We start from the raw sequence: 57067 nt of genomic DNA on the forward strand, positions 1-57067 counted from the left end.
GGGCCGGATTGGCCAGACCCCGGTCGTGAGGGTGAGGGGCAGGGGCTCGGGGCGCGTGTCGATGGCGGGTATGGCCTGCTACAAGCCGGGCCGGCTCGGCTGACAAGTCGGTACGGCGGCGCGCTGAGGGGCGCCGGTGACGGGCTGCCGGAGGCCGCAGCAGACAGGGCAGATGGCTGTCAGGGCTGGGGGTCCGATGCGTGCCAGGTTGACGTCCTGTTCGGCCTCGCCGCCTTGACGCTCGGACAGGAGGAGCACCGACACGTCGTTGCCGGCCACGGCGCCGAGTCGGCCTCGGCTGATCCATGCGTGGTGGTTGTTGCGAAGTCTGCCGGCGATTCGCTGGCTGGCCGAGCACGGTTTCGACTCGACTGCGCCCGGCTGTGGAACATCTCAAGGTGCTCAACTAGCTGGCTGCTCATTGGGTGACGGCTCTTCGAACTCGGTACTTGCAATGAGAAAGAGAGCGCACAACAGTCTCGGCGCCGATGGGGTTGGCGTTGTGCACGTAGACAGTGCCGATCTGGAACGGGTTTCCTTGAAAGGCTGCCTCGTCCAGGAGGGTCACCATCGGCATGATGCTGTCATCCTCGCCGAGGTCGTGGTCGAGCCAGAGCTCGTCGATGAAGATGTCCTGGTGCTCTTGGAGGAGTTGAACTCCTTCACGGCTTGTGCGGGCGAGCCGTGTCGGTTGGGGCTGCGTCTTGAGGTCGTCGATGGCGAGGATGATCGGTGTGGGTTCAGGAGAGGGTTGCTGCGCTTGACCTTCATGCCCCGGGGGGGGCGACCAGGCCACCGGTACCCAGCAGCACGCGCACCCCGTCGGCCCCACCGGGATCGAGATCCTGTCGGTCGTCGTCGACGACCTCACCCCACGCCCGGAGAGGCCCGCCGGGACGGAGCGGGAACGGCTCACCCGCCTCGCCGTGCCGTACCTGGGATACCTCCGCCCCGGTCACGAGGTGGACCACGCGAGATCGCCCTCACGTTGACCCTGTGGGCGGGCCCGTAACTGGCCGCACTGCTCGACCATGATTACCAGCGGATCAACGCCTATACCGGTGCCGGGAGCTGATCGGCAACGACGCGCCACCGATGCGCGGCAGAGCCGGCGCGATAGCGGTCGAGGCTGAACGGCTGAGCTGAGGAGCGCTGCGGCCAGTGACCGGTCGGGGGTCCGGCACCCGGCAGGCCCGGCCCGCTCCCCTGCCGTGCGGTGCCCGCCCGGGCGGGGAAGCATCGGACGCCACGGCGGCCGCGCGGACGCAGGGACGGGTGAACGGCGCCGGACCGGCTGCCGGCCGGAGGGTTCCAGACAGACACCGCGTCGCGGGCGTCCAAGCGGCGGCGCGGCCGAGGGGAATGGCAGTTCCCGATGGATCTGACCGGCGACGGGCCGATGCGGGGAGGGGCCGGACGGCAGGTGGCGCAGGTGGTGGCGGCCGGACTGCTGAGGGCGGCCGGGACGACGCCGCCAAGGGGGGTGGGGCCCAACAGCACGGCGGCGCGCGGCGGCAGTTGCGGGTGAAACGTGATGGTCAGGACCGTTCCGGTGCGGTTGGCGGGCGGCCACCGCCTGGACAGCGCCCCGTACCAGGGGATGTCAGCCGGCGGCGATCGCCCCGCGCACGGCCTTCGCGATGGCCCGCTGGCCGTCCGGGAGCGGGTGCCCCCGGTTGTCGCCACCATTGCGGCCCACGTCGTACACCCACGGTTCCGTGGAGCACAGCTCGTGGCCGTCCAGGACCCCGTTCACCGACAGGTACGACACCTTGGCGGTGCCGGCCGCCGTGCGGCTCGCGGCGTCGAGCTTGGCCGCCAGGCGGTTGAGGCCGGTGCGTTCGGCCGGGGTGAGCCAGCCGCAGCGCGTGGTCTCCTCCTGCTTGTCGGGGAAGAGCCGGGGGTAGCCCACGACCAGCACCCGCGAGGTGCGCGGGACGGTCGACCGCACCAGGGCGTACGAGCTGCGCAGCAGCCCCGGCAGCGGCCCGGCGACGTACGACTCGGCGTGGGCGATGGTGCGGTCGGCGACGCAGTCGGAGACGAAGCAGTGTGTCAGGATCCGCGAGAAGCCGACGTCGTTGCCCCCGATGGTGAGGGTCACCAGCCCCGGCGCCGGTGAGAGGCCATTCAACTGCTTCGTCACCTGGGCGGGCTCACCTTTGAAGGACTCCGTGAACGCCGAGGCCTTCGCCCCCGAGCAGGCGAAGTGCCCGACCAGGTGCACGCCCGGGTCTTCCGCCCCCACCAGGCGTGGCCACGCTTGCGCGGTGCGGTGGCATGTCCCGGACCCGGCGTCGAAGGGCGGGTTGCCCTCGCCCGAGGAGTACGAGTCGCCGAGCGCCGCCATCCGCACCGGCGCGGGCAGCGCCCGGGCGGACTTCAGGAGTGTGGCCCGGGGCTCGTCCATGCCGACGCCGGTGTGCCCGAGGGAGAAGAGCGTCCGCCGCCACGTCGTGCAGGCCTGGTCGGCGCAGACCGATTTGATGAAGTACACCCGGTCCTCGGCGAATCCGTACACGTTGGTGTGCTGGCCGAGGGCGCCGTCGAGGTCGCCGCTGTCGAAGGAGTCGAGCAGCGCACCAGTGCTGTGGCTGAGCACGTCCACGTGCAGGCTCACGCGCGTGTAGCCGTCGTACACCATGTTGGAGGGGAGCAGGATTCGCCCGCGGCTGTCGGCGTGGACGCTCAGCGCGCCGTAGGACCGGTCCTCGCCGCGCTCCAGGACGGTGCGTGAGAAGAGCCTGTGGGCCTTGGTGTCGAAGGCCATGACGCGGTCCGGGTCGGGCACGTCCGTGCGGGAGCCGCTGAGGAGGACGGGCATGCCCCAGGACGCCGCGGACCACTCGTTGACGTTCGCCACGGTGCAGTAGGGGAAGGTGTAACGGCCGGTGCGGCCCGAGGTGTTGAAGACCTCGATGCGGTTGACGGCGTAGTACGCGGCGCAGTCCGGACGGGTCGTGGTGCCGGTGCGGTCGGTCAGGTACGCGAAGACGTGGCCGTCCGGGTTGACCGCGAGCCGCTGGGCCATCTCCTTGGCCGAGCCGACCACCTTGACGCGCGCGTATTCGTGGCCTCGGTAGTCCAGGAAGCGGACCCCTTCGCTGTCGTCGCCGTAGGTCGCCACCAGTCCGCGCCGGTGCGTGCCGACCAGTTCGTACGCGGTCGCCGAGCGATTGATGAAGAGGAGCGCGCCGGTTGTGGCCGAGATCCCGAACACGGCGTTCTGGGGGCCGCAGGGAGTGTACGCGCTCGCGGTCCCGTACACGTTGCCGTCGGCGCCGTTCATCAGCTTCCACACGCCCAGGGGCGCGTTGTTGCAGGTGGAGGTGATCGGACGGGACCACAGGAGGTCCGCGCCGCGGTAGGCCACGACGGTCGACGGGTCCCGGTTGTCCGGATGCGGGCGGGGCCGGATGCCGACCGTCAGGCCGGAGCCGGTGACCGTGCCGACGCACATGGCCAACGCGCCTGCGGGCGCGCCCGGCAGGGCCGTGCCGGTCGCGTCGAAGCGGCGCGTGGCGGGGGCGGTGCCGGCGGATCCGTCGCAGTCCTGCACGGTGACGCCGCCCTTGGGGTCGGTCTCCAGCCGCGCGGAGGCGGCGCCCGGAACCGGGCGCTGCCAGGAGCCGGGCGCTGCCTGCGACGGGGGCGCATCCGCCTGCGCCGCGGGTGCGGCCGGCGGGCCGGCGCCCAGCACCAGGAAGGCGGCGGCCAGGATCCCCGCGATGCGCCACCTGCCCCGGGCCCTCACCGGCCTGCGCCACCCGTCCGTCGTCCCCGCCGTGACTGTGTGTTCGAACAAGAGCCCCCGCCCCTCCCCTGGGCCCGGACACCGGGTGCGGTGGCCGGAGCGGGGCCACGGTACCGCCGCGCGCGTGATCGCGGTGGCCGAATGCTCCGGGCGGTGCCGGTGGCGTCACGGCCCGCCGCGCGGCCCGCCCGGCGCCTCGTCTCCTGCCGCCTTTCCGTCAGTGTCAGTGCCTTCATTGGAAGCATCCGGCTCTACTACCGCCCCGCCCTGACGGCTCCGGTCAGCAGCAGTCCGCTGAGCCTGCGCATCGTGCTCGGCGCCGGTGCACTGCTGGCCGCCGCCATCACTGGCGCCCTCGGCCTGCGCAGGACGCTGCAGCGCCGCCGCCGCAAGCCCGGCGAGAAGATCGCCATCGTGTCGGAAGCCTCCGCAGCAGAGGTCCAGCTGGCGGCGGCCGCCGAACCGGCAGGCGCTGCCCGCCTGGACGTGGCCCTGCGGACGCTGGCTCACCACGCGGCCCAGCAGCGGAAGGACCCCGTTCTGCCGCCCCCGCAGAACTCTCGTGACTGGTCATTTATGAGAATCACCGTGCGCGCAAGTTTTTCCTGCACTTGCTGTCGAAACGGGATCACCATCCGTTGACGGGTACGGCTGCGGCCATTCGTTCGCGCGTCGCCAGCAGGAGTCGGCAGTGACGACGGCAGCATGCGGGCCGCCGAGCGGTGGGTTGCGGCAGGAACCGTGTGGGGCGCAGACGGCCGTGGTGGCCCCCCACGCGGCGGCCGAGAGCGCGAAGGTGTCGTTGGCGGCGTCGAAGTTGCCGAGGATCAGCAGGATCGTGCCGACGAGGAAGGCGACGGCCCCGACGACGGAGAGGGTCACCGGCGACGCCTTGCCGACGAAGCAGGCGGCCCGCATCAAGGGGCTGAGTTCGCGGCGGCGCTGCCGCCGGGCACGCTGGCGCAGGGCACGGACCTCGCGTCGGCGGCAGCGGAGTTCGTGCTCGGCCTCAGCGAGGAAGTCGTCGATTGAGGTGGCCAGGATCGGCAACTGGGGAGCGGGCTGGCCCTGGTGGCTGCCGGGGTACATAGTGGTCACGGATGTCCCTTCGGGAGGTCCTGCTCGCCGCTTTGAGCTGAGAGCCTCGGAGGTGACGAGCTCTGATGCGCTGGTTGTTCACCTCTCGGTCCCGGAGAGCGGGCCCACCGGCAATAGATCTTGAAGACCTTTGCGGGCATACCCTGGTCACGAATCGCGGACGGCCAGTTCGGAGCGGCGGCGCTGTTCGGCGGCCAGGCGTTTGGCTTTGCGGCGGACCCGTTCGCCGAAGGCGTCCGGCTCGGCGGCGCCTGCCGCGGTCGCGGCCTCTGTCCACGTTGTCCCGTCGGCCGCGGCGTATGCGAACACCACCTGTCGCTCGGCCGGGTCGAGCCCTCGGAGGACGGCGTTGAGCCGTTCGTCCTCGTAGATCCCGCCTGCCACCCGGTGCAGCAGGTCGACATCGGCGGCGACCAGGTCGTACATCGACAGTCCGCCCCCGAGGGGGGCATCCAGGGACAGCACTCGGCCGTGCCGCGTACGCCGTCGCCACACCGGCACCAGCTGACGGTGGATAGCGCGCGCTTCCGCCCGCAGGGTACCGAGCGCGCTCACAGGCAGCCGCCCGTTTCGTTCCAGGGGATCAACCCAGCCACCGACAAGGGCGGTGGACACCGCCTCCCGCCAACGGTCGCTTACCGGCAATGCGAGCGACTTCAGCGTGAGCACATCCATCACGCGCGGCTCAACGGCCTGATGGCACGCGGCTGTACGGATGTGCAGGGCGAGTTCCAGATCGCGAAAGAGGACCTTTCGTTCTTCGTACTCGTGGAAGGTACGCATAGCCGCTGCTGCGGCGCTGAGTGACGGCTGCGGGATCCGCTCGACCCCGTCATCCAACGACTTCAGAAGTACAGCGTCGTTGCCGACGTCCATTATGTCCACAAGGTTCGACACCGTCATGTCCGCGCTTCCCGGCAGGGGGCGGCCGTTCCCCCTCAGCCTCACTACGTGGTGATCGCCCTCCGGGGCGGGTTGCACCTCCTCTGGGATAATTCGGGAGAGGGTTCCGAAAAGGCGTTCGATATCCATCTGTGCTCCTTGACTAGGTGTCGTTCACTACCCGGCCCCGAGGAACAGACCTATCGGCAAAAAATTCTGACAGAGTTTTGGATGTCAACCGTGCCCGTCCTCCTCGTCTAGGACGGCTGCGGCCGGGTCGCACAGGGGGCAAGGCGCGGCCCGGGCTGGCGCGCGGGCGGCGTCGCGGCGCGGCGGGAGAGCGGAGAGGCGTGGCATGGCCAGGGCGGGAGGCAGGGCATCGGCGCAGCCGAGGACCGAGAGTGGCGGGGCGGCGGCAATAAGTGGCACGGGCGCGCGGCGGCAGGAAGTCGGCGCAGCAGGCCCGCCAGGGCGTTGCGGGCCGGGCGGGCCCAGCGGAACGGCCCGCCGCCTGCATGGACAGTGAGCACCAGCTCCCGCAGCAGGCCGATGACGTCGTGGTCGGCAGGCGGGCGGCCCACTCCCGCCGCAGGACCTCGGTCAGCTCGGGGAGCGGCTCGCGGCCGGCGTGCGCGCGCCGGCACGCGGCGTGGTAGGCCAGGTAGCCGGCGTGCCCGAGGTCGACGGTGTCCTTCAGCAGTGCCTCGACGACCAGGAGCCAGTCCCCGTCGCGCGCGGGCACCGGGAGGTTGCCCGCCCAGCCGGCCACGAGCCGGCGCTTAAGGCTCGCCTCCTCGGCCGGCATCCCGGCGGGGGGCCGGGCGGTGACGTGCGGGAGCAGCCGCCGGATACCGGCGGGGGCGAGGGCGCCGGCGTCGGCCAGGCGCAGCAGCGCGCCCAGCACCAACGGGCCGGCCGTGGCGATCTGGACGGCATGGTCGGCCGGCCAGCCACGGCCGGGCAGTGGCGGGGGATGCGTGGCGAGGTGCTCGAGGAACGGGGCGGCCGGCCAGGCGCCGGCTTCCTCGTCGGCCGCGAGCAGGTGCGGGGCGTGCTCGTCAAGGAGCGGGTGCCAGGTGGCGGCCGGGCCGGAACGGAAGAAGAACGCGGTGGCGCGCGGGTCCGCCCAGCCGCTCCCGCGCCTGCGCCTCGCCCGGCTCCTTCAGGGCGGCCAGCTCAAGGACCCGTGCGGCGCGGCCGGGCAGCGGCACCAGCAACTCCCGGGCGGCGGCCAGGAGCTTGCGGTAGAGGGCCGCGGCACGGGCCGGGTCGGCGACGCCGCCGTGCAAAGTGCCCGACGTCATGCCGTACACCTCGCCCCACACGCCCAGGGCCTCCTCCTGGGCGGCGCCGAGCCGGACGCCCATCAGGCGTTCGGCGATTCCCGCGGCCCGGGGCCGGTGGTAGCCGCCAGGCCGGGCCAGCTGCCCGCGCAGGACCTCGGCCGCCTCACGCACGCGGAGTTGTTCCTCGGTGTCGGCGCCGTTCACGCCCGCGCCGTTGACGGAGGTGGCCGCGGGCGGGGCGGAGGACTTGCGCGGATACGGGAGCGGGCTGCGGGGGCCCGGCGGCCGGGATACGGCCCGCAACACCGCTCTCCCCCGGCCGGTGCTCACCAGTGAAGGTTGAGCCCTTACCAGCGAAGGCTGGTGGCCGAATGGGTGGCATGAAGACCCGGGCAGCAGGCGTCGTGGGCGATTTTCGCGGTGTCGTGGTCGCGGTGGTGGGGGGCCGGGCCAGGCGATCCCGCCCGCGCAGTGATGCAGCCCGGTGTCGGCGAAGAAGTGGGCCGGGTAGGCACCGGGGATCAGCGCGATCCACGCGGCGTGCGCCCCGGGCGATCCCTCGGCCACCACAGGGCGGCATGGCGGGCGGCATCCACCGGCTGCCGCGGGGCCAGAACCATCCGGGCCGGCGCCCCAGGGCCCGGGGCCGGGCGAGGCAGCGGTGCCGACCGTGTCTGGAAGGGGGGCGGTCCAGCGCGCCACCGTCCCTGCCGAGAATCCGTATCCGCATCAACATCCCCGGGTCCAGCCCCCTGCCGCCCGTGGTGGCGCCCAAGCCCGCGCACTCTCCTCCAAACGAGGACACCCAGAAGGACACCGAAACCGGCCCCAAGAGCACGCACAACAGTGGCTGACCTTCCCGAGGCCTGGTGACGCTGTTCCTCCAACCCCATGCTGGGCACCGCACCAGGAAGCCGCGCCGCTACGACAAGCACCCCGTCACGTGGAGCACGGGAAAATCTCTGGCCCCTGTCCACAGGCGGACCGCCCGACCCTGCTGGGAAGTCGTCGTGATCCGCGCGGCGGCCAACAATGCAGGAGACCTTATGCCGTCCTTGATCCCGTCCCGTGCACAACACAACGCTGGAACAGGTGGGTCGTGCCTTCGACTTCCTCCTGGCCCGCGCAGATGGGCGGTGGCTGTGTCACTCATCGCGGATGTCGTTTTGACATGAGTTCGGGAGTCACTCACGGAGCTGTCGCATGATCGATGTCGATGAGAAGTGATGTCACTCAGACGCCGTTGAGGGCCGCGCCGGCGAAGAAACAGGGAGGCATTGATGACCACCGTCACGGACCGTGGGAGCATCCCCGATGAAACCGAGGAGGAGCAGGTGCAGCTGCGCAACGTCTCACCGGACGACGTCGATGCCTACATTCGGATGCGGTGCGATCCCGTGATGATGGCTGACCTGGGTGGGCCTCTCCCGCCTGAAGGGATGGCCGACAAGGTCCGCCGGGATGCCCGGCAGGCAGCAGACGACCTTGCCTGGTTCAAGATGATCGTTCCCGACGCGATCAGCCCCGACGTAGTGGCCGGGACGGTGACTATCTGGTCCCACGACACCAGCGACGGGCCGATCTCCGAGATCGGCTGGATGGTTCTGCCTGAATTCCAAGGACAGGGCCTCGGCAAACGCGCCGTCCGCACCCTTCTGGAACAAGCCAGAGACCAGGACCGTTGGGGCCTGGTACATGCCTTTCCGGCAACAAACAACACAGCTTCCAACGCCATCTGCCGTTCCGTCGGGTTCCGCCTCCTCTCCCAGGGCGAGACAGCCTTCGCAGGACGAGTCCTCAGGACCAACCACTGGGTCATCGACCCGGAAAAGGACTTGCGCTGACGCCAGCGACCCCCAGGCCTGATGAGTGCTCGGCAAAATTCAGCCGACTGCGGTCTGCTCGGCCAGGACTTTGGTATGGCGAGGCGGCAGGACTCCGCGCCGGTCTCGGCGAGCGCGCCGTTGAAGATGAGACGGTCGACGACGGCCACGCAGAGACGGGGGTCGGTGAAGGTCTTCGTCCAGCCGCCGAAGGATTCGTTCGAGGCGATGGCGACGCTGTTCTTCTCCTCGCGTTCGGTCAGAACCTGAAAGAGGAGCTCGCCGCCGCGGCAGTCGAGTTCCATGCAGCCGACCTCGTCGATGCAAAGCCGGTCAACGCGGCCGTAGCGGGCAATGATCGTGCGACGTGCCGGTGCCGGAGTCACCGATCAGGCAGAGCAGCTGGCTCTTCTTGACCCACTCACAAGTCGCGAGTGGACTGATGCCAGCGGGGGCGACGTTGGGATTGGCGTCGAAGTCAAAGGCCCGCCCCACAGGCTCTCTTCCCGCGGGAAGATCGTCGGCGCGGATGCGGCGTTCAGGCCGGCAGCAGCCGCGATCGTCACACTCGGCCATCAGCAACTCGGCCAGGAAGCCCCGGCAGGACATCTGCCCGCGGGCGGCGCCGTCGGCCTGGACCTTCAACTACCAGCAGATGGAGGGTAGTCGCAGCATGCCGCATACCTGATCGAAGAAGACGGTGGCGGGCTTCTTCGGTCAACCCGCGCTTGCGCGGACTCATGATACTTCTTTCTCACCGGCCTGGCATCAGGACATCAGCGACGCCGCAGAGCGCCGCCACCTCGACGGTCTGGCGCTCGCCGAAACCGTGGTGGCGCTCGAAGGCCCTGACCATCTCGCAGAGCTGGCCGAGCAGCTCAGCCGTCAAGCCTCCTCTGTTCAAGCTGCTGGCGCCAGGTGGCGGTGGTCCCTATCTATCGATTCGGGCCCATCGACAGTGACAGAGTCGACCCGGAGCAGGAGATCACTCCGCACGAACTGCACGGGCGTCTGAAGGAAGCGGTTCAGGAGTTCACCCGGGCTGCGCGGCTCCATCTCAACGCCCATGAGAGAGCCGAACCGAACCGGCGCTACCGCCGTCCCCGGTGCCGTCGTTCCTGAACCCTGATCCTCCACCGGGCCAGAACGGCGGCCTGGCCCGGACGGTGGGGCTGCAACAAGGGGTGTCGGGAAGAACCGTGTCACCAGCCGCAAGTAGTGACTGAGCTGCGGATCAAGGTGGGCAGGTGCGAGTCTCATGTGTTCGACTTCGGGGCCTCCGTCCGGGGTGCATCGTCACCCGCTGCCCGGAGTTCCGCCACAATTTCGCGGCTGCTTCCCCTAAGGGGTGTGACGACTGCGCTCCGACAGCGGCGCGCCGCATACGGCGCCTGCGCCGGATCGGTTCCTGGGTGGTCGCCCTGAGCGGCGCCCTGGCCATGGCGGCTGGTCTGTCCTGGCTAGTGTGGCGAGGGCCGTACCTGCTCGATAAAGAGGTATATCAACACGGCCACGCTGGGTGAAGCCAGCGGTTCGGCCGCGCTGGTCACTGGCCTTCGTACTGCCCTCGTGGCGTGTGCGGCCGCGATCGGGTCCGGAGTGGGCCCTGGTGTACACGATCCGCAACTACCGGCCGACCCGGCGCGGGCAGGACACCGAGCGGTTCACCAAAGCCCTTGAGCGCCTCGGGTCCAATGAGGGATATGTGCCGATCGGTGGGGTGTTGGCACTGAAACAAATGGTTCAGCATGCCCCCGAACAGCCACCCACGCCGCCCAGTTGCTCAGCCCCTTTGTGCGCGACCGCGCTCCAGTCCGCCTGCACCGACCAAAAGTCAGGACGCGGCGGCGGCGCCGGGACAGCAAACCGACCGCAATGGACACCTCGCTACCTGCATATCCAAAAGCAGACGTTCAGGTGGCCTTGTCCACTCTGACTCATTCCAGTTCGCGCGCCTGCGGAGAGTCCGCGGCGGGCTGCTTGTACCGGGCGGGTGTGCGAGTGAGACGGATCACCGTGGCGTCGGCGGAGGCGGTCGGACTGCTTGCGTCCGGCGGCGCGGCTCTTCGGGGTCAGGCCTTTGTGTTCCCGGTCTCCGTGGGGATCGCGGCGGCGCAAGACGTCATGCCTTCGTCTGCGCCACTCGTGACGATGACGCCGGGTTTCGTCTCGTCGGACATGGTGCTGTAGGTGTTGTTCGTTACCGTGTTCCGGGCGCCGCAGGCGAAGCTCCCGTCCGAGGCGTGCACCCAGTACGAGACCATGGCGTTCGTTCCTGACCGGCGGAACTGGTTGTGGTCGATGAGGTTGTCGCTGCTGCTGCGCCGCAGGCGCACAGGGTCACCGGTGATGCCCTGGAAGGTGCTGTTCTTCACGGTGTTGTGGTGACTTCGTTCAGCCATGTAGACGCCGTGCATGCAGCCGGGGCATTCGTTGGCGACGTTCTTCAGGTAGAGGAAGGAGACGTTGTCCACGATGTTGTACGACGAGCCTGCGTTCATGTGGATCCCGGCGTATCCGTCTCCGGAGCCGGCGTAGGCGTTGCCGATGAAACTGAACTGAGTTCCGGTGAAGGTGTTCCGGTCGTTCTTCAACAGCACGCCGCCTGTCCGGTAGTACTGGATGATCAGCCGCTTCATGTGGATGCGCGGACCGTCGGCTGCGACCTTGAGGAAGTAGTCGAGGTGTCTTGCCCCGTTGGTCCCCTTGATCACCGGCGCGGTGCTGCCGCCCACCCGCGTGAAGGTGATCGATTTCTGCTTGTACGCCTTGCCCAGCGAGAAGCTCGCCCCGGGCCGGTAGGTGCCCCCGAAGATCCGCACCGTGGTCAGGTCCGTGTTGTTCCTGACGCGCTTCAACGCCTCCCCGATGGTTCGTACCGGCTGGCTCTTCGTGCCGGAGGCCGAATCGCTTCCTGTGGTGCTCACGTAGACGCTGGTGGGCGCCGCGCTGGCGGGGGTGGCGGTGACGAGGCTTGCCGTGCTGACCGCGGCCATGAGGCCGGCGACCGCGAACTTCCGCATGCTGTCTACTCCTTCGCGTGGATCAGTATCGGGCTTCGGGACGTGACCGCCCGGAACAGGCGGACCGATCCTGCGGGCGGCGGCCCCGCCCGGCAAGGAGAACGGCAGAATCCTCATCCGTCCACAGGCTGAAGGGCGGAATGCGGACACGGCAGATGTGCGCCTCTGCCCCGTTCTGAGTGTTCGGTGGTCTGGATGCTCTCGATGCGGCCTGCTCACCCGATGCGGCACGGCACATGAGCACCACGGGAAGAGTGGCCGGAAGATTCCGTGCTGTTTGAGACGGACCGGGGTGCGAAGGACGCCGTCGGCCGCGCGCAGCGCGTGACGTGCGTCCCTGGCGTGGCCCTCACCCGCTACGGCCGGACGGAGATCTCTCCGATGCCCGAGCCCAGCGAGGAACAGTGGGCAGTCGACTGGCCCGACTGGCCGGGCCGCAGGGTCACGTGCTCACCGTCCACGTCCGGAGACCAGCCGCAGACCAGGTGCACCCAGAATGTCTGGGTACTGGTTCCGTTGTTCTGGCAGAGGGCCCAGCCTGTGTACTCGTCGATCGCGTGCTTGCCGGTGTCGCACGACAGGCCCGGTGGCGTGGCCGCGCGCGCCTGGGGCTGAGCGGCGGCGACGGTGGCCGGGGCCAGGGCGACGAGGGCGGCGGCCGATACCGTGGCCAGCACACCTGTGGCGTTCAGCTTCACGTTGCTCTCCTGCGTTTCGCAGCCGGTCAGGCGACCGGCCAGACGTACCAGGGGGTCGTACCAACGGTGTGCGCGCCGAAAACAGCGGGGACCTATGACGGGGTGTGATGCCTCCTGGTCAGCAGAGAAGCGGATCACTCGTTCGTGTGGCTGTGGGCCTATGCCTGTTCCGGTTCGACCGGAGCAGCGGGTACGCCTCTGAGCGGCATCTCCACCGTGGCGGCCCCGCAACCGGACGAGCGAGGATGACGAGGGTGACCCAGTCTCTCACTGTCCGTGTGGCGGCTACCGGGGGTGCGCCGGTGGCGGCCGGTGGTCCGGCGCCGGTCAGCGGCGGCCGCCACGTCGTGTACCACGGATGAGCCGCGGCGCCACCAGGTGCCCTGAGCCCCCCGCCGAGACCGGCACAGGGTGGGTGGAGGAACCGATGTGCCACAGCCTGGGCACGGGCGTGCGGTGCCGTGGGGCGCCGGGCAACGGCCGCGACAGCAGGCTCTGGCCGGGTTTAAGGAGCCCTGAATTCCGTCACTGATAGGGGATTTGGGGGCAACTTCTTACCGACAGGCAGGATGCGGACCGTCGACACCCATCTGCGGCTGGCGCGTCACCGGCTCGGTGATCGGTCCGGTGAGGGGTCGGTGGTGGTTTCGCCTTGCGGGTGGGTGTCCGCCGCGGCCTGGAGCATGGCGCCGAGGATGTTCTTCAGCGCGGGGCCGGCAGTCGGGTCGTCCTCGGCGGTCTTGATGGGCTCGACTTCGAGCATGCGGCCGAGCACGTTGATCCCCAGAACCAGGGACAGGGTGAGGACGGCGCGTTCGCGGGCTGCCGGGTCGTCGGTGCCGAAGTAGTCGGCGAGCGGCGGGATCACCGTCTGCTCGATGTAGTCGCGCAGGACCGGCCGTGCGGAGTGGCTGGCGGCCGAGCGCAGCAGGATGAGCAGGGGGTCGTAGGTGTCGTCCGCCCCGTGCATCTTGGTCTTGTGGCCGCCGTCGAGGAGCAGTGAGGCGATGGTCGGCCCGAACTCTGCCGGGTCGATGGAGTCGAGGCCGGGCGGGCTGGGATCGCGCGTTCCGACCGCCTCCCGGAACAGGCCCTCCTTGGTGCCGAAGTAGCGGTTGACCATGGCGGCGGTGACTCCGGCCCGGCCCGCGATGTCGCGCAGGCCGATGTCGTCGTAGGCGCGGTCGACCCACGCCTCACGGGCGGCTTGCAGGATCGCGGCGCGGGTGCTTTCGCGTCGGGCCCGGCGGCTCTCCGGTGCGGTGCTGGTCGTCTCCGTGGCATCCATCCCGCCAGTATACGTACGTTGACCCAGTCGGTATACAGGTGTTGACACTCGCGCACTCTCGACGGTAAACAGGTGATTACCAAGACGGCGTCGCGCAGCGAGGAGACGACAATGCCGCAGACAGTTCTCGTGACCGGCACATCGAGCGGGCTGGGCCGGCGCACGGCCGAGGTGCTCGCCGAGCGCGGTCACACCGTGGTCGCCACCATGCGCGCACCCCAGGGCAAGGACCGGGCCGCAGCGGAGACGCTGATCAAGACGGGGGACGGCTCGCCGGGCCGGATCCTGGTGGTGGAGATGGATGTCCGCGACGACGAGTCCGTCGATGCGGGCGTCGCCGCCGCCATCGAGCGGGCGGGCGGCCTGGACGCCGTGGTCAACAACGCCGCGTACGCGATCACCGGGATCGGAGAGAGCGTCACCAGCAGCCAGCTGCTCGATGTCCTCGATACCAACCTTGTCGGCCCGCAGCGCGTCACCCGCGCAGTCCTGCCACACCTGCGTCCGCGCCGCTCAGGCCTGCTGGTCTTCCTCTCCAGCGGCGCCGGACGGCTCACGGTGCCCGGCATGGGCGCCTACTCGGCCAGCAAGTCCGGCCTCGAAGCCCTCGCCCAGGCCTACCGTTACGAGCTGCGCCCGCTCGGCATCGACGTGTCGATCGTCCAGCCCGGCGCGTTCCCCAGCAACCTCGCCGCCTCCCAGGTCGCCGGCGCGGACGAGAACCGCCTGGCCGACTACGCCGAGGTGCTCCAGCTCGCCGGCGCGTTCATGCAGCAGATCGGCGCCATCTTCGCCGGCCCGCAGCCCCCCGACCCGCGCGAGGTGGCCGACGCCGTCGCCGACCTCGTCGACACCCCCAGTGGGCAGCGCCCCGAGCGCGTCAGCGTCGACCGGTTCATGCTCGGCCGAGCCGTCACAGCGATCAACGCGGGCACCAAGGCGCCCACCGACGCCCTGCTGCGCGAGCTCGACCTCGGCGCGGTCGTGAGCTGACCGCCCTGCACACCACCACCGAACTGTGACGGTCCGCCAGACCTGACTCGACCTGCCCCACGAGCAGCGCAACGCCTTCCTCTCGGGCAGATGCACGGACCTGGAAACCTTCCCCCCGGCCGGCATTCGCCGCCGGCGACGGGGGAAACCCAGCTCCTGCTCGAGCAGACCCCATGGACGTTCTGCGCGATGTGGCAGACACCCGACGCCCACGCCGTGCGAGCCTTCGGCTCAGCCGACGAACCCCACCTGCTCACCTACTCTGAGCAGATACGGATCACCGGCACCGTGACCGACCCCGCGTCACTCGCCCGCGCCAAGGCCAACCTGCCCGGCCCCGGCCACGCCGGCTGACCACCGCAACCGAGCAGATCACGGCCATACCCACACCGCCTTCGATCGGCACGCCCAAGGCGGCAGGGCTTCGACCCCTGATCTGACCGGCTACCACAGACGTTCGCCGCGTCCTGTGCGTTCCAAGCAGAAAGACAGCAATGACTCTCTTACACCAACATCCTCCCCCCGCGGCCACGGCCAGCGCCGCAGCGGCGAGATCCTTCCCCCGCACGCAGCTTCGCCCCGGCTGACGACAGGCTTGACCATGGCCGAGCTGCTCACCACCGGCCTGATCGCACTCCTCTCAGCGACCCGTACCGCCCAGGCGGCGGACACCGACCGCGCTGTCGGTCCGTGGAACATGTTCGGCGGCAGCCAGAGTGGAGGCAGCTCCCCGGAAAGTCGGTGACACACCAGCATCCCCCAGCTCCTCGGACAGCACCGCGTCGAAGCACTGGCGCTGCAGGAGGCCGGCAGCCCCCCTTACATCCGAGTGACTCAACCCCAACTAGGGTCCGTCTTCAAAGATCATCTCGTGATGGATCATGGTGTGTGTGATACGCCACCATGAACTCACCGACCGTGAGTGGAAGTTACTCGCTCCACTGATACCGCGAGCCGTGACGGGCCGACCTCGCGTCGAGGACCGGAAGATCATCAACGGCATGGTCTACAAGATCCGCACCGGGATCTCCTGGCGCGACCTGCCGGCCCGTTACGGCCCGTGGAAGACGGTGTACACCCGCTTCCGCCGCTACGCCCTGGACGGTGTGTTCACCCGGGCCCTGCAGCAGATCCAAGCCCAGGCCGACGCAGTCGGCGACATCGACTGGCTGGTCCAGATCGACCCACCATCGTCCGCGCTCACCAGCACGCCGCCGCCACGGGCCGAAAAGGGGGCAGCAGCGGGCGGACGAACCGGACGATCACGCCCTCGGTCGATCCCGAGGAAAACTGACCACCAAAATCCACCTCGCCTACGACGGCAAAAGACGCCCGCTCGCCATCCTCCTGACACCGGGCCAACGGCACGACAGCATCCGCGCACGCCCTCTGCTGGAACGGATCCGCGTCCCCCGCATCGGCCTGGGCCGACCGCGCTGCAAGCCCGACCAGGTCGTTGCAGACAAGGCCTACAGCTCCCGCGGCTTCCGCGCCTACCTGCGTAAACGTGGCATCGCGCACGTCATCCCCGAGAAGACCGACCAGCGACGGCACCGACACAACCGCGGCCGCCGCGGCGGCAGACCGCCAGGATTCGACCGGGAGACCTACCGCCGACGCAACATGATTGAGCGCTGCTTCAACCGGCTCAAAGGCTTCCGCGGCATCGCCACTAGATACGAGAAGACCGCCACCTCCTACGAAGCGGCGGTCACACTCGCGTCATTCCTGCTCTGGGCGAGATCCGTTTGAAGACGGACCCTAGACCTTAGACTCCTCCGCCGACTCGGGAGGCACCGCGAAGTACTTCCGGCGCGACAGGACGAGCCCGATGCTCAGCAGGCACATCAGGGGCAGGACGATGTAGGCGATGTGCCAGTCGTAACGGTTGCCGACCGCGCCTACCAGCAGGGATCCGGCGAGCGAGGTTGCGAGGGAGTAGCGCGTCAGCGCGGTGAAGTACGGGCCCGAGTCACCCGTGGGCGCCAGTTCGAAGACGGTGGTGCGCAGCAGGATGCGCACCACCGACACCGTCAGCCCCAGGACGAAGTAGGCGAGCACGTCGGTCAGCACCTGCGTGCTGGCGGAGAACACCCAGAGCGTCCCGCTGGCCACCGCGAGGAGCACCGCGATCAGCCCCGCACGGCTCGGGGAGACCACCTTCGCGAGCAGCCAGGCCCCGCAGAGACCGGAGACCAGCGCCCCCAGGTTGTACATGGAGTCGATGATCCCCAGCGTCGTGGAGCCGTCGTACGTGGAGAAGGCCTTCAGGGGGAGGAGGATGTTGAGCAGCTGGGGCAGGGCGAGCACCAGGGAGAGGGCGACGAAGAGCGGCACGGGTACGCGCACCCGCGACCGGTCCGTGTCCGTCGCCGGGGTGTCGGCTGCGGGCGCGGCGCCTGCGGGGCTCCCGGTGGACGCGAGGGCGGCGATTCCGGTCTGGAGTGCGCCCGCGATCAGGAGAAGGGCTGCCACACCGACTTGGTCGGCGATGATCCCGCCCAGGAAGAGCGAGGAGAACAAGGAGATCTGCAGGACCACCGTGAGGACGCTTTCGCCGGACGACAGATCCTCACGGGCCAGTGTGGCCTCCTGGATGGTGTCGACGGCGGGCATCATGAAGAACCACATGGCCTCGATGACCACGACGAACCCGATGGCGTAGAGCAGCGACGCGCCGTGCGGGATCAGTGCGAAGCCGACGCAGGCCGCTGTGCGGCAGATCGCCGAGATCCGCAGCACGCGCGCGCTCCCGAGACGGGTCATGTACGTCGCCAGGAGCCGGGAGAGCAGCAGGCTGGGAAGGTAGGTGGCGATGAACACGAGCGCCGAGTTCATCGTGGTGAGCCCCGCGGCCCTGATCGCGTTGAACAGGTAGATCGCGACGAGACCTTCGCCGAAGTAGAGCAGCAGATACATGACGCCGAGACGGCGGAATCTGGTGTTGTTCTTCAGTGCCACGTGACTACTCCCGGCTCGCGGTGGACGAGATGCACCGCGGGGCGGGGCCCCTGGTGAACATGTCCTCGATCAGGTGGGTGGAGAGGACGAAGAGCAGGGCGCGTTCCTTCATGGTGCGTTCCTGGTCGTCCAGAGAGTAAATCCCTTCGACGTCCTGCTTGATACGGTCGACGGCGACTCCGTCGAAGAGTCCGGCGGACGCACAGTGTTCCTTCGAGGTGTAGTGCTCGAAGTACTCGACGCGGTCCTTTCCGAAGAACCCCTCCGCGATGGGAGAGGAGAAGCCGTGTTTGGGCCGCTCGCTGATGCTGGGCGGAAGGAGCGGCCGCGCGCAGGCACGCAGCAGTGACTTCTCGACTCCGCCTCTCAGGTGAAACTCCGCGGGCAGGGACACGGCGTACTGCACGAGGTCTCGGTCGAGGAACGGCAGTCGCCCTTCCAGCGACGCCGCCATCTCCAGCTTGCCTCCCAGGAATTCGAAGAGATAGACGGGCATGGTCAGCTGCAGCCCGGCGGCCTGTTCCCGGTGGATCGCGGAGAGCCCGGCCGGGTGGCCCAGTTCGTCCAGATGGCGTGCGAGGAAGTCGGTCCGCTGCGCCCGGTCCCGGAGTTCGGGGGAAAGCATCTCGCAGGCGATGCCCAGGATGCTCTGGATCGCGTCAGCCTGCATGGGGTAGTAGCCGTGCTGGCGTACCAGGCCGGCGATGTCCCGGTGCTCGTTCACCACATGGTCGATGCCGTGCCGCGCCGTTTGCCGCAGCGCGACGCCGGAGGTGTCCTGGCGGCCGAGGTGGTTGATCTGGTACGAGGACAGGTGGTTCGGGTAGCCGAGGAACACCTCGTCGGCGCCCTCCCCCACCATGACGCACTTGACGTGGGCGGCGGCCTCCCGGGCGAGCAGGAGTTTCGCCGTTCCGTCGAGCTGCTGGACCAGGTGCTCGCAGTGGAAGAGAGCCTCGGGCAGCGCCGCGCACTGTTCGGCGACGCTCACAGGCAGGCGGTGGTGGTCGGTCCCGAACCACTCGGCCACGCGGCGGGAGTACGCCCCCTCGTCGTAGTGCGCGCCCTCGAACTCGATGGAGAACGTGCTGACCGTGCCGTGTTCGCTCATGAGCGCGGTGACGAGGGAAGAGTCCAGCCCGCCGGAGAGAAATGCCCCGACGGGCACGTCGGCGTCCAGCCGGCGCCGGACCGCCGCCCGGAGCAGGTCCGAGGTTCGCTCCACGGCCTCCTCGAAGGTGTCGTGCGACGGCTCGGCCGACAGGACGAGATCGGCGAAGTCCCAGTACCTGGTCTGTCTGGTCCGGCCGTCGAGACCGATCGTCAGGAGGGTGCCGGGCCGGACGATGCGGATGTCCTGGAACGTGCTGCGCTCCAGCAGGTCGAGCCGCATCAGATTGCACAGCATCGTGTCGTGGTCGAGCGCCCGCGGTACTCCGGGGTGCTCGAAGATCGCTTTGATCTCGGACCCGAAGACCAGTTTGGCGCCGTCCTGGTAGTAATACAGCGGGCGCACGCCCATGCGGTCGCGGATCAGATGGACCTGCCGGGTGCGCGGGTCGTGGATCGCGCACGCGAACTCGGCGTCGATCCGGTGGACGAAGTCGAGGCCGTACTCGAGGTAGAGATGCAGCAGGACCTCGACGTCCGAGCCGCTCCGGATCACGTGCCCGGCCCGTTCGAGATGGGCGCGCTGATCCCGGAAGTCGTAGAGCTCCCCATTACAGACGATGGTGACGCCGGTCGGTCCGTGCGTGAAGGGCTGGTCGCCGTCCGCCAGGCCATTGACGGCGAGCCGCGACACACCGAACATCACGGTTCCGTCCCTATGGAATCCGCTGCTGTCCGGTCCGCGGTGCCGAATGCTGCGCACCATGGACCGAAGAACGTCGTCCGCACCGTCGTGTGGGCGGGCGGAGTCGGAGAAATAGACGGCGCCTGCTATGCCGCACATGGAAAGGTCCTTAGTTGTAGAGGCTGTCCACCCAGGAGAGGCAGCCGCCGATGCTCCGGCCCATGGGTTCGGTGCCGACGGTGTGCAGGTCGGCCTCGCCGATGGGCCGGGCGATCCTGGCGAGCCCGCCGGAAAGGGCGTCCTTCTCCTCGAAGTTGACGTAGAAGGAGTCGGGGGAGTCCACGATCGTGCGCCGTTCCGCGTCGGTCAGGTCCAGGGCGGTGGCCCGCGTCAGACGCTGCCGCGCCTCGGCCAGATAGTCGTACTGGAGCAGACCGCCGAAGTTACGCAGACCGGTCTGGAACGCCAGGAGGAGGAACACGCAGGAAGAGGCCGGGATCAGTGTGCCCGCCGCCATAGCCTCCCGGAGCGGCCCGGGTGCGATCGGCACCCGCACGGTCCCGTCGGCGGTGACGAGGTCGCCGCCGTCCAGGCCGACCGGTGCGAGCCGGCCGGAGTCGTCCGCGGCCCAGAACAGGAAGGTTCCCTTGCCCGAATCCGAGTCCCAGAAGGTGCGCACTCCGTCGAGGGCCTTCAGGAGCGTCATCCGCAGCCGGGCGTCGAAGAGGTGCCGGAGCACCCAGCTGTCCGGGGCATCGTCCAGGCAGGCGAGAAGCAGATCCCGGGTGAGCAGCTCCACGGGGAGCATGACGTAGCTCAGCGACCATGAGGGGAACATCCGCTCGAAGGTCCGGAGGTTGAGGACCGAGATCTGCTGCCAGTACGCGCCGGCCGCCTCGATCTCCGGTTCCGTGCCGGCCCACCACGCGCCGACCTCGTCGTACGTCTCCGCGTCGAGGTGGCCGTCCTTGTACGCCGCGCGCAGGCCGTCACGGAAGAGAGACGTGTCCATGCGGGGGCAGGCCACGGGCGAGAGTCTGCGGAACTTCCGCGGCAGGAACGGGACTTTGTGCCAGCCCACCATGGCACCGCGCGGGAACAGTTCGTTGTCCAGCGGCACCGTCCCGCCGGCGAAGCTCAGCACCGTGTCGGCACCCGAGGCAAGCGCATACAGCACCTCGCCGGCGACGACGGTGGTGGTCTCCGGGTGGGTGATGGACGCGTGGTGCTCTGCCAGGGAGACCACGGTCCGCGGCGCGGCCACAGCCGCGGCGGCCCGGTCGCGAAGTCGCTCGCCCAGGTCGCCGCAGCCGGGCCCGAACACCTGCTGAACCATGCTTCCCGCTGCCCGGGCGAGCAGGCGGCGGGAGACCGGGTCGCCCGGCGCCACGACGGGATCGTTCGCGACGTCCGCGTAGTAGTCGGCGACCGACCGCGTGGAGCGGCCGAGCGCGGCCAGTCGCGGATGCGCCTTCTCGGCATCGGGAAGCATCAGGTTCAGCCCCTTCGGAGAACGTAGTACTGGAACACGTACGAGCCGTCTTCCGTGGCGCCACTGGCCTGTTCGACCACGAAGCCCTGTTCCTGGAAGAAGCTCGACTGCAGCAGTACAGGAGTGTGACCCAGAACGACGATCCTGCCGTCGTCCTTCACCTTTCCGGCCAAGGCGCGGAAAAGCTCGAACGCATACCCGGTCGTCACCACTTCCGAGTTGAGGAAGCGGAGGAACATCCAGTCGACGGAGCGGTCGGCCACCCCCGGGCGTATCGCGTCGTCGCAGACGACCCGGTCCACGCGCGTGGCCGCGAGTCGCACCATGTCGGCGCTCAGATCCTGGCCCACCGTGGTGCAGCTGGGGAACTCCTGCTTCAGCTCCGCGAGGAACTGCCCGGTCGAACAGGCCGGGTCGTAGAAGACCGCGCCCTCGGGAGCGTGCCGACGCAGCAGACCGAGGGTGTACCGGCGCAGAACCTCCTCGCCCACTCCCAGGTTCTCGGAGCGCTCGGGCGCGACGCTCCACCCGGTGGGCGGCGAGGACCGCTCCTTGCCGCCGGCAAGATAGGCGAACGGGTGGACGATCTCGGTGCTCGGGTCCGCCGCGATCCGCTCGAAGAGGAACAGCTTCTCCCCGGCGCCGAGCGGTGTGTAGAAGACGCTGTAACCCGATTCGTGCACCTGGTGGGAGACATGCACGCCGAGAATCGACGAGGCGCAGATCCGCGAGCAGTTGAGCTCGGCCAGCGCACCGTCCCGCTTGAGCGGACTGATGAGCTTCCGTCCGAACACCGTGAGGTCGCCGAGCCGGGCCAGGTAGAGGTTCTGCGGCAGCCGGTCGAACGGCTCCGTCCACACGCGCGGCGTCCGGCCGGTCAGGTCGTCCGCGCCGACGGCCTCCGGCCGCGTCCCCTCCGGAATGCGCACCTCCAGGTAACGGTCGAGCTCGCTGCGTACCAGTGGCTCGTCCGCGAGGTTCATCTCCTCGACTATGTGCCGGTCCATGCCGGCGATCAGCTGGTCCGTCATCGCAGCTCGACCCCGGCGCGCTCGATCGCGTCCACCAGCGCCCCGGACTTGAGGTGGTCGATCATCCGGTAGAGGTCGTCGCTGAGGTAGCGGTCCTCGTCCAGGAACGCGAACTGCTCGCCCAGTGCCTTGAGCGTCGCGCTGCCGGCGACTCCCAGCTTGCCGGCCGCGTCCGCCAGGCGGGCGGCCTGCACCGCGGCCATGGCCTCGACCGCGAGGACGATCCAGTTGTTGTCGAGGATCTGGCGGGCCTTGCGGGTCCCGATGAGGCCCATGCTCACGACGTCCTGGTTGTCGCCGTTGGACGGGATGCTCTGGATGCTCGCGGGGGTGCACAGGCTGCGGTTCTCCGCGACGGTGGCGGTGGCCGGGTACTGCAGGCCTGCCATGCCGCACTTGAGGCCCGGGTCGCCGTGGATGAGGAACTCCGGCATGCCGTTGTTGAGGTAGCGGTTCAGCAGGCGGTTCGTCCGGCGCTCGGAGACCACGCCGAGCTGGACCAGCGCGATCGCCAGGTAGTCCATGGCGAAGGCCACCGGCTGTCCGTGGAAGTTGCCACCGTGGAAGATTTCGCGGCCCTCGAAGAAGAGGGGATTGTCGTTGGACGAGTTCAGCTCGGTGCCGAGCGTCCGCTGGGTGTTGTACAGGGTGTCGCGGACGGCACCGACGATCTGCGGGATGCACCGCAGCGTGTACGCCTTCTGCAGGTAGACGTCGGTGACCACCACCTCGTCCTGCTCGGCGCCCTGGCGCTGCGCGTCCATCTCCTCTCGCAGGGAACGGTGGGTCTGCACCAGCGCGCTTCCCTCGAGCAGGGCGCGCAGATTGCCGGCGGAGTCGATCTGGCCGCGGTGTGGCCGGGCGATGTCGTGCCCCTCCGGCTGGAAGGCACTGCTCGACGCCTGGAGGACCTCCAGCACGAGCGCGGTGATGATCTCGGCTGTCCGAATCTGCTGATGGGCGTCATACGCGACCAGCGAGCCGAGGCCGGTCATCGCCGATGTGCCGTTGATCAGCGCCAGACCCTCCTTGAACTTCAGCTCCAGCGGCGCAAGCCCGGCCTCGGCCAGGACCTGCGCGGTCGGGGTCGGGGTGCCGTCCTTCCAGACGTAGCCCTCGCCGATCACCGCGCTGGCGATGTGCGACAGCGGACCCAGGTCGCCGCTGGCTCCCAGCGACCCGATCTCGGGGATGCACGGCGTCACCCCGGAGTTGAGGTAGGCGAGGAGCTGGTCGGCCAGTTCCGGGCGGACGGCCGAGTAGCCGCGGACGAGCGCGTTGAGACGGGCGACGAGAATCGCGCGGGCCTCCTGCTCCGGGAAGTACCGTCCTGCGCCGGCGGAGTGACTGCGCACCAGGTTGGTCTGAAGCTGCGTCTCCTGGGACTTGTCGACCAGGGCGTAGACCATCTCGCCGTACCCGGTGGTGACGCCGTAGATCGGGATGTTGGACGCCGCGATCTCCTCGAACTGCTCGCGGGAGCGGGTGATGTTTCTCCGCGCGTCTTCCGAGATCGTGCACGGCACGTTCCTGCGTGCGATGTCGTACACATCGGTGATGGTCAGGTCGTGGCCGTTCAGCGTGATCGTCATGATGATGCCTAACGCGAAGCGAAGGTTGGAAGGGTGGTCGAACGGCGTCACGGCATGGTCGTGACGCCAATGGGCTGCCACGTCCCACGGGCAGCAGGCAGCGCAGATCGCCGGGCCCGCCCTTGTCAGGGCCGCCCGGTCCGCACGGGGACGTGCGGGGGTCGCTCAGATCCGAAGCGCGGGGTTCACGGCGTGGAGGGGATCGCCTGGCCGCGAACGGTGACTGCCTGGGGCAGGTCGTCCAGGACTCGGGCGCAGTCCTCGGCGTCCGTCCCGAACGCGATCCCCAGCGCGGCCCGGCCGATGACGAACGCCCTCGGGGGCAGCAGAAGTTTCTCGCCGGGCTCCGCGACGGGCACCGCCCGCCAGATGCCGCGGGGCAGGCGATGGGGAGCGATCTCGATCGACTCGACCACGAGATCGCTGTCCGGGTAGAGGAACCGGATCGCCGCCGCGAGACTGCGCCGGGGAGTGAGATCGGGCCGCCGCCCCACGGCGAGATCGGCTGCCGCACGGGCCAGGTCCACACCCGTGGCCAGAAGGCCCAAGTACGGGATGAGGTCGCCGCCGAGCCGCGCGTTCACCTCGATGACGCGAGGGCCTGTCTTCGTCAGCCGGAGTTCGACATGGCTGACTCCGTGCGTGAATCCGAGAGCGGAATGCGCCGATTCCAGAACCGTCAGGAGTTCGGCGTCGTGCAGCAGCGGATCGTCCGCCGCGACGAAATGGCCGACCTCTTCGAAGGAGGGCGGATAGCCCAGCTGCTTGTGCGAGACGACGACGGGCGTCACCTGCCCGTCGTACACCACGACATCGACAGCGATTTCGGGCCCGTCGAGATACTCCTCGACCAGAATCCCGGACTCCGTCGAGCCGTCTCCCGGGATCCCAGCGGCTTCGGCCGTGAAGGAGAACCACCGTGCGAGCTCGTCGGGGCCGTCCACCCGGGCGACGCCCTCGCTGGCGGCGAGGTCCCGCGGCTTGAGGATCGCCGGATAGCCGACCTCCTCTACCGCCGAGCGAGCCTCGTCGAGGCTGCGCACGAAGAGGGAACGGGCCTGCGGCGTGCCGGCGGCCGCCATGCGCTCCCGCGACGTCTTCTTGTCGCGACAGGCCAGGACGGCGTCGGCGGGGCTCGTTGGCAGCCCCAGTTCCTCCGCGATCCGAGCGGCCGGCCAGATGCGCATCTCGTCATAGCACACGACACCCGCCAGGGAGACGGACCGTTGCAGCGCCGCGGCGGCGGTCAGTGCCTTGTCGAGGTCCAGGGCGTCGATCTCGGTGTGGCCGATCACGTACGGCCGCGCCCAGGTGAGGGGGCGGTGGTCCATCAGCCAGATCCGGTAGTGCCGACTGATGGATTCGACGATCCATTCGCGGAAATCCGCACTCATTCCGCAGCCGACCAGGAGGACGGTCGGACGTACGTCGTCGACGGTACCTGGAGGAGAGTCCACTGAATGCGCGTCAACCGGTGCGAGTCGACCATGCATGCTGTGAAATCCCCCAAAGATCAACCTGATCCGCTGCCGTCAGGCCATGTTGATCATGACCTGCGGGGCCCAAGTCTGGAGAAGGCGACCTGCCGTGTCAACGGGGTGCGGAGCATGAGGTACGCCTCATTATCGGAGAGGAGTGTTCGTGTATCGGACATACCGGCGTGGCGCCGGGGGCGATACAGGTGGGCTCTCGTCCTCAGCTGTCGCCGGTTCCCGAGGAACCCAGCCCGCTGGTGACCGTGTGTGGTCACCAGGGGCGTACCGGATGCGGGAACAGCGTCGCTAACTTCGCGGCCAAGGCAGCCTCGATGCCCTCGGTCTCCCCATACCGCAACAACGATCCACAGAGCCGGAAGCGACGGCTTGTTTCCCGGCAGGCCCTCTCACTTCACGGCCTTGGGACTAGGTGTATTGATCACGAGCGTTGTTGACAGCCGCCAGGCTTGATATGGCGAAGACCTCCGGTGTGGTGGAGCTGTCTAGGACTGCACAGCACGGAGGTCTTCGTGTCCCACCGTAATGCCCGGCTGACCGTTCACGGCAGGCGGCTGCTGGTCGAGCGTGTCCGCTCGGGTCGCCCGGTTGCTCATGTCGCCGCCGAGATGGGCATCTCCCGCGCTACCGCCCACAAGTGGATCCGCCGCTGGCGATCCGAGGGCGAGCGGGGCCTCGCCGACCGCTCCAGCAGGCCGCGCACGACGCCACACCTCACCGCGGCCACCGTGGAGGCCCGCGTCTGCCAACTGCGGCAGGCCCGCAAACTCGGCCCGGCCCGCATCGGCCCCGTTCTGGGCCTGCCTGCCTCCACCGTGCATCGCATCCTGGTCCGATACGGCCTGAACCGGCTGGCCTTCCTGGACCGGCCCACCGGTCAGGTGATCCGCCGCTACGAGCGTGACCGGCCCGGCGAACTGGTCCACGTGGACGTCAAAAAGCTCGGCCGGATCCCTGACGGCGGCGGCCACAAGGTCCTGGGCCGCCAGGCCGGCCGTACCCGACGCGACGCAGCAGCGTGGGCTTCGACTACGTCCACTCTGCCGTCGACGACCACAGCCGCCGGGCCTACAGCGAGATCCACCCGGACGAGAAGGCTGCCACGTGCGCCGGCTTCCTGCGACGGGCCGCGGCCTTCTTCGCCGCATCGGAGATCGACCGCATCGAGCGGGTCATGACCGACAACGCCTGGCCCTACCGCAAGAGCTTCGCCTGGCAGCAGGCTCTGGCCGACCTCGGCGCGACCGGCAAATTGACCCGGGCCTACCGGCCGCAGACCAACGGCAAGGTCGAACGCTTCAACCGCACACTGCTCGACGAGTGGGCCTACCTACGCCCCTACACCAGCAACACCGAACGCACCGAGGCCCTGGCACACTTCCTGCACACCTACAACCGCCATCGCTGCCACACCGCACTCGCAGGCCAGCCACCCATCAGCCGTGTGAACAACGCTGCGGGTCAATACAGCTAGAGGCTTACGGGTCAGCTCGCCACGGGTGTACCGAGGTTGGCGATCGCGGTGTCGACCTTGTCGGTCGTGAAGCCGGCCTTCTCGGTGTTGAACACCGCCATGCTCGGGCCGAATCCGACCGGGAGTTCCTCGAACGGCACCGTGGCGCCGGCGTCGGCCAGATCGACGTCCTTGATGTTCAGCACCGTCACCGAATGGGCCATCTGCGGGTGGTCGTCACTGGGGGGGGCGAACAGGGTGCTCCGCGCGAACGCCGAGACGTACTCGTCCGCGTCGCCGATGGCGATGCCGCGCGGGCCGGGACCGGTCGGGATCGAACGGGTGACCTTGTAGGTGCCCAGGTCGATGACCGCGATGGTGTTGTTGCGTTCCAGGGTGGCCAGGGCTTACTTGTTGTCCGGCGTGAACGCGATCGCGCGGCAGCCGTCGATCTCCGTCTCGGCCCTGGCGATCACGGTGTCGGTGGCCAGGTCGATGACCGGGACGACGGCGCCGGTGTTGCAGGCCACCAGGGCGCGGGTCCCGGTGCGGTCGAAGTTCAGGCTGTAGGGGTGCAGATTCTCACCGATCTGGATACGAGCGACCTCGCGGACCAGCTCCGGGTTGCCCTCGGCGAGACCCGTGAGGTCGAGCTTGGCGATGTAGCTGGAGCCCCATATGCAGATGTACGCCGCGGTTCCGTCGGCGGTGATCATCATGTGCCGCGGGTCGCGGCCGACCGCAGCCTGACGCAGTTCCTGCCGGCTCTCCAGGTCCACTGCAGAGACCGTGTTCGATCCCGAGTTGGAGGCCAGGAGATAGTGCTCGCCGGGCACGATCCCCAGGCCACGGACGAGGACCGTGATGCGGGTGGTCGAACAACGGAGCTTGCGAAGGAGTCGCCAGGACTTGAGGGTGGCGACGGCTTGCTCGACGAGCGCCCGGATCTTGGCGTGGGATCGATTGACGGCCTGCTGCCCTGCAGAGAGCGTCTCCCACCGGCCGCGGTAGGGAACACGGACCGCACCTCCGGCGCCCTGGTAGCCCTTGTCGGCCCAGCAGTTGACGTCGGCCTCGGCAAGCGTGTCGATGATGCCGTGCTCGCGGGCCGCACGGACGTCGTGGACGGCCCCGGGCAGGGCCGGCGAGGCCCACAGCAGGCGGCCGGAAGGATCTGCGATCACCTGCACGTTCATCCCGTGTTTCTTGTGCTTGCCCGAGTAGAAAAGCCGGTCGGCGGCGATTCGGTCGATCGGCAGCAGCGTCCCGTCCAGCAGGACGAACGCCTTCATCGACGCCGCCCGGACCGCCTCGGCGAGCGTCGGAGCAAGGGCGGCCAGAACCTCAACTGCCTCGGTGACGTAGCGGTACGCAGTGGTGGTGCCCACGCCGAACCCGGCCGCGAGCTGCACATACGGATGACCTTGCGGAGATGGGCGAGGGCGAGCAGAGCCTGCCGACCTGCACTCAGGCGCCGCCACCGGGTGCCGAGACCACGGCGGTGTTCCCGCAGACGGGCTGAGAGGAAGCGGAGGGCAGAACTGGACACGTCCAGCCCGGAGGGGTAAACAAGCACGTGAAGCCTCTAGTAGAGACGGAATTCTTGATCGAAAACCCATCTACCAGGGGCTTCACCCCCTGTGTCAGGTCAACCGGCAAGCTGCCGAAGCAGAATGAAAACGCTGCTTGGCTACCGGTCTGGCGCATGCGAACCCCGACATCGTGGATCTAGCTGGTTGTCGTGACGGGTGCACTGCTGCGCCCGTGGCGTCGACCGCTGAGCTCGGCGTCGAGTGTCTCCTGAGCCACGCGCATGGCCTCGGCGTATACGGGGTCCTGCAGCCGCTTCCACATCTCGCCCTCAGAGACGTCCTCAACGCAGCTGACCACCCACCAGATGTTGCCGAAGGGGTCCTTGATACGCCCTCCGCGCTGTCCGAAGGCGTCGGCGGCCAGGGAAGTGACGACATGGCCGCCGGCTGCGACGGCCTGTGAGAACGCCTCGTCCGCATCGGCGACAAACACGCGCAGCAGGCTCGGCATGGCGGGCCAGTCCGTGTGTCGGTCGAAGGCCAACACGGCGGTGTCGCCGACTCGGATCTCAGCGTGACCGATCAAGCCATCCTCGGTCGACACCCGCCCGAGTTCCTCGCCCCCGAATGCCTGGGTGACGAAGTCGAGGAAGGCCCCCGTGTCGTCGGTGACGACCCAGGGCGCAACGGTGGTGTAGCCCTCCGGCACGGGGCTGGTCTGCTCGGGCATCGCCGTCCTTTCGCTGATGTTGGTTGCCAGCAGCGACGATAGGCGTGAGCTAGGTCAGCTTCTGTCCTAAACAGCGGTGAGCTTGGGGCGCAACCGGCACTACCTCACGACTGCTCGCGCTCCTCCAGACCCCGCCTTTGACCCCTGACCCCGTCAGCCGGAGGTTGGAAAACGCTCAGTGTTGGCGCTCGTGTTAAAGATGAAGCCCCGACCGTCCTTGGTGAACTCCACTCCGCCGATTAACGGTGCGGTAGGTCAAGCATTCCTTGCGGATCACGCTGATCTGGTCCGAGTCGGTGTCGGTGAGGTAGATCTCTACAGTCACAATCACCCTTTCCGGCGGCACACGCCATGCTGTGATCCCAACACGACCGCACACATGCCATCAACATTGCATTGCACTAATGGCTGGAATATGCCCGCCCCTCAAGGAATCCAGGCACACCTACGACTGCACCCGCATCAGCGCCCTTTGCACCGAGTATCCAAAAAGTGTGACACACGGGTATGCATCCGGCTGCGGCTTGCACCCCCACGGCGACACCAGCGCGGGCGCCATTTCCGAGGTCGTCGTACGGCTGCCGGACGGGACCACGCACAAGCTCCAGGAGCAGCAGTCGCCCATAGGGACGCAGGCCGTCGCGACCAGGTCGGCGGCGTCGTACGAGCGGCCGAGGCGCTGTTGCCGCTGTGAGCGCCTGAGAGGCCCTTGATCGCCACTCGGGAGCCGGAAGGTCGCCAGAGCACCCCCCAGACAGTTGCACAGCGTCGGGAAGGCTCACGCGGCAGGCGCGACGTCGAGGTCGTCAGCCTGCGGCATCGAGACCGCAGCCCAGCTGCATCCGGCAGCAGGCAGAGACCGGTGCCTACGTCACCAGACGTCCAGCCGGTGATGTCCAGGAGCAGTCCGTCCAGCGGGCCGCCGACCAGTCGACAGCGCACCAGTCGGCCAGTCCGGCTGCCTCACCAGCCGGGGAGCTGTATGAGGCGGCCGCGCTGGACGGTGCCTGACACTTCCGCACCGCCGGACCGGCGGTGGCCGGCGGTCCGGCGGTACAACCGTCGTCCTCGGTGAGCGGACCGGACGCTGACGCATGCCCCGCCCCGGTGGTTCACGGGCCGGTGTCGCCCGTCCGGACGACACCGGGGTGCAGTACCCGCACACTTCCGTACGGTCGTTTGCAGGGCTGGAACACCCTCCGACCTGCCCGAGAGGAGGCGCGCCATGCGTCGCATCAGCTCGACACTCACCATATTCGCGGCCGCCGGAATGCTTGCACTCACCGTTCCCGGATCGGCGTTCGCCACGAACGGATTCCTCCGCATCGACGGAGTCGTTCACAACCACCCGCTCGGCTGCTACGAGGTTGCCCAGCTGTCCACCGTACTCAACTTCACGGACGTTCCCGTCCGCGTCCACAACGTCCCGGGGTGCCAAGGCAACGTCGTCCAGATCATTCCCCCCGGGCTGGCAACGCAGGTGCCTGGGACGCACAGCATTCTCGTCCAAGACCCGTTCGGCCCCCTGAGATGACTCGCACAGCCGTACGCGGACGCCGATGCAGCGAGAACGGTAGAGCACGCCGTGCACGACGCTGGACATCAGGGCGTCCGGCCCCCCGGCCCACGACGACCACGTCCAGGAGGCCGACGGCGGGCGAAGACGGGCGCTGACGTCGAGGTCGACGGGGCACCGGGCGGAGACATAGACGATGCGGTCGATCAGGTCGGGCCGCAGGTTGGCTGCGACGGTGGCTGTCATGCCGCCTCGGCTGTGGGAGACGAGGATGACGGGCCCGTTCCGCTTGGCTCTCTCCAGTATTCCGATGAGGTGCGCGGCGTTGTCGGCGAGCGTGACGCCCTTGATGGCCCCGGGCGTGGTGGCGAGCCCTTCGAGGTCCTGCGGCGCCTGATAGGCCCGCGGGTACGTCGCGGCGAACCCGTGCCCCGGAAGATCGACGGCGACGGAGCGGTGTCCGAGGAGGCCGAGTTCGGCCTGCAGTGGTGCGAATGAGGTCGCGAGGGCAGCGTGCGAACGGCTGACCACTATCCGATCCATCACACTACTCAGTGAAAGATCATCTGCACTGCCGAGTGGCGGCGGGCGGTCAGTGAGCCGACGCACGACAGTCGTCACCCTACGCGGGCTTGTTGTCACCTGCGAGGCCTCGCGGGAGCCGCCGCATGAGGCGTGATGCCTGTGCGGCGGCTCCGGCAGCGATCAGGCGTCGCGCTTGATGGTCTTCTGAATCCAGTCAGCGTAGGCGGGAACGTTGCTGTAGAGCCCCGGCCCGTCCGAGCACGCGACGCCCGGGGCGCCGGGTCCTGAGGTGACTCCGACCAGTTCCCACCGCCCGTGCCTGCCCTTCTGCAGCTGCGGCCCACCGGAGTCACCGAAGCACGCCATGGCCTGGGGTACGCGGCTGATGGTGCACAGCCGGGTGCGGTCGGCGTAACCCGGGGCACACTCGGCTGTGGCGCCCCTGCGGGTTTCCAGCTCCTGCAGCCGGTCCGCGAACGTCAGCTCTGTATCCGAGGTGGTGCCGAAGCCCAGGATCCTGGTCGGAGTACCCGGCAGGCCTGCCCGCTTCGCGAGAGGGACGGGCATCTCGGCTACGGGGCGGTCGAGGTGGACCAGCGCGATGTCGTCCTTGTTGGCGCCCCCCTTGTAGCTGTTCACGTAGCCGGGGTGGACGACGATCCGGTCGATGGCCCGGACGGTGCCCCCGGACTTCCGGTGGTCGCTGCCGACACGGACGATGCCGTCAAGCACCAGGTACTCACCCTGCACGCAGTGGGCTGCAGTCAGGACCCACTGCGGATCAATCAGCGAGGCCCCACAGGACCCGTCGAGCACCCCCTCCGTCGGGGCCGACTCCGGGATCGTCGCCATGAACGGGTAACGCTCGGTGGCATCGTCCCCGTTGACGATCGCCCCGGCGCTGCCCGTCATCACGGTGCCGCACACCGCGGCCGCGAGAGCTCCGACGGCAGTGACACGCGCCACGCGGCCACGTACCGACTTCACGCTGAACATAGAGGGCTCCTTCGCTCGGAAATGCGGAGGTGTCCAGCCTGTTCGTTCAAGATCTACCGGGCCATCGGGTCAGCAGGCCGAAGCGCAGGCCGGGCAGCGGTCCCTGGCACGTAGGGATAACCCCCCGGCCCGCGTCGTCGGCACTGTTGGTGCGAAGGAGAGCCCAGGGCGGCCAACCACCACGCCATCACAGCGGCCTCGTCGCCCGGCACCTGCAGTACTGATTCCTGGCGTCCAGGAGGCCGAGCGCACTGAGTATCCGGTGTTCCTGGAGACCTCCGGCGAGGCGAACGCGCGGTTCTACGAGCGCCTCGGCTTCAAGGTCACGGCCGATGTCCAGCTCCCCCACAACGGCCCCGCACATGGTGCATGCGCAGGGACCCGCGCTGAGAGCCTGAGAATCTGACCACCGGGGACTGTGCTCAGACCGCCTCGTCGTCCTCGTCCGACTCCGGCGCATCAGATCGCACAGCGGGCGCAGGGGCGGCCGATGATTCCGCGGCGGATGCTACGGCAAGCCCTCTTCGCGGGCGTGGGGCACCATGGCGATCATCATGCCGATGCGACCAGGCCCGTTCCGCCCGGCATCTGATCCTTGGCTGGCGCTCTGCCCGAAATCCGGTAGCAGAGGAAGCTACCGCCGTGCCAGGCCCCAGCGACCGGAGGCGGCGTAGCGGCTCCGCAGCCCGGCCGCCGGATGCTGCCGGTTCAGCAGCCGGTGCGAAGCCTCCGGTGTCACGCGCCCGGCAACGGCCCACAGAATGACTTCAGTCGTCGGTGGGTGCCGTTCCCCGGTAGGCCGAAGGGCCAGCCGCTCGTTGCGGGGGTGACGGGCTCTTTGAATTCCGGCATCAGTGCGTGGCCGGCGGCTCCTCGGCCTCCTCGCCGTCCGGCCCCCGGTGTTCCTCCACCAACCGCTCGATCTCCCGCGGGACCTCGTACAGCGCCTTGAGGACCAGACCCCACGCCCGGTCCCGCAGCTCCTCCGGTACCTCGTCTTCGATCTTCTCCGCGAGCCTGCCGATCTCGTCCCGGGCATCATCCTCTGTGCCCGTGGTCGGTGCGGTCACCACCTCCCACAGAAAGCGGCCCACCCCGGCCGCCACCCGGCCTACGCCGCCAAGCACCGAACTCACATCCATCCGCGCTCCCCCCTGGTGGTTGGTGTCCTGCCTCGACGAGGCCCGCCCCAGTATGCGGGGCGGGCCATCGAGTCGATTCAGGTGGTGGTGGGTCCAGGCCCGCAACAGGGCGTCGCTCTTCCCGGCGATGCAGGCCGGGTCCAAGAGCAGGCCCTTGAGCGCGATAGCGTCCTCGTGGGCGATCCGTCGGATTCGGTATCCCGCCAGTCCCCCTTGACCGCACGGACGCTGACGAATCGATGGCGTATCTCGACCAGTCCGGCTCACCTCCGCTGCCGGACTCGGCAAGGACAAGGCGACGGAGTTCTGCCCACACCCGGCCTCGGCCCACTCGGTGAAGCGCCGCAAGGCGGTCACGCCCGACGGCCCAAAGCCCGGCGGCAGTTGGTTCCACGTGCAGCCGGACGTGACTAGGAGCACGATCCCAGCAAGGACCTCCCGGCCCCCATGCCCGCGTCGGCCACCGCCTTGTGGACGTATCGCTGCCGGCGGCACGTCCAAGCGCCTGGCACGCGGCCCGGTTGCTGCGCCGGCCGTGACGGCACTCCTGATCCGTGCGTCGTTACCGTGCCGGCGGAATGCGGTAGACGGAGACATGAGAACGTGACTCGGCGGTGAACTCGGCGCCGGCCCAGTCCGCGTGCCGGGTCTCCAGTTCGAAACCGGCCAGCTGAGCCATCAGATCGAGTTCGGCCGGCCAGATGTAGCGGTGACGGCTGCGGAACAGCTGTGCCTTCTGAGTCTCGTCGAATCGGAAGTGGTGCGATACGACGTGCTGACGCAGGACGTCGTAGGTATCCAAACCGATGTAGCCGGGGTCGGACTGCCAGACGGTGGCCGTCTGGCCCGGTGGGAGCTTGCGCAGCTCGGGTACCCAGAGCTCGATCACGAACCGGCCTCCAGGCGTGAGATGGCGGGCCGCGTTGCGAAAGCACTCGACCTGCGCGGCCTGGCCGAGCAGATTGGAGATCGTGTTGTAGACGAGGTAGACCAGGGTGTACTTCCCGGGGGCGACGGTGGTCGCCATGTCGCCGATGATCACCGGGATCGTCGCTTCGTCCGCCTTGGTGCGCAGTTGCTCCACCATCGGCAGCGACCACTCGATGCCAGTAACGGGGACTCCTCGCCCGGCCAGGGGGATGGCCACCCGGCCGGTTCCGACAGCGAACTCAAGCGCGGCTCCATCGCCTGCCAGTTGGGCGAGGCGGTCCACGGTCGGCCCCAGGATCTCAGGCGCGAACATGCCTGATCCAGGCGTGTCATAGCGTTGGGCGACATCAGCGTCCCAGATGTTCTCCTGCTGCATCTCGCCAACGCTCGACGCCGGCCTGTCCGATGTCCAGCGAATATTCGCCCCGGTTTCGCAGGGAATGAGGAGCAGGCACCTGATCAGTCACGTCGCCACGACCGACTCCACGGCCCAGGACGTGTGGCTGGTCGCCCCGATCCTCGCCTCTACCGGCTGGCAGACCAGGGACGGCGGCTTCTCCCAAGCCGACTTCACCGTCGACTGGGTGAACCGGCAGGTGACCTGTCCCGACGGCGCGATCAGCAGTCGTTCGATTCAAGGCCGCTCCCAGGAAGGGATGTACATGGTGAAGTCGGTCCTCGCCAGCCCGGTCAGCAGGGCGACGATTCCGTCGACGGGCCTGAGTACGCATACTCAGGCCCCGCCGTCGATCAGTGGTTCCCCTCGTCGGCGGTGTCCGCACCGGACTGGGTCCCGGCATCCGCGGCGGCACCCTTCGAGAAGTTGTTCGCCCTGGACGATCCGGCGGTCGCCGTCACCCAGCGGGAGGCGCTGGCCGACGCGGTCCGCCGGGTCGCGGTCGTGGCGGAGCCGAACAGCCCCATCCGGCTCGACTTCTCCGCCCGGGGGACCGTCCTGCTGCAGGCAGGGTACGAGGACGATGTCGCTTCCCAGCAGATCGCGGCGACGTTGACCGGCGCCCAGGACCTTGCCGTCGCCTTCCATCCCGCGTCCCTGCTGGAAGCCCTCACCTCGTTCGACTCCCCACAGATCCGGCTGGAGCTTCTGGGCCCGGGTCAGCGGGTCCTGGTCAGCGGCATGGCGGACGACACACCGCGCGAGGACCATCGTCACCTGCTCATGTCGGTACGGCAGCTGAGCTGAACGCCCCGGAGGGACGCGGGAAACGGGCGACCGTACTGACGTGAGGGCGACGGCCGGTCAGCCACTGGCCGGCGCGGTTTCCCCGGCGAGCTGGCCGGTGGCAGCTTTCCGGGACGAGTGATCGCGGAGAGCCTCACCAGAGTGCCATGATGATCCGGGCCGCGGAGCATCGGTGCCCTGAAACAGCCGGTCCTGGACGAACGTGCGGGCCGCCCGGGCCCCGAGCAGCTGGTCGTCCCCGAGATCGGGACCCATGCGCTCACTCACGCCGGCGGTGACGTGGACGTGTGTCGGCGGACCCTAAGGGACAGGGCAAGACGGTGTCCCTGACACTGCCCGTCCCCGGGCCGTGAGCAGCGGCGGCGCGCGGGTGGTCACCGTTGTACGGTCGGACCGGCGGAGCCGGGGGGCGAGTGCGTGTCTCCGCGCGGCGGGAGGCCGTAAGAGTAAGACCGAGAGGACGGGGGCGGGCGGGATGACGAGGTTGCGGCGCCCGGGCTCGTCCGTCCCGGCGTCGCCCCGGTCCCTGCGGCGGCAGCGGGTGGCCGAACTGCGGGCGCAGGGCCGGTACGGTCCCGAGCTGCGCGAGGTGCTTCCCTCCTTCGTCGGCCTCGGCCTGGTGCTGCTGGCTCTCGTCCTGCTGGCCGGCCGCCTCAGCCGCGCGTTCGGCGCCACCGGTCCGCTGATGTGCGCCCTCCTGTCCGTGGTGGCCGCCACGGTGGGCCTGCGCCTGCGCCGGAGGTTCCTCCGCCGGCGCGGCGGCCGTTACACCGCCCAGGAGCTCGCACGGCTGGACGACCGCGGGCTGGTCGAGGCCACCACGCGCATGCTGGAGCGCGATGGCTGGCGTGTGGCCGATCTGAGCCTGCGCAAGGGCCGCATGCGCCTGTACGCCCGGGATGACCAGGGTCGTGCGCTCGACGTCAGGTTCCGTCCCGTCGCGACGGCCGACGAGGACGCCCCCTGGCCGGAGACCGTGCGGGAGGCGGTCCGGCCGGGGACCGAGCGGCCCGGCCGGCTCATCGTCCACCGCGGCGACTTCAGCCACGCCGAGATGCGCTGGGCTTCCCGGCAGACCGACGTCCACCTCGTCGACGGCCGCCGACTGCGCCGCTGGGCGGCCGGCACGCCGCTGGACAGCCTGAGGCGCCGGCGCTGACCCTACGAACGCAATGGTGGACCGGTTGATCATGAGCACTCAGGAGGTCGCAGTCGTCACCGGTGCCTCGCAGGGCCTCGGGGCGAGCACCGTCGACGCCTACCGCGAGCACGGCTCCGCCGTCGTCGCCACAGGCCGGCCGTCGGCATCACCGTGTGCTGCGGGCCGACCACCTTACGGGCGGCGCAGGTGCCGTACGCGCCGCCGGTCCACTGCCGTCGGGGAGGCGCTCGGCGACCGGCGCCGGTGCCCGCACCGGCAGACCGCACCCAGATAGTCGATCGGTCGTATAGTGGCGTCATGGGACGGACAAGTGACGCCAGGGAGAAGATCCTCGACGCTGCGCAGTCACTCATCGAGCTGCGCGGCTACTCGGCGCTCGGCGTGGCCGAGATCTGCAAGACGGCCGGGGTGCCCAAGGGCAGTTTCTACTACTTCTTCGAGTCCAAGGAAGCCCTCGCGCTCACCGTGATCGACGAGCACTGGGCCGCCGAGCGGCGCGATTGGACCCGCATCCTGAAGAGCGACACGGAGCCGCTCCAGCGGTTGCGGCAGCTGTTCGAGGCGACCGAGGCCGAGCACCGGGCCGGCCGGGAGAACCGCGGATCGATAGCGGGCTGCATGCTCGGCAACCTCTCCCTGGAGATGTGCAACCAGAGCGAGGCCGTACGCGACCGGCTCAAGGAGATCTTCGAGGACCAGGTCGACTTGATCGAAGCGGTTGTCGCCGAGGCCCAGAGCCGTGGGGAGGCCGCCGTCAGCGACACCCGCGAATCGGCCCGGGCCGTGGTCGCGCAGCTGGAGGGTCAGGTGCTGTTCGCCAAGCTCTACAACACCACCGCACCGCTCGGCGCGCTCTGGGCCAACTGCCAGGCGCTGCTGAACGCCCGGCCGGCCTCCGTCCCGGCCACACCCTGACGGCACGGCGGGGCCCGAGGGTCCTGGTACGACGGCGGCCCCTGGTCCCGTGTGGCCAGGGGCCGCCGTCGTACGTCCGGGAAACCTCGCGCCGGGCCGCCGGGAGACGGCGCACCGGCCGCTCCGCGATCGCCGCGGCGTCATCCCGGTGAGACGATGCGCTCCAGCAAACCCGGGCATAGGGTGTGAATCATCCGTTCGCCCGTGTCTCGGTCGACAGTCCGGCGAGGAGACATCGCATGGTCAGGATGGCTCCCTCCGCGCGCGCAGGCGCACCTCACCTCTCGCACGCTCCGCCTCCTGACGCCCGAGCGCGCCGAAACGCGCGCACCTCGCTCGGAGCGAGAGCGAGCTGCTCCCGCCGACGAGGCACGGTCCCCACGCGGGCCGGGCAGTCGAGGCCATCGCGCGTCCGGGAAGGGGCGAGAGACACACCCAAGCCACAGGAGCAGTGATGAACGATGTCTCCCGCGCTTACGACGTCATCGTCATCGGGGCCGGCCCGGCCGGTGAGAACGCGGCCGACCGCACCCGGGCCGCCGGGCTCAGCACAGTCATCATCGAACACGAATTGCTCGGAGGTGAGTGCTCGTTCTGGGCCTGCGAGCCCAGCAAGGCGCTGCTGCGGCCGGTGATCGCCCGGGCCGACGCCCGCCGTGTCCCCGGATTCCGCCACGCGGCGGACGGGCCCCTGGACGTTCCCGCGGCGCTCGCGCACCGTGACACGATGGCCGAGCACTGGAAGGACGACGACCAGGTCGACTGGTTGGACTCGGTCTGCGTGGACCTGATCCGCGGTCACGGCCGGCTCACCGGCGAGAAGCAGGTGGCGGTGGAGACGCCCGAGGGCGACACGGTCCCCCTCACCGCCCGGCACGCCGTCGTCATCGCCACCGGCACCGGCGCGGCCCTCCCCGACCTGCCCGGACTCGACTCGGTACGTCCGTGGACCAGCCGCGAGGCGACGAGTTCCTCCGAGGTGCCCGGCCGGCTCGTGGTGGTGGGCGGAGGTGTCGTGGCCGTGGAGATGGCCACTGCCTGGCAGGCCCTCGGCTCCCAGGTGACCATGCTGGTCCGCAGCGAGGCCGGACTGCTTCCCCGGATGGAACCGTTCGCCGGTGAACTGGTCGCGGAGGGGCTGCGCGAAGCAGGAGTCGACGTTCGTCTCGGGGCCTCGGTGATCTCCGTGACGCGTCAGGAGCACGCGGCCGGCGAGGTCAGGGTCGAGCTCAAGGACGGGACCGAGATGACCGCGGACGAGGTCCTGTTCGCCATCGGCCGGACCCCGCAGACGGCGAAGCTGGGGCTGGAGACCGTCGGACTGACGCCCGGCGACTGGCTGAGGGTGGACGACACCTGCCGGGTGACCGCCGTCCCCGGCGGCTGGCTCTACGCCGTGGGTGATGTCAACCACCGGGCGTTGATGACTCACCAGGGCAAATACCAGGCCCGGATCGCGGGCACTGTCATCGGCGCACGTGCGCGGGGCGAGACCCTCGACGACACCAGGTGGGGCGCCCACACGACGACCGCGGACCTCGTGGCCGTTCCACAAGTCGTCTTCACGGACCCCGAGGTCGCGTCCGTGGGCCTCACCACACGCGAGGCCGCGCGCGCCGGACAGCGGATCGAGGTCGTGGACTACGACATCGGACTGGTCGCGGGTGCGCGTCAGTACGCCGCTGGCTACCGGGGCAGAGCCCGCATGCTGCTCGACGAGGAGACGGGCGTCGTACTGGGAGTCACCTTCGTCGGCCCCGGCGTCGGAGAACTCCTGTACTCGGCGACCGTCGCGGTGACGGCCGAGGTGACCGTCGACAGGCTCTGGCACGCCGTGCCGGCCTTCCCGACGATCAGCGAGGTCTGGCTCAGGCTGCTCGAAACCCACCGCCACCGGGGCAACGCGGAACCCTGCTGAACGCCTTCCCCGCCGTCCGCGCCGTCCCACCTGCCCGGCGTCGCGCGGGCGGTGGCCGCGCGGCACATGACCGGCCGGGGCCGCTCCCCTCCTCCGTGAAGCGGCCCCGGCCGGCAGCGGTCCCCGTCGCCCTCCGCTCCCGGACGACAGGGACGGGAGATCACCGGCAGAAGCCGGCAAGGCCGGCTCAGCCGACGCGCAGCGGAGCGAGGGCCTTGGCCCACGCCACGACCTGGTCCAGCGTGGTGACGAGCGTGTCGCGCTGGATGTCGGCCGGCTTGAAGACGGAGAAGTTCTCGAAGTCCGTGAACAGGGAGAGCGCCACCTGCGCGCGGACGTCGGCCATCTGCAGTTCGCCGGCGATGCCGCGCAGGTGCTCCACGGCGCGGGCGCCACCGAGCGAGCCGTAGCTGACGAAGCCGACGGACTTGTTGTTCCACTCGGCATAGAGGAAGTCGATCGCGTTCTTCAGCGCGCCCGGCAGGGAGCGGTTGTACTCCGGCGTGACGATGATGAAGCCGTCGAGGGAGGCGATCTTCTCGGCCCAGGCCTGGGTGTGCGGCTGGGTGTAGTTGCCCAGGGAGGCCGGGTACGCCTCGTCCAGAACGGGGAGCTTGTAGTCCAGCAGATCGACGAGTTCGAACTGGGCGTCGGTGCGCTCGGAGGCGACTTCGTGCACCCAGCGAGCGACGGCTTCACCGTTACGGCCCGGCCGGGTGCTGCCGATGATGATACCGATCTTGGTCATGAGGACGCCCTTTCATGGGTCGGCCGCGCCTGAGGTCAGCTCGGGCCCAGCCACATTTACTTGCCGAGTCAAGTAGTACAGGATGATAATTGATGCGTCAACTATGTTGAGGGTCGGCGCCAAGTCACTACTCAGCAGGTGACGGGGTCAGCCGGTGCTGTCCGGCCCCTCCTCCACCCCGGACCGCAGGACGTCGGGGCCGAACAGCGCTGCCGAGGGGCGGGGCGAAGAGCGCTGCCGCGAGGGGCGGGGCGGGCGCCGTGTGCCGGGGATCGCTCAGCTCGGCCACCTCACGCGCCGGCCCGGCCGTGTCATCGCTGACCAGGGTGCGCCAGCCACCCTCACGCAGCGTCTTCCGGCACTGGCCCAGGGCGTGCAGGTGGCTGCGTACGCACTCCACCTGATCGAGCGACGCACCGGGAGCGACCATCAGGTCGGACTGGATGGCCAGGAAATGTTCCGCGACGATGGAGAGCCCCGACTCCGCAGGAGAGGGCGCACGTCCGCCGCACGTCCGGCCGCGGAGTTGTCCACGTCGTGACAGGAGAGCGCGCGGCGGGCACACGTGTGTCCCGGCACACCTCCGCGGTGGCCGGGCAGCGTGAGACCGGGGCCGGCAGGGTCCGGAAAACGGCCGCGGGACGAGCCCTCACCGGCTCACCCCGCGGCCGTACCGCGTGGAGGGCGGTTTTCACCGCCCAGTGGTGGTCAGGATTCCGCGCGCTTCGGCAGCCGCCAGTTCGGGCGCGGGAAGTGGCAGGTGTAGCCGTCCGGGTAGCGCTGGAGGTAGTCCTGGTGCTCCGGCTCGGCCTCCCAGAACGGACCGGCCGGTACGACCTCGGTCACCACCGGCCCGGGCCACAGCCCCGACGCCTCCACGTCGGCGATGGTGTCGAGCGCGACGCGCCGCTGCTCCTCGTCGAGGTAGAAGATGGCGGAACGGTAACTGGCCCCGATGTCGTTGCCCTGCCGGTTCTTCGTGGTCGGATCGTGGATCTGGAAGAAGTACTCCAGGATCGTGCGGTAGTCGGTGACGGCCGGATCGAAGGTGATCTCGATCGACTCGGCGTGGTTCCCGTGCCTGCGATAGGTGGGATGGGCCAGGTCGTCGTCGCCGCTGTAACCGACCCGGGTGCCGGTCACACCGGGGAGTTTGCGGATCAGTTCCTGCATCCCCCAGAAGCAGCCGCCGGCCAGCAGCGCTCTTTCCTGCACGTCGGTCATCAGTTCTCACCCTTCCCCTCCCCCGGCGACCGGAGGAGATACAGCACTACTATGACGCAAACTGCGTCACCAGTCAAACCGGTGACGCCCTGCGCGGACACTGGGGCGACCGGCGCGGTGCACGCCTCGCGTCGTAACCAGTTTGACTGGTGACGTTCGGCGTGGGACAGTCGCCTGGCCACGGCTTTCCGGCGACCGCCTCGCGGCGGGAACTCCCCAGCAGAGACCCCCACTCCAGATCCACCACCACGGAGGCCCACATGATCAGCAGGCGCACCTTCAACAAGGCCGTAGGGCTGGGATCGGGCGCGGCCGCCGTCTCGCTGACCGCCCTGCAGGGCATCCCGAGCGCCTCCGCCGCCCCGCGCCACACCCCGGCGCCGACCGTCCCCGAGGTGACCCCCGGCACCCACACCTCGTTCGCCAGGCTGAGGCAGGTCAGGGCCGGTGTACTGAACGTCGGCTACGCCGAGGCGGGCCCCGCCCACGGCCCGGTCGTCATCTGTCTGCACGGCTGGCCCTACGACATCCACAGCTTCGCCGACGTCGCCCCCCTGCTGGCGGCACAGGGATACCGGGTGATCGTTCCCTATCTCCGCGGCCACGGCACGACGACCTTCCTGTCCTCCCGCACGTTCCGCAACGCACAGCAGTCGGCGGTCGCCCTCGACGTCATCGCCCTGATGGACGCCCTCAAGATCGAGCAGGCGCTCCTCGCCGGCTTCGACTGGGGCTCGCGCACCGCCGACATCATCGCGGCCCTGTGGCCCGAACGCGTCAAGGGGCTGGTGTCGGTGAGCGGGTACCTCGTCACCAATGTCGAGGCCCAGAAGAAGCCGCTGCCCCCCGCGGCCGAGCACACCTGGTGGTACCAGTACTACTTCTCCACCGAGCGGGGCCGCCTCGCCATGGAGGACAAGCAGAACAGGCACGACCTGTGCCGGTTCGTCTGGCAGACGGTCTCCCCGACCTGGCAGTTCGACGACGCCACCTTCGAACGCACCGCCACGGCGTTCGAGAACCCCGACTACCCGGCCATCGTGATCCACAACTACCGCTGGCGGCTCGGCCTCGCCGACGGGGAGCGGCGCTACGACCGCTACGAGCGCCTCCTCGCCACGCGCCCCGTCATCGCGGTGCCCACCATCACCCTCGACGCCGAGCGCGACCCGTTCACGCCTCCCGGCAACGGCGCTTCGTACCGCGACCGTTTCACCGGCGCGTACGAGCACCGCACGCTGTACGGCATCGGCCACAACCTGCCGCAGGAGGCGCCCTCCGCCTTCGCTCAGGCCGTCGTGGACGTCGACCACTTCTGATCACTGAGAGCCCCTGCTGCCCGGGGGGGCGGCGTCGGTTCGATCACCCCCGATCACCCCCGGCAGCAGGCAAGGAGCGGTCGTCCGAGCACATCCCCCGAGTGCGAGGGCGACCGCTCCGTCATGAGTCAAGCCGGTGACGCGCGCGAGGGTGTCACGCCCATCCTGGTCGGCCGGTCATCCGCCGGCCCACCCTGCGCCACCGCCCGGCCCCCGCTCGATCACACCGCCGACTCCCACGCACTGGCCGGCCGTCCAGCGCTCGTCAAGGACGCCCCGGCCGGCCGGGCCACGGTGACGACTGAGATCTGCGGCACCGGTGAGGGGCATCGACGCGATGCGGGTGCCGCTCACCGGGTGGCGTACGGACGGCGGCCCGCGACCTCGGGTGCCGACTTGGCCGGCATGCCCCACAGCGTGCGTCGTGCCACCGGTGCACCTTCACGGTCTGATGCGGCCGGCCCGCCATGTCTGTGCTCCCACACGTGCGCGAAGCGCGTCAGCCGAGCCTGGTCACCTGGTAGTGGGAGATGTGCCAGCGGTCAGCCACACGCTGGAGCACGATGCCGAGAGTGACGTGGATGTCCGGCCGGTCGGTGAAAGTGAAGTCGACGTCGAGATATCCGAGCAGGACATCGTCGGCAAGACTCCGCGTCTCCAGTACCTGGTACTCGGCCGCCAGCCCGATCGGCTGGGAGTCGTAGTACGTGAAGACCCCCTGCCGGCCGACGCTGTAGGGACGAAGCCCCTGGAAGATGGCGTCCTCGGTGAAGAGTGCCGCGGCCTTCCCCGGCTCGTGCGCGTCGACCGCGGCCTTCCACTGGTCCATGACGCCACGCAGGATGGCTTCTTGTGCTGCTGTGCCGCTCATCGGTCTTCTCCGTGAGTTGTTGTGTGGCCCGGGTCATTCGGGTGCGCCTGCAGGGCGGTGATCTCGGCGGTCATCCACGGCCACAGGGGCAGCGTGCCGAGCACGTTCTCACGCAGGTCGGCCTCGTCGTTGGCGCGCCACACGCCGACGCTGCGCAACTCACCGACCGGGCGCCACAACCGGAACAGGTGTCCCGTGGCGGCCAGTTCCCCGGCCCGGACGGATTCGGCCGCACGTCGCCGGTCGACCTCGGTGGGGTCGGTGCCCTCGGGCACGGTCGTGGTGAGCACGACCAGGAATTCCTTCATCGTCGTTCGCCCTCTCTCGGTTCTGGGGGGCTGCGGGGCCGCCTTCTCGGACGGGAGCACCCCAAACTAGACGACCGGTCTACTTCCGTCAAACCGTGGGACGACGAGCCGCCGGCCAGCGTGGTCATAGTCCCCTGAGCCGTTCGGATCCGGCCTCACACATGCGCACCGTAGGCAGACATGGGGGACACCGCCTGATCGTGTGATGGTGCGCGAGACGCTGACCCTCGACACTTTTCTGCGTGGGTACCCGGGCCTGGGTACCATGCGCAGCATCAGGCACAACGAGGGAGTGAACGGTTGTGACCAGCCAATCAACCGCCACGCTCCGGTCGCGGTACGTCGAACAAGCCGCGTCGGACCTGGAGGAGAATCGCCGACGGCAGCAGGAACTGGCCCAGACCATAAAGATGTTGAAGCGGGAGGAAGCCCTCCTCATCGACATCCTGGCGCTCGCCGAGCGGCACGAGGGCGACGTCAGCGAACCGCCGCCCCTCCCCGAGCAGGCCCAGGGGGAACCCACGGTCCGGCAGGCCAGGCCGGCCAAGGCCCAGAACGGCACGGGGAGGAGGAAGGCGAGGGGCAAGTCGCGGCAGCCTCTGCTCGCAGACATCCTGTTGGACCTGCTCCGCGCGCACGATCAGCCACGTGTCGCGAAGGAACTGAGGGACGAACTCCTCGCCAAGCACCCCGACCGGTCCCCCACCCCCCAGGTGGTACGCAACACGCTGGAATCACTCGTGGCCAAGGGACGTATCCGTCGTCACAAGCACGAGCGATCGGTGACGTACACCGTCGCGTGAAGTGCCATGCGCGGCCGGCGGACGTGTGCCGCTCCGGTCGGGGGCGAACGGAGCGGCACACGCGTGTGCACCGGTCGCCCTCCCCGTCTGGGGGCAGACGGAAGGACGACCGCTCCGACCCGCCGCGAAGCCGGCCAATCCACAGCTTCGCCGGGGGGTCTTCAGTGGCTGGCCTCCTTCTCCAGCACGTCGGCGGCGGCAACCTGCGTCTCGCCGACGCCCCGTCATCCCCGGCATTCCCTCGAACAACACCGACACCACCGGCTAGGCGAGCGCCGGACGAGCCGCCGATCCGCTGCGTCCCTCCCGGAGGCCCTGACGCCTCGTCCGTCCCGGAGCGGAACGATCCCGGCCGACTCGTGAACCCGGTGGCCACAGCCGCCTGCCCAAGAGCGACGACCCGTCCAGCATCCGCGCCGCGCCTGGAACCCGCCCTGCTCCCCCGACCAGGCGCCGTCCGGCATCAGGCCCGTTCAGTCGCTTCAGTCGCTGATGGGCGGCGGATGCCTGCGGACCCGAAGCCTACGTGCGGCCGATGCGCCCCCGCACCGGGTCACGAATCGCTTTCGTGGGTGTCTCGCTGCCGGTGACAGGCGGCCCTGCTACGCGGGCGGAGGGTGTGCGTGACGTCCTCCGGGAGGCACGGCGCTGAACGCAGCGTTCCTGAATGCCGGCCCCTGCGCCCTGCGCACAGCCGACGGCATGTGCGCCAAGGTGTCGACCACCTCCCGACGACAGCTCCGGGAGGCCGGGCGCGAGGTGACGGAGCCGGTCACCGCCGGTGCGGGTCGTCCTCGGGGAGCCATACGTCCGGGTCGTCCAGGCCGAGATCGCCGACTCCCTCCGTGAGGGCGTCCACGGTGCTGAGCACGGCCGCGCGTTGCTCGTCGCGGCGCCACACCAGGGACCACGTCCAGTAGACCTTCGGCCCGGACACGGGGCGCGCGACCAGATCGGGGGGCAGCGACGCCATCTGTGCCTTGGGGCAGTTGAGGATCGGGCGGCGCGCGCGGCGTACGTGGTCGAAGAAGCCCGGACCGGTGATGCCTCCGTCGGAGATGCGTACCGCGCGGGCGCCGGTGTCCCGGGCCAGCCGCTCGGCGTAGACGTTCCAGGACGACCATGTCGTGACGTCGGTGTCCACCAGGACGAGGAGGTCCTGGGCGCGGATGTCGTCCGGCTGACGGTCCGCGGAGACCGCGTACAGGCGGTCCGCGCCGATGAGCCGGGCGTTGAGCCCGCGTTCGTCCAGGTCCTGCCGGCGGACCCAGCACACCGCGAGGTCGAGACTGCCGTCCGCGACCCGCGCCGCCTGGGTGTGCGAGGGCGCGATCCAGGCGTCGACGTGCACCCGGGCCACGGCCGAGGTCCGGGCGGTCAGGTCCGGTGGCAGCCAGTTGACGTAGCCGATCCGGACGGATTCCGAGCCGGCGATCCTGGCGGCGCGGTTCCGGAGGTCGTCCGCGCGCTCCAGCAGGTCGCGCGCGTGCGGAAGGAGTGCCGCGCCGGCGGCGGTGAGGGCGACCGAGCGGCGGTCGCGGTCGAAGAGCCGCACGCCGAGATCGCGTTCCAGGGCCTTGATCTGCTGGGACAGCGACGGACCGGCTATCAGCAGCCGGTCCGCGGCACGCCCGAAGTTGAGGTCCTCGGCCACCGCGACGAAGTACCGCAGCTGACGCAACTCCATGAGGCCATGCTACGGAGCGGCTGTCGGCGGGACAGCCCCCGGTGCACCTCCGCGACGTGTTGGCTCCCAGCTGGTAGGCACAGGCTCTTACAGCAGGTCAGATGGGGTGTGGCGACGATAACGGTGCGAGAGGAGGTGGAATTAGACGACTGGTCGTCTGGTTCTGGAACGTGACCGGCCGACGCGGACCGGTCGGAACCACCACCGTCACACCGAAACCGAAGAAGGCAGTCATGAGCAACTCCGGCAAGAAGGTCGCCGTCATCACCGGTGCCTCCCAGGGCATCGGCGCGGGCCTGGTCGAGGCGTATCGCAAGCTCGGCTATGCCGTGGTCGCCACGTCGCGGACCATCGCCGCGTCGGACGACCCGGACCTCGTCACCGTTCAGGGCGACATCGCCGACCCCGCCACGGCCGAGCGCGTCGCCGCCGCCGCGATCGAGCGGTTCGGCCGCATCGACACCCTCGTCAACAACGCCGGCATCTTCGTCGCCAAGCCGTTCACCGAGTACACCCAGGAGGACTACGACGCGGTCACCGGCGTCAACCTGAGCGGTTTCTTCCGGATCACCCAGCTCGCTGTCGAGCAGATGCTCCGTCATGGCGGCGGCCACGTCGTCCAGATCACCACGAGCCTGGTCGACCACGCCCTCTCCGCGGTGCCCTCCGTGCTGGCCTCCCTGAGCAAGGGCGGCCTCCAGTCCGCCACGAAGGCTCTGGCCATCGAGTACGCGACCCGGGGCATCCGCAGCAACGCCGTCTCCCTGGGCGTCATCAAGACCCCGATGCACTCGGAGGAGTACTTCGAGACGTTCGCCGCCCTGCACCCGGTCGGGCGGATGGGTGAGATCAGCGACATCGTCGACGCTGTTCTCTACCTGGAGAACGCGCCGTTCGTCACGGGAGAGGTCCTGCACGTCGACGGCGGCCAGAGCGCCGGTCACTGACGCCGGGCGGGGCGGCCCCGGAGGCGCTGTCCCAGGAGCCGGCGTCCCCTGAACTGAAGTCCGTCCAGCCGCACTTCGAAGGTGGGCCGGCTGAGAAACCGGGCGACGACTCCGAGTGGTCGCCCGGGTCCAGGGAGGTCAGCCGCGGCAGCAGGAGCACCGCGGTGGACGTCAGCAGGCGGTCGGGGTCCGGTCCCCTGCCCGCGCCGAGGGCGACCGGCAGAGGGCCGCGGTGGTCCACCGAGTCCGGCACCGATCAGCTCACGAAGAGGCGGCACTGACACCTCGTCGACTGAACGCCTACGCCGCTCGGCTGCCGCCGGCCGGGAGGACTCGCGTCATCGCGGTGGCGGCACACACCTGGTGACACCGGTACGACGTCGCCACCACACGCGGTGCCAGCACCGGACGTGGCCGGTACCGGCCACGTCCGCCACAGGCGGCGCCCACGGCGGGCGGCCCCGCGCCGTGCGCCGGGACGGACGGGCGGGGATCGTTGAACGAGTGCTCCCGGTCCACGTGCGGGTGAAGCCGGCGCCCGCCGCGGACACGCACCGGGCGGCCGGGACGGTCCGCGCGGGAGCGATCAGCCCGTCCGGCTGTGCCGGCGGGCCCGGTAGGCGGCGGCCTTGACCCGGTTGCCGCAGGTCTTCATGGAGCACCACTCCCGCCGGGGGCCGCGCGAGCGATCGATGTAGACCTGCGTGCACTCGGGGCGGGAGCACTCGCGCAGCAGTCCCTCCACTTCGCCCAGGGTCTCCACGGTCTCCCGGGCGAGAACCACCAGGGCCTGCGAGACGGAACCGGTGCGGCGGCGCGTGCCGTCGGCGGCGAGCTGTACTCTGACGGGCAGCCCTGCCGCCTGCCGGTTCACCTCGGCGAGCGCCGCGGCCGGCAGCGGTTCGCCCGCCAGGTGGGCCGCGACCACTGAGTAGATGGCCTCACGCAGGTCAACGGCGGTGGCGAGGTCGGCCTCGTCGGCACCGGGCGCCGCGTCGAGCATTCCGGACTCCACGAACCAGTCGTCGAGCGACTCGGGAGATGCGAGCATCTCCGTCGGCGCCGCGTTGCGGCGTGCACGCAGCGTTCCGACGAAGTCGAGGAAGAGCGTCCCGCAGGGGAATGCATGAGTCACGTCACCATTCTGGCCGGTGACAAACGAAAATGCAAAGCCCCTGATCGAACGCCGGCACCTGACGTCGGCGCCCTGTATGCCTCCGACACGCTATCGGACCAGTCGCCGGACACCCCGGCCAGACCGCCGACCCGGGCGGGATGCGGGCGACACCGGCATCCGACAGGCTGTGATCACGGCGGTTACCATGACCGTGTGTCTGGCAAGCGCCCCTATGTCTCTCCCCTGCGCCGGCAGGCAGCCGCCCACACCCGCGCGGAGATTCTGCGGTGCGCCACCGACCTCTTCGCTGAACGCGGTTACGGCAGGGTCACCGTGGCGGACATCGCCTCGGCGACCGGAGTCTCGGCCAAGACCGTCTTCGCCAGCGTGGGCAGCAAGGGCGCCATCCTGAACGAGATCGTGGACCAGGGCGTGGTCGCGTCGGACTACCAGAAGACCATGCGCAAGCTGCTCACCCTGCGCGCGCCGGAAGCCGTCCTGGAGGCGTTGGCCCGGGGCACACGGGCCGGCAATGAAGGACAGTTCCGGGTCCACGAAGCGATCCGGGCGGCTCTGCCCGTCCATGAGAACGGCGAGGCCCTGTGGGAACGGGCGACCTCCGCCTACCGGGAGGCCCTTCGGACAGCCGCTCGCCACTTGCACACCCTGACCCCGGCGCCCGACCGCCCCGAGGAGGAGACGGCGGATCTTCTCTGGTTCTGGTTCGGCCCGACCGGCTGGCGCACCCTGGTGAGGGAGAACGGCTGGTCCTGGGAGCACGCCGAGGCCTTTCTGCTGCGGACGGCCGTCGCGACCCTGTTCCCTCACGCATGCGGTGGTTCACGCTGTTGACGGCCGTGCGTCACATGACGTGACGTCGCGTCGGCCGGAAGGGAGCGCCATTGACTCGCGCGACCGGTGCAGGCCGGTGCGCAGGTACTCGGCCGGGCCGAGATGGCCGTTGTCCGCGTGGGTGAGCAGGACGGCCGCCACCGCCTCCGATGAGGTACCGGCCTCCTGTCTCCCCCGGCCGCGATGCCGCCTCACGAAATACGTGTCGCCCCCTGCGGCCGGTACTGTGCGCCGAGCGGAGGGACACACCCTTCACACCGTGGTGTCGTGCGGCAGCGCCGCGGCGGCCTCGGCCGCTCGCGCCGTGACCTCGGAGGCGGCTCGTGCGGCCCGGCCGGTCACCCGCCAGGACAGCATGCGCATGCCGGCGGCCGGTCCGGGGGGAAAGACGCCCAGCTGACCGAGCATCGTGATGTCGTCCCGCACGGCCTCGTGCCGGATGATCTTGCCGTCGCGGAGGTCCAGCACGTGGATCTGCTCGAAGTCGATCTCCCGTCCGGTGGGAGGTACGACCTGGTCGACCTCCTGGTCCTTGAAGAGGACGAAGGCACCGGTGTGACGGCCCCGCATGCGCAGCCGCACCCATACCTGGGTGTCACCGGTGATGATTCCGGTGACGGGCAGCCGCAGGTCGCTGAACGCGGATCGCAGCCACGCGCCGGAGGCGAGCACGCCTGCCGGACCGGGGATCCGGCACGCCGGAGGAGACACCGCGGCTTCGCGGTTCCGGAACTCTGCGTGGACGACTTCGGCGGCCAGCGCGGGGTCACCGGTCTCCAGGACCTTGAAGAGCGCGTGACCGAGGTCGGTGGCGTGCATCGCCATGGGGTCTTGCCTTCCCTCTGCTGTGGGCTGCGGACGGACACCCAAGAGGGCACCCTCTGTTGAGGTTATACACTACCTATTGAATAGTCATTGGGTGAAGGCAGCGCGGTACGCGCATCGCCGGTTCAGATGAACAGGACACTTTCGACGTCGATGGTGACGAGTTCCGTGTCCCAGGACACCGTTCCGTCCTCGCCGAGCCGTCGAACTCTTCGTAGGCGGAGGCAAAGTGCGCGGCGGCGCCGGCGTTGATGACTACGGGTGTGTATGTCATGTCTGCGCAGCAGACCGTCCGGGCCGAAGTAGAACACCTGCTCGCGGCAGTGAGTCGCGATGTGGTCCGGGAAGGTCACCCGCAAGCGCCTCCAGGTCTCCGCCTCGACGGTGACGGGAGACAGTTCGACGGCCTTGAACCCGTCAGAGCCGAAGGTGAACGGGGACGTCAGATAAGTCCACATGGCGTATCCGGCGAAGTAGGCCACATGCAGGTCGTCCCAGGCAGCGTGCAGGTCGTTCGGGAACGAGGCGCGAGGGTCGGACCGCTCGGCCCTCACCTCGCCGCTGACCGTCTCCACGGCCGCCCGGCCGGCGGTGACGGAGGTCCGCGATTCGGGCGCGGTGAAGGGATAGTGGCTGGCGTGTTGCCGGCACTTCCGGCTCGGCGGTTCGCTGTGGCGGCTGAAGGGACGGGAAGGGATTCTGCGTCATGCGGCCGTGCGGCTCGACCTGCACCGGCCACGATGCGAAGACGTGAGGCCCGTCGGTCGCTGATCCGGCTTCCGCGGGTCGCTTTTGCCATGGCTGTCCTGGCCCAGGTCCCCTGGCGCTCGGCTCGCGCGTTCCAGGAGGGCCGTGTCACTACGCCTCACCCGCGCCGGCCTCCTCCGGCGCGCGGGCGGCGGGGACCGGGGCGGGGGTGCCACGCTCGTGGACGTGCGGCGCCGGTGTGCGGTCGATCCGGAGGCTGAGCAGTTCCGGTCGGCTGTAGTGGCCGCGCGAGTCCATCAGGCGCTTGCGCAGGTCGATCCGGGTCAGGTCCAAATCTGCGATGACCTCGCCCTCCCCGGAGGTGAGCGGCTCGCCGACGAGGCTGCCCTCGGGGTCGACGACGGCGGTGAAGAAGCCACCGGAGACCGCGGCGACGGGTCCGCCGGTGTCCGCGGCGATCTGCGCCTGCTGGTCGGCGTCGAGCCAGGCAGTCGCGTTGACCACGAAGCAGGCCGACTCCAGTGCGTGCTGGCGGATGTTGACCTCGATCTGGTCGGCGAACCGCTGGCCGCCGAAGGCGCCGGGGTACATCGCGGCGTGGATCTGCTCCCCGTCGGCGATCAGGGCGTAGCGCGCCAGCGGCAGGTGGTGTTCCCAGCAGGCGAGCTGGCCGATGCGGCCGACGGCACTGTCGACCGCGCGCAGGCCCGAACCATCGCCCTGACCCCAGACCATCCGCTCGTGGAAGGTCGGTGTGATCTTGCGGCGGCGCTGGATGAGCGTGCCGTCCGCGTCGAACAGCAGCTGCGTGTTGTAAAGGGTGCTGCCGTCGCGCTCGTTGACGCCGATGGAGACGACCATCCCGGCTTCGCGGGCGGCTTCGGCGATCGCCTGGGTCTCGGCGGACGGTACGGTCACCGCCTCCTCCAGCAGACGGATGTGCTCCTCGGCCGTCATGTAGGGAGGCTGCAGGAAGGAGAAGTAGGGGTAGTAGGGGACGACGGTCTCGGGGAAGACCGCGAACTGGACGCCCTGCTCGCCCAGCTGGCGGATCTTCCGCACGATCTTGGCGGTGGTGCCGGCCCGGCTGTACAGCACGGGGCTGATCTGTACGGCGGCGGCTCGGACGACTGTCATGAGCGGATTCCTTCGGGTGGGGGTGGGGTTGCCTTCGCGGTGTGGCGCCCGCGCGCAGACGGGCAGGCGGTGGGCGCGGCGCGAGCGGGACAGGGGGCTTCAGGTGGTCCGCGGAGTTCATCCGGTGCCCTGAGCGACCGGGGTGCTGTGGGCGGTGTGCGGTGCCGCCGGGCGGGCAAGCCGCCACGGTGTTGCCGGCTGTACCGCTCAGCGCCGGTGCGTTTCGAGGACGCGCGGCCTGTGCGTCGGCCGCCCCGGCCGCTCGGAGGCGTCGGCCGGCCGGATCGGCGCGCCCTCGGTCTGTCTGTCGGCCGCGGTCCCGCGGCCGACCAGCTGGACAGCAGGGGCTCCTCGACGGACAGGGCGGGGCCGCGCCTCCGAGGACGCAGGCCCTTGGGGGCGGTCAGCGGCCGGGGAACCGCTGCGTGATCTCCTGGAGCACCCAGCCGTTGCCGTCCGGGTCGCTGAAGGTGGCGTAGGAACCGTAGCTGGCACGCTCCGGGTGCGGGCCGGCGATCCGCTCCTGGCCCTGACCGTTGTGCACGACGTCCCCGGCGTCGTGCCCGTGGAAGAAGAGGCCCTTGCCGTCGTGGAACACCTCGCTCACCTCGATTCCGCGGCCGACGAGGTCCGCGCGGGCCTCTTCGATGTCCGTGACGACGAGGTACAGACCCTGGGCCGAACCCGGCTCGGCCGTGGTGAGGCCCGTGCCGAAGATGATCGAGGCCTCGGAGCCGGGCGGCGTGAGGTGGACGACCCGGTAGTCGTCAGTGACGTCCTTGGCGAGGTCGAGCCGGAATCCCGCCTTCTCGTAGAAGGCCCTGGCGCGGTCGACGTCCGAGACGGGCAGGACAAGGAGCTCTAGTTTCATGGTCATTTCTCTGATCACTTTCGGTGAGTGGGCAGGTCAGCCCAGGTAGAAGTCCTTGCGTGCCGCCACGAACTCCTCGATCGTCCGGGCGGGGGCGCCGGTGAGGCGCTCGACGTCGTCCGATGCCCGGTCGTAGCGGTTCTCCTGGTGCAGGCGGCACATGGTGACGATGTGCTGCTCGATGTGTGACGGCAGGCCGATCGTGGAGAGCACCTCCTCGCGCCACTGTTCCAGCGGCACGTCCACGTACGAGACCGGCCGGCCCAGCGCCTTCGAGAAGGCCTCGGCCATCTCCGTCATGTCGGCCGTTCGCGGGCCGGTCAGTTCGTAGACACGCCCCACGTGCGGAGCGGGCTCGCGCAGCACGGTCGCGATCACCCTGGCGACGTCGTCCACGGCGACCGGTGAGGTGCGCCCCGCGCCGAAGGGCAGTTCGATGGTGCCCCGCGCGCGGATCGTCTGTGCCGGAAGCATGGTGAACAGCGGGTTGTCCAGGAACGATGTCGGGCGGACGTGGACCACCGGCAGGCCCGACCAGTCGAACACCTGCTCCGCCAGCCAGTGCAGCCGTTGCTGCCGGGACTCGGCGGTGCTGGTGGCGGTCATCTGCGACACGGTCATCTGCGACAGGTCGACCAGGGCATCCAGCGTGCCGTGCTGCCGGGCGACACTCGCCACGACGGTCGCCGCGAGGAGATGGTCCGGTGAGACAGGCATGGCGAAGTACATGCTCCGGGCGCCCTCCAGGGCGGTCGCGACGGTCTCGGGTCGCGTGAGGTCACCCAGGACGACCTCCGCCCCGAGGGCACGGAGCCGCGCGGCCCGGTCGTCGTCCCTACGGACCATGACACGCACGGGTACGTCATGTGCGCGCAGCCTCTCGACGACTTTGCGGCCCACGCCGCCCGCGCCTGCGATGAGGGCGGGGTGATTGGCAGCCATAGGTCTGTCTCCTTCTTTGTGACTGGGTGAGATCGCATGCGCGTCGCCGCACGGAATCGGGGGCGCGGACGTTCGGCGGAGCTCCAGCGGGTGCCGCGGGAAGGCCGAGGGAGGGGATGCGATGACCCCGACCCGAGTTAGGAGCATATGCTCCTATTGGGCAAGAGGCAAGCACTCCCCCTCCTCACCCGGGCCGACATGTCGCCGGAGGGGGCGCTCCTGCTCGCCGCAGGCACGGTGGGCAACGCTGAACCTTTCCGCGCGCGGGACCATCGGCCATGGTGACGATCCGGCGCGACACGGTGCGCCCGGGACCGGATGCCGTGCCGGTGGCCCACGCGGCAAGGAGCGGAGCTTCCCGGCGGATCAGGTGCCGGCGCCCGGACACACCTTGGTCGGCGGGCGTGACATACTCCGCCCGTGTTGTGTGTCACCGCCGTGACCGGTGACCAGCAAAACTGCGGACGGGCGGGCCGTGCGGATCCGGCGCGGCCCGCCGCTCGTGTGTGTTCCGCTGATGGTGTAGGCGAAGGCCAACTCGTCATCGGTGGCTACGAGGTGTTCCACCGCCACGTTCAGGTCCGGGATGGCCGCGCGGAGTCCGCCGAACATCGCCTTGTACCCCGCGGGCCCGGGCCCCTGGCCTGGGGCGGGGTCGTGATCGATCGAACCGGGCGCCACGATCTTGTCCAGGGCGTCGAGGTCGCCGGTGACGACGGCCTCTGCGAAAGCGGTCTGGGCGGCGATGTTCGTCTGTCCGGACATGGCGCTCCTCCGCGCTGAGTCGGCCACCGGTCCGCAAGGGCCGGACTTCCGCAGGCACCCGCGCATGCGGGAAGGCGGGGAAAGCGCCGGCCCGCGTGCCCGCCAGGCGACTGCCGCGCGTTCCCGCCGCGACGGCCCGGCCCGCTCCCCAGCCGACCGGGGCCGCAGCGGACAGGCGAGCCCGGGCACGCCTGCGCCCCGGCGCAGCGGCCCTGTGCCACGGTGCCTCCGGTCTCCTCCTGTCGCCACGCGATGGCACTCCGGCAGGCGATACGCAACCGTGCGCTGTCGCGGCACGCGTCTCAGCGGCGGCGGGACGACCGTGGCGCGAGCGGCGACCGCAAACGCCCGGCGTCGTCGACGCTCGTGCGGCCCGTCTCAAGCGGGGCGCCGAACGAGTGCGGGGCAGCCGAGGTCACCGGGCCCCGTCCACCACGGGCCGACCGGTACGGCGGCCACGCCCGCTCCACCCACCGCCGGAGAGGTCGAACCGCCTCGGCGGGTCCACCGCGCCACCGCTGTCAACCGGCCGTGCTCTCACGTACGACAAGCCTGTGCCCCGCGGTCACCTCCCGCGGGCCGGGGCGTGTGGCGCCGCGCGGCGAACCGTGGACCTGCTGTTGCAGCATCTCCACCGCGACCCGGGCGATCTGCTCCTTGTCGGGGGAGACGGTGGTGAGCGTCGGGGTGCTGTAGCGCCCGTCCTCGATGTCGTCGAACCCCGCGACGGCCACGTCCCGCGGTACGCGCAGGCCACGGGCGAGTGCGGTGCGCTGAGCCCCGAGGGCCAGCAGGTCGTTGAAGCAGAAGACCGCCTGCGGCGGCTCGTCCAGAGCGAGCAGCCGTGTCATCGCTTCGGCACCGTCGGACCGGTGGTAGGAATCCGTCGGCGGGGCGAGTGCCTCGTCGTAGGGCAGGCCGGCCGCGCGCAGGGCTTCTTTGTAGCCGGCGAGCCGGAGGCGGGCGGTGTCGGCGCTCGGGTTCGTCTGCCGTCCGATGGCGGCGATACGTGTGTGGCCGAGTGACAACAGGTGCTCGGTCACCTCCCTCGCCGCCCGCTGGTTGTCGATGGCGACGTGGTGGGTGGGGCCGTCGATGACCCGCTCCCCCAGCAGGACGAGCGCGGTGCCGGCGTCGCGGTCGGCCAGTTCCTCCCGTCCGACTGCGATCGGGCTGAAGATCAGGCCGTCGATGCGCTGCGCGCGGATCCCTTCGAGGACCTGGCGTTCCCGTTCCGGCCGGCCGTCCGTCTGCTCGATGATGACGGTCCAGCCGCGTTCGGCCGCCGCGTCGATGACGAAGCGCGTCAGCTCCGCGAAGTACGGTGCGTCGAGTTCGGGCAGGGCGAGAGCGATCACACCGGTGCGGCCCTGACGCAGGTTGCGGGCGGACAGGTTCGGGCGGTAGTCCAGTTCCGCCAACGCGCGTTCGACCTTCTCCCGCGTCGGCGGTGCGACGTAGGTGTAGCCGTTCACCACGTTCGACACGGTCTTCACCGAGACTCCGGCCAGGGCCGCGACGTCCTTGAGGCTCGCTCCCACCAGATCACCTCCCACTGCGCCTGGCGAAGGCGCTCGCACCAGCGCGTCGAGGGCCACACTCGCAGACGGCCCGCCCGCGTCGGCAACCGCTTCCCCTACACGGCCGCGGCCACGATGCGAATCCGTGCGACCCGAGCACTTTACGACGCTGTTTCAACGATGTAATCGTATCTCCTCACAGACGGCGTGCTCGTGTCGTGTCCGTTGTCGTCGCCCCTCTCCGCTCGCGGCCGGAAGGCGGCGGCGGTACGGGCGCGCCCGCCTCCGCCGTCCGGCAGAACACCGAGGAGCCCCCCGTATGGCCACAGCCCGTCTCACCCTCGACCCCGCGTTCGCGACCGGCACCGTCGACCGCAGACTGTTCGGCTCCTTCGTGGAGCACATGGGCAGATGCGTCCACACCGGCGTCTTCGAGCCCGGGCATCCCGCCGCGGACGAGGACGGATTCCGCACCGATGTCCTCGATCTGGTGCGGGAACTCGGCGTCACCACCGTGCGCTACCCGGGCGGCAACTTCGTCTCCGACTACCGCTGGGAGGACGGGGTCGGTCCCGTGTCCGAGCGGCCCCGGCGACTCGATCTGGCCTGGCGCAGCGTGGAGAGCAACGCGTTCGGTCTCAACGAGTTCATGGCCTGGGCCGGCAAGGCCGGGGTGGAACCCATGATGGCCCTCAACCTGGGGACCCGCGGCGTTCGTGAGGCCCTCGACCTGCTCGAATACAGCAACTACCCCGCGGGTACGGCGCTGTCGGATCTTCGCCGCTCCCACGGCGTGGCCGAACCGCACGGCATCCGCATGTGGTGCCTGGGCAACGAACTGGACGGGCCCTGGCAGATGGGCCACAAGACGGCCCACGAGTACGGACGGCTGGCGGCGGAGACGGCCCGTGCCATGAAGCGGTTCGACCCCGGGCTGGAGCTGGTCGCCTGCGGCAGCTCCAACGCCCACATCGACACGTTCGCCTCCTGGGAGGCCACCGTGCTCGAACACACCTACGAGTTCGTGGACTACATCTCCCTGCACGCCTACTACCAGCCGGAGAACGGTGACCTCGACTCCTTCCTGGCCAGCGGCGAGGAGATGGACCGCATGATCTCCGCGATCACGGCCACCGCCGACCACGTCGGCGCACGCGTCCGCAGCGACAAGAAGATCAAACTGTCCTTCGA

General features: G+C 69.4%; 48 protein-coding genes and 9 pseudogenes (1 of these 57 cut by a window edge). 18 read left to right on the forward strand and 39 right to left on the reverse strand.

Translation table 11 applies throughout. The features are described from left to right. Positions 1–418 precede the first annotated feature (418 nt). A complete protein-coding gene (locus AB0L21_RS31930; RefSeq protein ID WP_365787943.1) occupies positions 419–796 on the reverse strand; it encodes a cyclic-phosphate processing receiver domain-containing protein in 378 nt (125 codons plus the stop codon). Positions 797–1603: 807 nt separating this feature from the next. Next, on the reverse strand, positions 1604–3805 hold the full coding sequence (locus AB0L21_RS31935) for an SGNH/GDSL hydrolase family protein (protein ID WP_365787945.1): 2202 nt from the start codon (positions 3803–3805) through the stop codon (positions 1604–1606). A 90-nt stretch (positions 3806–3895) separates the two neighbouring features. Here AB0L21_RS31935 and AB0L21_RS31940 point away from each other — a divergent pair, with 90 nt between their 5' ends. Both AB0L21_RS31940 and AB0L21_RS31945 read left to right on the forward strand, forming a co-directional pair. Beyond that, positions 3896–4396 carry a hypothetical protein gene (locus AB0L21_RS31940; RefSeq protein ID WP_365787947.1) on the forward strand — a complete coding sequence of 167 codons (501 nt, stop codon included), beginning with the start codon at positions 3896–3898 and terminating at the stop codon, positions 4394–4396. 63 nt (positions 4397–4459) lie between these two features. Continuing rightward, positions 4460–4786, forward strand: coding sequence for a hypothetical protein (locus AB0L21_RS31945; RefSeq protein WP_365787949.1), 327 nt, complete (start codon positions 4460–4462; stop codon positions 4784–4786). A gap of 213 nt (positions 4787–4999) precedes the next feature. Here AB0L21_RS31945 and AB0L21_RS31950 read toward each other — a convergent pair whose 3' ends face one another. Next, positions 5000–5884 (reverse strand): hypothetical protein, encoded by an 885-nt coding sequence (locus AB0L21_RS31950; protein ID WP_365787951.1) that lies wholly within the window; start codon positions 5882–5884, stop codon positions 5000–5002. A gap of 908 nt (positions 5885–6792) precedes the next feature. Beyond that, entirely contained in the window at positions 6793–7350 is a 558-nt protein-coding gene (locus AB0L21_RS31955; protein ID WP_365787952.1) for a hypothetical protein, read from the reverse strand. 1004 nt (positions 7351–8354) lie between these two features. On the opposite strand from AB0L21_RS31955, the gene AB0L21_RS31960 reads away from it, so the two are divergent. Beyond that, a complete protein-coding gene (locus tag AB0L21_RS31960; protein ID WP_365787987.1) occupies positions 8355–8864 on the forward strand; it encodes a GNAT family N-acetyltransferase in 510 nt (169 codons plus the stop codon). Between the two features lie 65 nt (positions 8865–8929). Here the strand turns inward: AB0L21_RS31960 and AB0L21_RS31965 are convergent. The 5 genes and pseudogenes from AB0L21_RS31965 to AB0L21_RS31985 form a co-directional block, all read right to left on the reverse strand. Next, a pseudogene (locus AB0L21_RS31965) lies at positions 8930–9588 on the reverse strand (ATP-binding protein); the annotation flags it as partial. 9 nt (positions 9589–9597) lie between these two features. After that, positions 9598–9732 (reverse strand): hypothetical protein, encoded by a 135-nt coding sequence (locus tag AB0L21_RS31970; RefSeq protein WP_365787954.1) that lies wholly within the window; start codon positions 9730–9732, stop codon positions 9598–9600. 1183 nt (positions 9733–10915) lie between these two features. Beyond that, positions 10916–11839 carry a right-handed parallel beta-helix repeat-containing protein gene (locus AB0L21_RS31975; RefSeq protein WP_365787955.1) on the reverse strand — a complete coding sequence of 308 codons (924 nt, stop codon included), beginning with the start codon at positions 11837–11839 and terminating at the stop codon, positions 10916–10918. A gap of 383 nt (positions 11840–12222) precedes the next feature. Then, the gene (locus AB0L21_RS31980) at positions 12223–12507 is read right to left on the reverse strand and encodes a hypothetical protein (RefSeq protein ID WP_365705578.1); all 285 of its coding nucleotides are present in this window, start codon (positions 12505–12507) and stop codon (positions 12223–12225) included. A 661-nt stretch (positions 12508–13168) separates the two neighbouring features. Then, positions 13169–13852 carry a TetR family transcriptional regulator gene (locus tag AB0L21_RS31985; RefSeq protein WP_365787956.1) on the reverse strand — a complete coding sequence of 228 codons (684 nt, stop codon included), beginning with the start codon at positions 13850–13852 and terminating at the stop codon, positions 13169–13171. A gap of 111 nt (positions 13853–13963) precedes the next feature. Between AB0L21_RS31985 and AB0L21_RS31990 the strand changes: the two genes are divergently transcribed. The 4 genes and pseudogenes from AB0L21_RS31990 (at position 13964) to AB0L21_RS32005 (ending at position 16597) form a co-directional block, all read left to right on the forward strand. Further along, entirely contained in the window at positions 13964–14845 is an 882-nt protein-coding gene (locus AB0L21_RS31990; protein ID WP_365787957.1) for an SDR family oxidoreductase, read from the forward strand. A 189-nt stretch (positions 14846–15034) separates the two neighbouring features. Continuing rightward, a complete protein-coding gene (locus tag AB0L21_RS31995; protein WP_365787958.1) occupies positions 15035–15199 on the forward strand; it encodes a hypothetical protein in 165 nt (54 codons plus the stop codon). A 247-nt stretch (positions 15200–15446) separates the two neighbouring features. Next, positions 15447–15590, forward strand: a complete 144-nt coding sequence (locus AB0L21_RS32000; protein WP_365787959.1) for a hypothetical protein — start codon at positions 15447–15449, stop codon at positions 15588–15590. Positions 15591–15738: 148 nt separating this feature from the next. After that, positions 15739–16597, forward strand: a pseudogene (locus AB0L21_RS32005) (IS5 family transposase). Positions 16598–16606: 9 nt separating this feature from the next. Here the strand turns inward: AB0L21_RS32005 and AB0L21_RS32010 are convergent. The 6 genes from AB0L21_RS32010 to AB0L21_RS32035 form a co-directional block, all read right to left on the reverse strand. Continuing rightward, positions 16607–17806, reverse strand: coding sequence for an MFS transporter (locus AB0L21_RS32010; RefSeq protein WP_365705562.1), 1200 nt, complete (start codon positions 17804–17806; stop codon positions 16607–16609). A 4-nt stretch (positions 17807–17810) separates the two neighbouring features. Continuing rightward, positions 17811–19760, reverse strand: coding sequence for an asparagine synthase (glutamine-hydrolyzing) (gene asnB / locus AB0L21_RS32015; RefSeq protein ID WP_365787960.1), 1950 nt, complete (start codon positions 19758–19760; stop codon positions 17811–17813). Between the two features lie 10 nt (positions 19761–19770). Continuing rightward, positions 19771–21093, reverse strand: a complete 1323-nt coding sequence (locus tag AB0L21_RS32020; RefSeq protein ID WP_365787961.1) for a hypothetical protein — start codon at positions 21091–21093, stop codon at positions 19771–19773. 5 nt (positions 21094–21098) lie between these two features. Then, entirely contained in the window at positions 21099–22124 is a 1026-nt protein-coding gene (locus tag AB0L21_RS32025) for a class I SAM-dependent methyltransferase (RefSeq protein ID WP_365705556.1), read from the reverse strand. After that, positions 22121–23716 carry a tyrosine 2,3-aminomutase gene (cmdF, locus tag AB0L21_RS32030; RefSeq protein WP_365705554.1) on the reverse strand — a complete coding sequence of 532 codons (1596 nt, stop codon included), beginning with the start codon at positions 23714–23716 and terminating at the stop codon, positions 22121–22123. The genes AB0L21_RS32025 and cmdF overlap by 4 nt, the downstream gene beginning before the upstream one ends. Before the next feature lie 185 nt (positions 23717–23901). Further along, on the reverse strand, positions 23902–25233 hold the full coding sequence (locus tag AB0L21_RS32035) for an ATP-grasp domain-containing protein (RefSeq protein ID WP_365787962.1): 1332 nt from the start codon (positions 25231–25233) through the stop codon (positions 23902–23904). A 488-nt stretch (positions 25234–25721) separates the two neighbouring features. Between AB0L21_RS32035 and AB0L21_RS32040 the strand changes: the two are divergent. Next, a pseudogene (locus AB0L21_RS32040) lies at positions 25722–26683 on the forward strand (IS481 family transposase). 11 nt (positions 26684–26694) lie between these two features. Here the strand turns inward: AB0L21_RS32040 and AB0L21_RS32045 are convergent. From AB0L21_RS32045 to AB0L21_RS32085, 9 genes and pseudogenes are all read right to left on the reverse strand, one after another. Continuing rightward, positions 26695–26886: a hypothetical protein gene (locus AB0L21_RS32045; protein ID WP_365705550.1), complete on the reverse strand. Its 192-nt coding sequence runs from the start codon at positions 26884–26886 to the stop codon at positions 26695–26697. Between the two features lie 87 nt (positions 26887–26973). Next, positions 26974–27066: pseudogene (locus AB0L21_RS32050) on the reverse strand (hypothetical protein); the annotation flags it as partial. A gap of 444 nt (positions 27067–27510) precedes the next feature. After that, positions 27511–28238, reverse strand: a pseudogene (locus AB0L21_RS32055) (IS5 family transposase); the annotation flags it as partial. A gap of 152 nt (positions 28239–28390) precedes the next feature. Further along, the gene (locus AB0L21_RS32060) at positions 28391–28924 is read right to left on the reverse strand and encodes a VOC family protein (RefSeq protein ID WP_365787963.1); all 534 of its coding nucleotides are present in this window, start codon (positions 28922–28924) and stop codon (positions 28391–28393) included. Positions 28925–29795: 871 nt separating this feature from the next. Continuing rightward, positions 29796–30983: an alpha/beta fold hydrolase gene (locus AB0L21_RS32065; protein WP_365787964.1), complete on the reverse strand. Its 1188-nt coding sequence runs from the start codon at positions 30981–30983 to the stop codon at positions 29796–29798. Positions 30984–31145: 162 nt separating this feature from the next. Beyond that, on the reverse strand, positions 31146–31961 hold the full coding sequence (locus AB0L21_RS32070; protein WP_365705542.1) for a serine protease: 816 nt from the start codon (positions 31959–31961) through the stop codon (positions 31146–31148). Positions 31962–32812: 851 nt separating this feature from the next. Beyond that, positions 32813–33097 carry a hypothetical protein gene (locus AB0L21_RS32075; protein WP_365787965.1) on the reverse strand — a complete coding sequence of 95 codons (285 nt, stop codon included), beginning with the start codon at positions 33095–33097 and terminating at the stop codon, positions 32813–32815. Positions 33098–33275: 178 nt separating this feature from the next. Then, positions 33276–33598 (reverse strand): annotated as a pseudogene (locus AB0L21_RS32080) (transposase); the annotation flags it as partial. Positions 33599–33665: 67 nt separating this feature from the next. Further along, entirely contained in the window at positions 33666–34409 is a 744-nt protein-coding gene (locus AB0L21_RS32085; RefSeq protein ID WP_365787966.1) for a class I SAM-dependent methyltransferase, read from the reverse strand. A 396-nt stretch (positions 34410–34805) separates the two neighbouring features. On the opposite strand from AB0L21_RS32085, the gene AB0L21_RS32090 reads away from it, so the two are divergent. The 5 genes and pseudogenes from AB0L21_RS32090 (at position 34806) to AB0L21_RS32110 (ending at position 39232) form a co-directional block, all read left to right on the forward strand. Next, positions 34806–35237 carry a hypothetical protein gene (locus AB0L21_RS32090; protein WP_365787967.1) on the forward strand — a complete coding sequence of 144 codons (432 nt, stop codon included), beginning with the start codon at positions 34806–34808 and terminating at the stop codon, positions 35235–35237. 475 nt (positions 35238–35712) lie between these two features. Continuing rightward, positions 35713–36396, forward strand: coding sequence for a hypothetical protein (locus AB0L21_RS32095; protein ID WP_365705534.1), 684 nt, complete (start codon positions 35713–35715; stop codon positions 36394–36396). Positions 36397–36427: 31 nt separating this feature from the next. Continuing rightward, positions 36428–36535 (forward strand): annotated as a pseudogene (locus AB0L21_RS32100) (3-oxoacyl-ACP reductase); the annotation flags it as partial. A 161-nt stretch (positions 36536–36696) separates the two neighbouring features. Continuing rightward, on the forward strand, positions 36697–37314 hold the full coding sequence (locus AB0L21_RS32105; protein ID WP_365787968.1) for a TetR family transcriptional regulator C-terminal domain-containing protein: 618 nt from the start codon (positions 36697–36699) through the stop codon (positions 37312–37314). A 454-nt stretch (positions 37315–37768) separates the two neighbouring features. After that, the gene (locus tag AB0L21_RS32110) at positions 37769–39232 is read left to right on the forward strand and encodes an NAD(P)/FAD-dependent oxidoreductase (RefSeq protein WP_365705530.1); all 1464 of its coding nucleotides are present in this window, start codon (positions 37769–37771) and stop codon (positions 39230–39232) included. 187 nt (positions 39233–39419) lie between these two features. On the opposite strand, the gene AB0L21_RS32115 is transcribed toward AB0L21_RS32110, so the two are convergent. The 3 genes and pseudogenes from AB0L21_RS32115 to msrA form a co-directional block, all read right to left on the reverse strand. Then, on the reverse strand, positions 39420–39980 hold the full coding sequence (locus AB0L21_RS32115) for an NAD(P)H-dependent oxidoreductase (RefSeq protein ID WP_365705528.1): 561 nt from the start codon (positions 39978–39980) through the stop codon (positions 39420–39422). Positions 39981–40133: 153 nt separating this feature from the next. Beyond that, a pseudogene (locus AB0L21_RS32120) lies at positions 40134–40559 on the reverse strand (prephenate dehydratase domain-containing protein); the annotation flags it as partial. Between the two features lie 129 nt (positions 40560–40688). Then, positions 40689–41204 (reverse strand): peptide-methionine (S)-S-oxide reductase MsrA, encoded by a 516-nt coding sequence (gene msrA, locus AB0L21_RS32125; protein WP_365705526.1) that lies wholly within the window; start codon positions 41202–41204, stop codon positions 40689–40691. Positions 41205–41464: 260 nt separating this feature from the next. On the opposite strand from msrA, the gene AB0L21_RS32130 reads away from it, so the two are divergent. Continuing rightward, complete coding sequence (locus AB0L21_RS32130; RefSeq protein ID WP_365787969.1) at positions 41465–42523, forward strand: alpha/beta hydrolase; 1059 nt, start codon at positions 41465–41467, stop codon at positions 42521–42523. Positions 42524–43022: 499 nt separating this feature from the next. Here the strand turns inward: AB0L21_RS32130 and AB0L21_RS32135 are convergent, their stop codons facing one another. Then, the gene (locus AB0L21_RS32135; RefSeq protein ID WP_365787970.1) at positions 43023–43394 is read right to left on the reverse strand and encodes a hypothetical protein; all 372 of its coding nucleotides are present in this window, start codon (positions 43392–43394) and stop codon (positions 43023–43025) included. Beyond that, a complete protein-coding gene (locus AB0L21_RS32140; RefSeq protein ID WP_365787971.1) occupies positions 43391–43702 on the reverse strand; it encodes a muconolactone Delta-isomerase family protein in 312 nt (103 codons plus the stop codon). Before AB0L21_RS32140 ends, AB0L21_RS32135 begins: the two co-directional genes overlap by 4 nt. 302 nt (positions 43703–44004) lie before the next feature. On the opposite strand from AB0L21_RS32140, the gene AB0L21_RS32145 reads away from it, so the two are divergent. Beyond that, the gene (locus AB0L21_RS32145) at positions 44005–44505 is read left to right on the forward strand and encodes a hypothetical protein (protein WP_365705518.1); all 501 of its coding nucleotides are present in this window, start codon (positions 44005–44007) and stop codon (positions 44503–44505) included. Positions 44506–45277: 772 nt separating this feature from the next. Here AB0L21_RS32145 and AB0L21_RS32150 read toward each other — a convergent pair. Beyond that, complete coding sequence (locus AB0L21_RS32150) at positions 45278–46192, reverse strand: LysR family transcriptional regulator (RefSeq protein ID WP_365705516.1); 915 nt, start codon at positions 46190–46192, stop codon at positions 45278–45280. A 233-nt stretch (positions 46193–46425) separates the two neighbouring features. On the opposite strand from AB0L21_RS32150, the gene AB0L21_RS32155 reads away from it, so the two are divergent. After that, positions 46426–47139, forward strand: coding sequence for an SDR family oxidoreductase (locus AB0L21_RS32155; protein ID WP_365705514.1), 714 nt, complete (start codon positions 46426–46428; stop codon positions 47137–47139). Positions 47140–47725: 586 nt separating this feature from the next. On the opposite strand, the gene AB0L21_RS32160 is transcribed toward AB0L21_RS32155, so the two are convergent. Next, complete coding sequence (locus AB0L21_RS32160) at positions 47726–48274, reverse strand: ABATE domain-containing protein (RefSeq protein ID WP_365787972.1); 549 nt, start codon at positions 48272–48274, stop codon at positions 47726–47728. A 195-nt stretch (positions 48275–48469) separates the two neighbouring features. Here AB0L21_RS32160 and AB0L21_RS32165 point away from each other — a divergent pair, with 195 nt between their 5' ends. After that, a complete protein-coding gene (locus AB0L21_RS32165; RefSeq protein WP_365787973.1) occupies positions 48470–49108 on the forward strand; it encodes a TetR/AcrR family transcriptional regulator in 639 nt (212 codons plus the stop codon). A gap of 75 nt (positions 49109–49183) precedes the next feature. On the opposite strand, the pseudogene AB0L21_RS32170 reads toward AB0L21_RS32165, so the two are convergent. The 8 genes and pseudogenes from AB0L21_RS32170 to AB0L21_RS32205 form a co-directional block, all read right to left on the reverse strand. After that, positions 49184–49270, reverse strand: a pseudogene (locus AB0L21_RS32170) (MBL fold metallo-hydrolase); the annotation flags it as partial. A gap of 90 nt (positions 49271–49360) precedes the next feature. After that, entirely contained in the window at positions 49361–49933 is a 573-nt protein-coding gene (locus tag AB0L21_RS32175; protein ID WP_365787974.1) for an ester cyclase, read from the reverse strand. 125 nt (positions 49934–50058) lie between these two features. Beyond that, positions 50059–50508, reverse strand: coding sequence for a hypothetical protein (locus AB0L21_RS32180; RefSeq protein WP_365787975.1), 450 nt, complete (start codon positions 50506–50508; stop codon positions 50059–50061). 283 nt (positions 50509–50791) lie between these two features. Then, positions 50792–51778 carry a nitrilase-related carbon-nitrogen hydrolase gene (locus AB0L21_RS32185; protein WP_365787976.1) on the reverse strand — a complete coding sequence of 329 codons (987 nt, stop codon included), beginning with the start codon at positions 51776–51778 and terminating at the stop codon, positions 50792–50794. Between the two features lie 403 nt (positions 51779–52181). Beyond that, entirely contained in the window at positions 52182–52655 is a 474-nt protein-coding gene (locus AB0L21_RS32190) for a VOC family protein (protein ID WP_365705502.1), read from the reverse strand. Between the two features lie 30 nt (positions 52656–52685). Next, on the reverse strand, positions 52686–53591 hold the full coding sequence (locus AB0L21_RS32195; protein ID WP_365787977.1) for an NAD(P)H-binding protein: 906 nt from the start codon (positions 53589–53591) through the stop codon (positions 52686–52688). 366 nt (positions 53592–53957) lie between these two features. Beyond that, positions 53958–54356, reverse strand: coding sequence for an ester cyclase (locus AB0L21_RS32200; protein WP_365787978.1), 399 nt, complete (start codon positions 54354–54356; stop codon positions 53958–53960). Between the two features lie 521 nt (positions 54357–54877). After that, entirely contained in the window at positions 54878–55897 is a 1020-nt protein-coding gene (locus AB0L21_RS32205) for a LacI family DNA-binding transcriptional regulator (RefSeq protein ID WP_365787979.1), read from the reverse strand. Between the two features lie 298 nt (positions 55898–56195). Here AB0L21_RS32205 and AB0L21_RS32210 point away from each other — a divergent pair, with 298 nt between their 5' ends. Beyond that, positions 56196–57067, forward strand: partial view of an alpha-N-arabinofuranosidase gene (locus tag AB0L21_RS32210; RefSeq protein ID WP_365787980.1) — the 5' portion only. 634 nt of this gene lie beyond the right edge of the window; only the first 872 of its 1506 coding nucleotides appear in the window; its start codon is at positions 56196–56198; the stop codon falls past the right edge of the window.

The organism is Streptomyces sp. NPDC052721 (assembly GCF_040678315.1).
Taxonomy (GTDB): domain Bacteria; phylum Actinomycetota; class Actinomycetes; order Streptomycetales; family Streptomycetaceae; genus Streptomyces.

Excerpts from the sequence above, each read along its gene's own strand:
- msrA (WP_365705526.1), bottom strand. The coding sequence starts at position 41,204 with ATGACCGACGTGCAGGAAAGAGCGCTGCTGGCCGGCGGCTGCTTCTGG.
- AB0L21_RS32000 (WP_365787959.1), top strand. The coding sequence starts at position 15,447 with ATGGCCGAGCTGCTCACCACCGGCCTGATCGCACTCCTCTCAGCGACC.
- AB0L21_RS32150 (WP_365705516.1), bottom strand. The coding sequence starts at position 46,192 with ATGGAGTTGCGTCAGCTGCGGTACTTCGTCGCGGTGGCCGAGGACCTC.
- AB0L21_RS32155 (WP_365705514.1), top strand. The coding sequence starts at position 46,426 with ATGAGCAACTCCGGCAAGAAGGTCGCCGTCATCACCGGTGCCTCCCAG.
- AB0L21_RS32175 (WP_365787974.1), bottom strand. The coding sequence starts at position 49,933 with ATGGCGATGCACGCCACCGACCTCGGTCACGCGCTCTTCAAGGTCCTG.
- AB0L21_RS32045 (WP_365705550.1), bottom strand. The coding sequence starts at position 26,886 with ATGGCCCATTCGGTGACGGTGCTGAACATCAAGGACGTCGATCTGGCC.
- AB0L21_RS32070 (WP_365705542.1), bottom strand. The coding sequence starts at position 31,961 with ATGTTCAGCGTGAAGTCGGTACGTGGCCGCGTGGCGCGTGTCACTGCC.
- AB0L21_RS32190 (WP_365705502.1), bottom strand. The coding sequence starts at position 52,655 with ATGACCATGAAACTAGAGCTCCTTGTCCTGCCCGTCTCGGACGTCGAC.
- AB0L21_RS32085 (WP_365787966.1), bottom strand. The coding sequence starts at position 34,409 with ATGCAGCAGGAGAACATCTGGGACGCTGATGTCGCCCAACGCTATGAC.
- asnB (WP_365787960.1), bottom strand. The coding sequence starts at position 19,760 with ATGTGCGGCATAGCAGGCGCCGTCTATTTCTCCGACTCCGCCCGCCCA.
- AB0L21_RS32065 (WP_365787964.1), bottom strand. The coding sequence starts at position 30,983 with ATGGATCGGATAGTGGTCAGCCGTTCGCACGCTGCCCTCGCGACCTCA.
- AB0L21_RS31975 (WP_365787955.1), bottom strand. The coding sequence starts at position 11,839 with ATGGCCGCGGTCAGCACGGCAAGCCTCGTCACCGCCACCCCCGCCAGC.
- AB0L21_RS32115 (WP_365705528.1), bottom strand. The coding sequence starts at position 39,980 with ATGACCAAGATCGGTATCATCATCGGCAGCACCCGGCCGGGCCGTAAC.
- AB0L21_RS32025 (WP_365705556.1), bottom strand. The coding sequence starts at position 22,124 with ATGACGGACCAGCTGATCGCCGGCATGGACCGGCACATAGTCGAGGAG.
- AB0L21_RS32095 (WP_365705534.1), top strand. The coding sequence starts at position 35,713 with ATGACGAGGTTGCGGCGCCCGGGCTCGTCCGTCCCGGCGTCGCCCCGG.
- AB0L21_RS32185 (WP_365787976.1), bottom strand. The coding sequence starts at position 51,778 with ATGACAGTCGTCCGAGCCGCCGCCGTACAGATCAGCCCCGTGCTGTAC.
- AB0L21_RS32195 (WP_365787977.1), bottom strand. The coding sequence starts at position 53,591 with ATGGCTGCCAATCACCCCGCCCTCATCGCAGGCGCGGGCGGCGTGGGC.
- AB0L21_RS32130 (WP_365787969.1), top strand. The coding sequence starts at position 41,465 with ATGATCAGCAGGCGCACCTTCAACAAGGCCGTAGGGCTGGGATCGGGC.
- AB0L21_RS32105 (WP_365787968.1), top strand. The coding sequence starts at position 36,697 with ATGGGACGGACAAGTGACGCCAGGGAGAAGATCCTCGACGCTGCGCAG.
- cmdF (WP_365705554.1), bottom strand. The coding sequence starts at position 23,716 with ATGACGATCACGCTGAACGGCCACGACCTGACCATCACCGATGTGTAC.
- AB0L21_RS32140 (WP_365787971.1), bottom strand. The coding sequence starts at position 43,702 with ATGAAGGAATTCCTGGTCGTGCTCACCACGACCGTGCCCGAGGGCACC.
- AB0L21_RS32110 (WP_365705530.1), top strand. The coding sequence starts at position 37,769 with ATGAACGATGTCTCCCGCGCTTACGACGTCATCGTCATCGGGGCCGGC.
- AB0L21_RS31950 (WP_365787951.1), bottom strand. The coding sequence starts at position 5,884 with ATGGATATCGAACGCCTTTTCGGAACCCTCTCCCGAATTATCCCAGAG.
- AB0L21_RS31945 (WP_365787949.1), top strand. The coding sequence starts at position 4,460 with ATGCGGGCCGCCGAGCGGTGGGTTGCGGCAGGAACCGTGTGGGGCGCA.
- AB0L21_RS31985 (WP_365787956.1), bottom strand. The coding sequence starts at position 13,852 with ATGGATGCCACGGAGACGACCAGCACCGCACCGGAGAGCCGCCGGGCC.
- AB0L21_RS32020 (WP_365787961.1), bottom strand. The coding sequence starts at position 21,093 with ATGCTTCCCGATGCCGAGAAGGCGCATCCGCGACTGGCCGCGCTCGGC.
- AB0L21_RS31990 (WP_365787957.1), top strand. The coding sequence starts at position 13,964 with ATGCCGCAGACAGTTCTCGTGACCGGCACATCGAGCGGGCTGGGCCGG.
- AB0L21_RS32200 (WP_365787978.1), bottom strand. The coding sequence starts at position 54,356 with ATGTCCGGACAGACGAACATCGCCGCCCAGACCGCTTTCGCAGAGGCC.
- AB0L21_RS31995 (WP_365787958.1), top strand. The coding sequence starts at position 15,035 with ATGTGGCAGACACCCGACGCCCACGCCGTGCGAGCCTTCGGCTCAGCC.
- AB0L21_RS32135 (WP_365787970.1), bottom strand. The coding sequence starts at position 43,394 with ATGAGCGGCACAGCAGCACAAGAAGCCATCCTGCGTGGCGTCATGGAC.
- AB0L21_RS32060 (WP_365787963.1), bottom strand. The coding sequence starts at position 28,924 with ATGCCCGAGCAGACCAGCCCCGTGCCGGAGGGCTACACCACCGTTGCG.
- AB0L21_RS31940 (WP_365787947.1), top strand. The coding sequence starts at position 3,896 with ATGCTCCGGGCGGTGCCGGTGGCGTCACGGCCCGCCGCGCGGCCCGCC.